The organism is Streptomyces sp. NPDC002886, from assembly GCF_042888445.1.
Taxonomy (GTDB): Bacteria; Actinomycetota; Actinomycetes; order Streptomycetales; family Streptomycetaceae; genus Streptomyces.
Genome location: NZ_JBIAPV010000014.1, coordinates 167,017 through 220,849, shown reverse-complemented (window position 1 = coordinate 220,849; position 53,833 = coordinate 167,017). Strand labels below are relative to the sequence as shown.

The 53,833-nt window shown below is 72.5% G+C and carries 58 protein-coding genes and 1 tRNA gene (2 of these 59 running past the window's edge); 35 read left to right on the top strand and 24 right to left on the bottom strand.

Translation table 11 applies throughout. The features are described from left to right. The 6 genes from ACFYYB_RS38885 to ACFYYB_RS38860 all read left to right on the top strand — a co-directional run. Positions 1 to 168: the 3' portion of an AmfC protein gene (locus tag ACFYYB_RS38885; protein WP_389442801.1), read on the top strand. 474 nt of this gene lie to the left of the window's left edge; only the last 168 of its 642 coding nucleotides appear in the window; the start codon falls outside the window, past its left edge; it ends in the stop codon at positions 166 to 168. A gap of 141 nt (positions 169 to 309) precedes the next feature. Then, a complete protein-coding gene (locus tag ACFYYB_RS38880) occupies positions 310 to 1,554 on the top strand; it encodes a GNAT family N-acetyltransferase (RefSeq protein WP_389442799.1) in 1,245 nt (414 codons plus the stop codon). Between the two features lie 20 nt (positions 1,555 to 1,574). Beyond that, positions 1,575 to 2,345: a putative protein N(5)-glutamine methyltransferase gene (locus tag ACFYYB_RS38875; protein WP_389442797.1), complete on the top strand. Its 771-nt coding sequence runs from the start codon at positions 1,575 to 1,577 to the stop codon at positions 2,343 to 2,345. 137 nt (positions 2,346 to 2,482) lie between these two features. After that, positions 2,483 to 2,911, top strand: coding sequence for a helix-turn-helix domain-containing protein (locus ACFYYB_RS38870; protein WP_389442795.1), 429 nt, complete (start codon positions 2,483 to 2,485; stop codon positions 2,909 to 2,911). Between the two features lie 52 nt (positions 2,912 to 2,963). After that, positions 2,964 to 3,521, top strand: a complete 558-nt coding sequence (locus ACFYYB_RS38865) for a hypothetical protein (protein WP_389442793.1) — start codon at positions 2,964 to 2,966, stop codon at positions 3,519 to 3,521. 124 nt (positions 3,522 to 3,645) lie between these two features. Continuing rightward, on the top strand, positions 3,646 to 4,002 hold the full coding sequence (locus tag ACFYYB_RS38860) for a DUF2516 family protein (RefSeq protein ID WP_389442791.1): 357 nt from the start codon (positions 3,646 to 3,648) through the stop codon (positions 4,000 to 4,002). A gap of 59 nt (positions 4,003 to 4,061) precedes the next feature. On the opposite strand, the gene ACFYYB_RS38855 is transcribed toward ACFYYB_RS38860, so the two are convergent. From ACFYYB_RS38855 to ACFYYB_RS38845, 3 genes are all read right to left on the bottom strand, one after another. Further along, positions 4,062 to 5,309, bottom strand: a complete 1,248-nt coding sequence (locus ACFYYB_RS38855; RefSeq protein ID WP_389442789.1) for a PP2C family protein-serine/threonine phosphatase — start codon at positions 5,307 to 5,309, stop codon at positions 4,062 to 4,064. A gap of 274 nt (positions 5,310 to 5,583) precedes the next feature. Next, positions 5,584 to 6,630, bottom strand: a complete 1,047-nt coding sequence (locus tag ACFYYB_RS38850) for an NlpC/P60 family protein (RefSeq protein WP_389442787.1) — start codon at positions 6,628 to 6,630, stop codon at positions 5,584 to 5,586. A 161-nt stretch (positions 6,631 to 6,791) separates the two neighbouring features. Beyond that, a complete protein-coding gene (locus ACFYYB_RS38845) occupies positions 6,792 to 7,601 on the bottom strand; it encodes a class I SAM-dependent methyltransferase (RefSeq protein WP_327305982.1) in 810 nt (269 codons plus the stop codon). A 163-nt stretch (positions 7,602 to 7,764) separates the two neighbouring features. On the opposite strand from ACFYYB_RS38845, the gene mshA reads away from it, so the two are divergent. After that, on the top strand, positions 7,765 to 9,153 hold the full coding sequence (mshA, locus tag ACFYYB_RS38840) for a D-inositol-3-phosphate glycosyltransferase (protein WP_389442785.1): 1,389 nt from the start codon (positions 7,765 to 7,767) through the stop codon (positions 9,151 to 9,153). Then, a complete protein-coding gene (locus tag ACFYYB_RS38835) occupies positions 9,146 to 9,661 on the top strand; it encodes a YbjN domain-containing protein (RefSeq protein WP_389442783.1) in 516 nt (171 codons plus the stop codon). The genes mshA and ACFYYB_RS38835 overlap by 8 nt, the downstream gene beginning before the upstream one ends. 4 nt (positions 9,662 to 9,665) lie before the next feature. On the opposite strand, the gene ACFYYB_RS38830 is transcribed toward ACFYYB_RS38835, so the two are convergent. After that, a complete protein-coding gene (locus ACFYYB_RS38830; RefSeq protein WP_389442781.1) occupies positions 9,666 to 10,949 on the bottom strand; it encodes an MDR family MFS transporter in 1,284 nt (427 codons plus the stop codon). A 162-nt stretch (positions 10,950 to 11,111) separates the two neighbouring features. On the opposite strand from ACFYYB_RS38830, the gene ACFYYB_RS38825 reads away from it, so the two are divergent. Beyond that, positions 11,112 to 11,873 (top strand): phosphoglyceromutase, encoded by a 762-nt coding sequence (locus ACFYYB_RS38825; protein ID WP_243339478.1) that lies wholly within the window; start codon positions 11,112 to 11,114, stop codon positions 11,871 to 11,873. A 52-nt stretch (positions 11,874 to 11,925) separates the two neighbouring features. Beyond that, positions 11,926 to 12,168, top strand: a complete 243-nt coding sequence (locus tag ACFYYB_RS38820) for a hypothetical protein (RefSeq protein WP_389442779.1) — start codon at positions 11,926 to 11,928, stop codon at positions 12,166 to 12,168. A gap of 36 nt (positions 12,169 to 12,204) precedes the next feature. Here the strand turns inward: ACFYYB_RS38820 and ACFYYB_RS38815 are convergent, their stop codons facing one another. The 3 genes from ACFYYB_RS38815 to phoU form a co-directional block, all read right to left on the bottom strand. After that, positions 12,205 to 12,525 carry a hypothetical protein gene (locus ACFYYB_RS38815; RefSeq protein ID WP_389442777.1) on the bottom strand — a complete coding sequence of 107 codons (321 nt, stop codon included), beginning with the start codon at positions 12,523 to 12,525 and terminating at the stop codon, positions 12,205 to 12,207. Between the two features lie 93 nt (positions 12,526 to 12,618). Then, positions 12,619 to 12,771: a hypothetical protein gene (locus ACFYYB_RS38810; protein ID WP_389442775.1), complete on the bottom strand. Its 153-nt coding sequence runs from the start codon at positions 12,769 to 12,771 to the stop codon at positions 12,619 to 12,621. Between the two features lie 127 nt (positions 12,772 to 12,898). Beyond that, complete coding sequence (gene phoU, locus ACFYYB_RS38805) at positions 12,899 to 13,576, bottom strand: phosphate signaling complex protein PhoU (RefSeq protein ID WP_030858619.1); 678 nt, start codon at positions 13,574 to 13,576, stop codon at positions 12,899 to 12,901. A gap of 222 nt (positions 13,577 to 13,798) precedes the next feature. On the opposite strand from phoU, the gene ACFYYB_RS38800 reads away from it, so the two are divergent. Continuing rightward, positions 13,799 to 15,040: a sensor histidine kinase gene (locus tag ACFYYB_RS38800; RefSeq protein ID WP_389442773.1), complete on the top strand. Its 1,242-nt coding sequence runs from the start codon at positions 13,799 to 13,801 to the stop codon at positions 15,038 to 15,040. Continuing rightward, positions 15,037 to 15,717, top strand: a complete 681-nt coding sequence (locus ACFYYB_RS38795) for a response regulator transcription factor (RefSeq protein WP_007265514.1) — start codon at positions 15,037 to 15,039, stop codon at positions 15,715 to 15,717. Before ACFYYB_RS38800 ends, ACFYYB_RS38795 begins: the two co-directional genes overlap by 4 nt. 269 nt (positions 15,718 to 15,986) lie before the next feature. Here the strand turns inward: ACFYYB_RS38795 and ACFYYB_RS38790 are convergent, their stop codons facing one another. Then, positions 15,987 to 16,649 carry a DUF461 domain-containing protein gene (locus ACFYYB_RS38790; protein WP_389442771.1) on the bottom strand — a complete coding sequence of 221 codons (663 nt, stop codon included), beginning with the start codon at positions 16,647 to 16,649 and terminating at the stop codon, positions 15,987 to 15,989. Between the two features lie 612 nt (positions 16,650 to 17,261). On the opposite strand from ACFYYB_RS38790, the gene ACFYYB_RS38785 reads away from it, so the two are divergent. From ACFYYB_RS38785 to ACFYYB_RS38760, 6 genes are all read left to right on the top strand, one after another. Next, positions 17,262 to 17,744 (top strand): CarD family transcriptional regulator, encoded by a 483-nt coding sequence (locus ACFYYB_RS38785; RefSeq protein ID WP_003953493.1) that lies wholly within the window; start codon positions 17,262 to 17,264, stop codon positions 17,742 to 17,744. Between the two features lie 328 nt (positions 17,745 to 18,072). Beyond that, on the top strand, positions 18,073 to 18,828 hold the full coding sequence (gene ispD, locus ACFYYB_RS38780) for a 2-C-methyl-D-erythritol 4-phosphate cytidylyltransferase (RefSeq protein ID WP_389442769.1): 756 nt from the start codon (positions 18,073 to 18,075) through the stop codon (positions 18,826 to 18,828). Further along, positions 18,818 to 19,348 (top strand): 2-C-methyl-D-erythritol 2,4-cyclodiphosphate synthase, encoded by a 531-nt coding sequence (gene ispF, locus ACFYYB_RS38775; RefSeq protein WP_327305992.1) that lies wholly within the window; start codon positions 18,818 to 18,820, stop codon positions 19,346 to 19,348. The genes ispD and ispF overlap by 11 nt, the downstream gene beginning before the upstream one ends. A gap of 105 nt (positions 19,349 to 19,453) precedes the next feature. Continuing rightward, positions 19,454 to 20,851: a cysteine--tRNA ligase gene (cysS, locus tag ACFYYB_RS38770; RefSeq protein ID WP_389442767.1), complete on the top strand. Its 1,398-nt coding sequence runs from the start codon at positions 19,454 to 19,456 to the stop codon at positions 20,849 to 20,851. A gap of 126 nt (positions 20,852 to 20,977) precedes the next feature. Then, a complete protein-coding gene (gene rlmB / locus ACFYYB_RS38765) occupies positions 20,978 to 21,949 on the top strand; it encodes a 23S rRNA (guanosine(2251)-2'-O)-methyltransferase RlmB (protein ID WP_389442765.1) in 972 nt (323 codons plus the stop codon). 144 nt (positions 21,950 to 22,093) lie between these two features. Continuing rightward, complete coding sequence (locus ACFYYB_RS38760) at positions 22,094 to 23,656, top strand: DoxX family membrane protein (protein WP_389442763.1); 1,563 nt, start codon at positions 22,094 to 22,096, stop codon at positions 23,654 to 23,656. Between the two features lie 114 nt (positions 23,657 to 23,770). Here the strand turns inward: ACFYYB_RS38760 and ACFYYB_RS38755 are convergent, their stop codons facing one another. The 3 genes from ACFYYB_RS38755 to ACFYYB_RS38745 form a co-directional block, all read right to left on the bottom strand. Next, complete coding sequence (locus ACFYYB_RS38755) at positions 23,771 to 24,550, bottom strand: NDP-sugar synthase (RefSeq protein ID WP_389442761.1); 780 nt, start codon at positions 24,548 to 24,550, stop codon at positions 23,771 to 23,773. Between the two features lie 52 nt (positions 24,551 to 24,602). Beyond that, the gene (locus ACFYYB_RS38750) at positions 24,603 to 25,016 is read right to left on the bottom strand and encodes a hypothetical protein (protein ID WP_266878811.1); all 414 of its coding nucleotides are present in this window, start codon (positions 25,014 to 25,016) and stop codon (positions 24,603 to 24,605) included. Positions 25,017 to 25,283: 267 nt separating this feature from the next. Beyond that, complete coding sequence (locus ACFYYB_RS38745; protein ID WP_327305997.1) at positions 25,284 to 26,372, bottom strand: sn-glycerol-3-phosphate ABC transporter ATP-binding protein UgpC; 1,089 nt, start codon at positions 26,370 to 26,372, stop codon at positions 25,284 to 25,286. Between the two features lie 188 nt (positions 26,373 to 26,560). Here ACFYYB_RS38745 and ACFYYB_RS38740 point away from each other — a divergent pair, with 188 nt between their 5' ends. Both ACFYYB_RS38740 and ACFYYB_RS38735 read left to right on the top strand, forming a co-directional pair. Next, the gene (locus tag ACFYYB_RS38740; RefSeq protein WP_389442758.1) at positions 26,561 to 27,229 is read left to right on the top strand and encodes a hypothetical protein; all 669 of its coding nucleotides are present in this window, start codon (positions 26,561 to 26,563) and stop codon (positions 27,227 to 27,229) included. Between the two features lie 441 nt (positions 27,230 to 27,670). After that, a tRNA-Thr gene (locus ACFYYB_RS38735) sits at positions 27,671 to 27,748 on the top strand. 85 nt (positions 27,749 to 27,833) lie between these two features. Here ACFYYB_RS38735 and ACFYYB_RS38730 read toward each other — a convergent pair. After that, positions 27,834 to 29,216, bottom strand: a complete 1,383-nt coding sequence (locus tag ACFYYB_RS38730) for an NAD(P)/FAD-dependent oxidoreductase (protein WP_389442756.1) — start codon at positions 29,214 to 29,216, stop codon at positions 27,834 to 27,836. A gap of 160 nt (positions 29,217 to 29,376) precedes the next feature. Between ACFYYB_RS38730 and ACFYYB_RS38725 the strand changes: the two genes are divergently transcribed. From ACFYYB_RS38725 to ACFYYB_RS38710, 4 genes are all read left to right on the top strand, one after another. Beyond that, positions 29,377 to 30,102 carry a DsbA family protein gene (locus tag ACFYYB_RS38725; RefSeq protein WP_389442754.1) on the top strand — a complete coding sequence of 242 codons (726 nt, stop codon included), beginning with the start codon at positions 29,377 to 29,379 and terminating at the stop codon, positions 30,100 to 30,102. Between the two features lie 320 nt (positions 30,103 to 30,422). Next, positions 30,423 to 30,869, top strand: coding sequence for a hypothetical protein (locus tag ACFYYB_RS38720; protein ID WP_389442752.1), 447 nt, complete (start codon positions 30,423 to 30,425; stop codon positions 30,867 to 30,869). Between the two features lie 143 nt (positions 30,870 to 31,012). Further along, positions 31,013 to 31,951, top strand: a complete 939-nt coding sequence (locus tag ACFYYB_RS38715; RefSeq protein ID WP_389442926.1) for an aminoglycoside phosphotransferase family protein — start codon at positions 31,013 to 31,015, stop codon at positions 31,949 to 31,951. A 10-nt stretch (positions 31,952 to 31,961) separates the two neighbouring features. Beyond that, a complete protein-coding gene (locus ACFYYB_RS38710) occupies positions 31,962 to 32,435 on the top strand; it encodes a GNAT family N-acetyltransferase (RefSeq protein WP_327306005.1) in 474 nt (157 codons plus the stop codon). Positions 32,436 to 32,456: 21 nt separating this feature from the next. On the opposite strand, the gene ACFYYB_RS38705 is transcribed toward ACFYYB_RS38710, so the two are convergent. Further along, a complete protein-coding gene (locus tag ACFYYB_RS38705) occupies positions 32,457 to 33,449 on the bottom strand; it encodes a zinc-binding dehydrogenase (protein WP_389442924.1) in 993 nt (330 codons plus the stop codon). 124 nt (positions 33,450 to 33,573) lie between these two features. On the opposite strand from ACFYYB_RS38705, the gene ACFYYB_RS38700 reads away from it, so the two are divergent. Further along, complete coding sequence (locus ACFYYB_RS38700; protein WP_389442750.1) at positions 33,574 to 34,248, top strand: pentapeptide repeat-containing protein; 675 nt, start codon at positions 33,574 to 33,576, stop codon at positions 34,246 to 34,248. A gap of 9 nt (positions 34,249 to 34,257) precedes the next feature. On the opposite strand, the gene ACFYYB_RS38695 is transcribed toward ACFYYB_RS38700, so the two are convergent. Then, the gene (locus ACFYYB_RS38695; protein ID WP_389442748.1) at positions 34,258 to 35,058 is read right to left on the bottom strand and encodes a hypothetical protein; all 801 of its coding nucleotides are present in this window, start codon (positions 35,056 to 35,058) and stop codon (positions 34,258 to 34,260) included. A gap of 227 nt (positions 35,059 to 35,285) precedes the next feature. Continuing rightward, positions 35,286 to 35,789: a hypothetical protein gene (locus ACFYYB_RS38690; protein WP_389442746.1), complete on the bottom strand. Its 504-nt coding sequence runs from the start codon at positions 35,787 to 35,789 to the stop codon at positions 35,286 to 35,288. A gap of 192 nt (positions 35,790 to 35,981) precedes the next feature. Between ACFYYB_RS38690 and ACFYYB_RS38685 the strand changes: the two genes are divergently transcribed. Both ACFYYB_RS38685 and ACFYYB_RS38680 read left to right on the top strand, forming a co-directional pair. Next, the gene (locus ACFYYB_RS38685) at positions 35,982 to 36,725 is read left to right on the top strand and encodes a sensor histidine kinase (RefSeq protein ID WP_389442744.1); all 744 of its coding nucleotides are present in this window, start codon (positions 35,982 to 35,984) and stop codon (positions 36,723 to 36,725) included. A 20-nt stretch (positions 36,726 to 36,745) separates the two neighbouring features. After that, positions 36,746 to 37,354 (top strand): response regulator transcription factor, encoded by a 609-nt coding sequence (locus ACFYYB_RS38680; protein WP_327306010.1) that lies wholly within the window; start codon positions 36,746 to 36,748, stop codon positions 37,352 to 37,354. A 31-nt stretch (positions 37,355 to 37,385) separates the two neighbouring features. Here ACFYYB_RS38680 and ACFYYB_RS38675 read toward each other — a convergent pair whose 3' ends face one another. The 3 genes from ACFYYB_RS38675 to ACFYYB_RS38665 all read right to left on the bottom strand — a co-directional run bounded on the left by ACFYYB_RS38675 (position 37,386) and on the right by ACFYYB_RS38665 (position 40,049). Further along, on the bottom strand, positions 37,386 to 38,012 hold the full coding sequence (locus ACFYYB_RS38675; protein WP_389442742.1) for a nuclear transport factor 2 family protein: 627 nt from the start codon (positions 38,010 to 38,012) through the stop codon (positions 37,386 to 37,388). Between the two features lie 199 nt (positions 38,013 to 38,211). Beyond that, a complete protein-coding gene (locus ACFYYB_RS38670) occupies positions 38,212 to 38,826 on the bottom strand; it encodes a response regulator (RefSeq protein WP_389442922.1) in 615 nt (204 codons plus the stop codon). Between the two features lie 89 nt (positions 38,827 to 38,915). Then, positions 38,916 to 40,049, bottom strand: a complete 1,134-nt coding sequence (locus ACFYYB_RS38665; protein WP_389442920.1) for a sensor histidine kinase — start codon at positions 40,047 to 40,049, stop codon at positions 38,916 to 38,918. Between the two features lie 613 nt (positions 40,050 to 40,662). On the opposite strand from ACFYYB_RS38665, the gene ACFYYB_RS38660 reads away from it, so the two are divergent. Then, positions 40,663 to 41,220 carry a heme-binding protein gene (locus ACFYYB_RS38660; RefSeq protein ID WP_389442740.1) on the top strand — a complete coding sequence of 186 codons (558 nt, stop codon included), beginning with the start codon at positions 40,663 to 40,665 and terminating at the stop codon, positions 41,218 to 41,220. Between the two features lie 77 nt (positions 41,221 to 41,297). Beyond that, positions 41,298 to 42,728: a M1 family metallopeptidase gene (locus tag ACFYYB_RS38655; protein WP_389442738.1), complete on the top strand. Its 1,431-nt coding sequence runs from the start codon at positions 41,298 to 41,300 to the stop codon at positions 42,726 to 42,728. Positions 42,729 to 42,741: 13 nt separating this feature from the next. Here the strand turns inward: ACFYYB_RS38655 and ACFYYB_RS38650 are convergent, their stop codons facing one another. Both ACFYYB_RS38650 and ACFYYB_RS38645 read right to left on the bottom strand, forming a co-directional pair. Beyond that, positions 42,742 to 43,260 carry a GNAT family N-acetyltransferase gene (locus ACFYYB_RS38650; RefSeq protein ID WP_389442735.1) on the bottom strand — a complete coding sequence of 173 codons (519 nt, stop codon included), beginning with the start codon at positions 43,258 to 43,260 and terminating at the stop codon, positions 42,742 to 42,744. 85 nt (positions 43,261 to 43,345) lie between these two features. Next, positions 43,346 to 43,921 (bottom strand): TerD family protein, encoded by a 576-nt coding sequence (locus ACFYYB_RS38645; protein ID WP_250744549.1) that lies wholly within the window; start codon positions 43,919 to 43,921, stop codon positions 43,346 to 43,348. A 186-nt stretch (positions 43,922 to 44,107) separates the two neighbouring features. Here ACFYYB_RS38645 and arfB point away from each other — a divergent pair, with 186 nt between their 5' ends. After that, the gene (arfB, locus tag ACFYYB_RS38640) at positions 44,108 to 44,533 is read left to right on the top strand and encodes an alternative ribosome rescue aminoacyl-tRNA hydrolase ArfB (RefSeq protein ID WP_243339524.1); all 426 of its coding nucleotides are present in this window, start codon (positions 44,108 to 44,110) and stop codon (positions 44,531 to 44,533) included. 73 nt (positions 44,534 to 44,606) lie between these two features. Here arfB and ACFYYB_RS38635 read toward each other — a convergent pair whose 3' ends face one another. Further along, positions 44,607 to 45,209 (bottom strand): flavin reductase family protein, encoded by a 603-nt coding sequence (locus tag ACFYYB_RS38635; protein ID WP_389442731.1) that lies wholly within the window; start codon positions 45,207 to 45,209, stop codon positions 44,607 to 44,609. Positions 45,210 to 45,496: 287 nt separating this feature from the next. Here ACFYYB_RS38635 and cdgB point away from each other — a divergent pair, with 287 nt between their 5' ends. Both cdgB and ACFYYB_RS38625 read left to right on the top strand, forming a co-directional pair. Continuing rightward, entirely contained in the window at positions 45,497 to 47,212 is a 1,716-nt protein-coding gene (gene cdgB / locus ACFYYB_RS38630) for a diguanylate cyclase CdgB (protein WP_389442729.1), read from the top strand. Positions 47,213 to 47,280: 68 nt separating this feature from the next. Next, positions 47,281 to 48,315: a carbohydrate-binding protein gene (locus tag ACFYYB_RS38625; RefSeq protein WP_389442726.1), complete on the top strand. Its 1,035-nt coding sequence runs from the start codon at positions 47,281 to 47,283 to the stop codon at positions 48,313 to 48,315. Between the two features lie 13 nt (positions 48,316 to 48,328). Here ACFYYB_RS38625 and ACFYYB_RS38620 read toward each other — a convergent pair whose 3' ends face one another. From ACFYYB_RS38620 to ACFYYB_RS38610, 3 genes are all read right to left on the bottom strand, one after another. Beyond that, complete coding sequence (locus ACFYYB_RS38620; protein WP_389442724.1) at positions 48,329 to 49,249, bottom strand: 1-phosphofructokinase family hexose kinase; 921 nt, start codon at positions 49,247 to 49,249, stop codon at positions 48,329 to 48,331. A 111-nt stretch (positions 49,250 to 49,360) separates the two neighbouring features. After that, complete coding sequence (gene nagA, locus ACFYYB_RS38615) at positions 49,361 to 50,530, bottom strand: N-acetylglucosamine-6-phosphate deacetylase (protein ID WP_389442722.1); 1,170 nt, start codon at positions 50,528 to 50,530, stop codon at positions 49,361 to 49,363. Beyond that, a complete protein-coding gene (locus tag ACFYYB_RS38610; RefSeq protein ID WP_327309375.1) occupies positions 50,530 to 51,462 on the bottom strand; it encodes an ROK family protein in 933 nt (310 codons plus the stop codon). The genes nagA and ACFYYB_RS38610 overlap by 1 nt, the downstream gene beginning before the upstream one ends. A gap of 274 nt (positions 51,463 to 51,736) precedes the next feature. Between ACFYYB_RS38610 and ACFYYB_RS38605 the strand changes: the two genes are divergently transcribed. The 3 genes from ACFYYB_RS38605 to otsB all read left to right on the top strand — a co-directional run. Then, on the top strand, positions 51,737 to 53,053 hold the full coding sequence (locus tag ACFYYB_RS38605; RefSeq protein ID WP_389442720.1) for an extracellular solute-binding protein: 1,317 nt from the start codon (positions 51,737 to 51,739) through the stop codon (positions 53,051 to 53,053). Between the two features lie 91 nt (positions 53,054 to 53,144). Further along, positions 53,145 to 53,396 carry a DUF3263 domain-containing protein gene (locus ACFYYB_RS38600; protein WP_254386650.1) on the top strand — a complete coding sequence of 84 codons (252 nt, stop codon included), beginning with the start codon at positions 53,145 to 53,147 and terminating at the stop codon, positions 53,394 to 53,396. 65 nt (positions 53,397 to 53,461) lie between these two features. After that, positions 53,462 to 53,833, top strand: partial view of a trehalose-phosphatase gene (gene otsB, locus ACFYYB_RS38595; RefSeq protein WP_389442717.1) — the 5' end (the start) only. 492 nt of this gene lie beyond the right edge of the window; only the first 372 of its 864 coding nucleotides appear in the window; the start codon lies at positions 53,462 to 53,464; its stop codon lies beyond the right edge, outside the window.

Here is a 53,833-nt window from a genome sequence, read left to right as displayed (position 1 = left end):
GCGCGCACGGACGAGGAACTCCACGAGGGCATGGGCAAGTTGGTGCGCTACGAGCAGCAGGTCTCGCGGCGCCGCCAGCAGCTCCAGCGCACGGCCGACGACTGCAGCGCGGAGATCACCCGGCGCTATCGCGAGGGCGAGGCGCAGGTGGACGACCTGCTGGCCTGAGCCCGAGCCCGAGCCTGCCGGCCCGAGCCTGAGTCCGAGCCCGAGCCCGAGTCCCAGCCCGGCGGGCCCGGTCGGTCGCGGGCGGGCCGCGCGGGAAATCCGCGCGACGGGGGCGGGCCGGGCCGATTAGCGTGGGCGGCTATGAGTGCTGACGTCCGGCCGATCGCCGCATCCGAGCTTCCCCGGTGGCTGCGCGCCCAGCAGACCGGTTTCCTGAACCCGGCGCACCCCACGGCCGAGGACCACGCCCTGCTGGCCGAGTTCGTCGACTGCGCCCGGACCCAGGGTGGCTTCGACGCGGACACCGGCCGGTGCGTGGCGACGTTCCGCTCCTTTCCGCAGGAACTGACCGTGCCCGGTGGGGCGTTCGTCCCGTCGAGCGCCGTCACGAACGTGACCGTGGCGCCCACGCACCGCAGGCAGGGCCTGCTGACCCGGATGATGGCCGCCGAACTGGCAGCCGCCCACGCGCGCGGCGACGTGGTGTCGACGCTGATCGCCGCCGAGTACCCGATCTACGGGCGGTACGGGTACGGGCCCGCCACCTCCGTCTCGGAATGGGAGATCGACGTACCGCGCACCGGACTCGATCCGCGCGCCGCCGTCCCCGGTGACGGCGGCCGGATCGACCTCGTGGACGAGGCCGAGGTGCGGGAGCTGGGCCCGGCGCTGCACGAGCGGCTGCGGGCGGCGACCCCGGGTGCGGTGAACCGCGACGCCCGGTGGTGGGGGCTGATCACGGGCACGGGGAACATGTCGCACTCCCCGTACACGCCGTCCTTCCACGCGGTGTACCGGACGGCGGAGGGCGAGGTGGCCGGCCTGGTCCGCTACACCGCCGACGACCACTGGACCGATGCCAAGGTTCCGCAGAACACCCTGCAGGTGCGGCAGTTGCTCGCCCTCACTCCGGACGTGGAGCGGGCGCTGTGGCGGTTCCTGTGCTCCATCGACTGGGTGGTGAAGGTCCGCACCGGCTACCGCGCCCCCGACGACCTCGTCCCCGGGCTGCTGCCCGACCCGCGCGCCGCGCGGACGGTGACCTCGGCCGACTGGCTGTGGGTGCGCCTGCTGGACGTCGTACGGGCCCTCGGCGCGCGGACGTACGCCGTGCCCGGGGTCCTGGTCCTGGAGGTCGTCGACGAGACCGGTCCGGCGGGCGGGCGCTACCGGCTCGACGCGGGCGCGGGGGACTGCGTACGCACGGAGGAGCCCGCAGACCTGCGTCTGGACGTGGGCACACTGGGGTCGCTGTACCTGGGGGACGCGTCTGCGGTGCGCCTGGCGGCGCTCGGCGCGATCACGGAGGAGCGCTCCGGGGCGCTCGCGCTCGCGGACGCGGTGTTCCGCACGGCGCGCCGCCCGTGGTGCCCGGACATCTTCTGAGGCGTGGAGGACTGAGGTAGTTGGCAACACTGGTGGAAGCCCTGCGCGCGGCCGGCTGCGTCTTCGCGGAGGAGGAGGCGGAGCTGCTGGCGGCCGCCGCCGAGGACGCGGGGCATCTGGAGGGGCTGCTGGCCCGGCGGGTGGCGGGCGAGCCGCTGGAACACGTCGTCGGCTGGGCGGAGTTCTGCGGGCTGCGGATGGCCGTCGGCGAGGGGGCCTTCGTGCCGCGCCGGCGCAGCGAGTTCCTCGCGCAGGAGGCGGTTGGGGCGGCCCGGCCCGGCGCGGTGGTCGTGGACCTGTGCTGCGGGGTGGGCGCGCTGGGCGCCGCCGTGGCCGCGGGGGTGCCGGGGGCCGAGCTGCACGCGGCGGACATCGACCCCGCCGCGCTCGCCTACGCCCGGCGCAACGTGGCCCCGTACGGCGGCAGTGTGTGGGAGGGCGACCTCTACGCGGCCCTGCCCTCCGGGCTCCGGGGCCGGGTGGACGTGCTGGTGGTCAATGCCCCGTACGTCCCGACCGGGGAGATCGGCCTGCTGCCGGCGGAGGCCCGCGACCACGAGCCGCCCGTCTCCCTGGACGGCGGGGCGGACGGCCTGGACGTGCACCGCCGGGTGGCCGCCGGGGCCCCGCCCTGGCTCGCGCCGGGCGGCAGCCTGTTGATCGAGACGAGCGCCCGCCAGGCCCCGGTCACGGCCTCGGCGCTGACGGCGGCGGGCCTGTCGGTGCGCGCGGTGAGCTCCGAGGAGTACTACGCGACGGTGATCATCGCGGAGGCGCGGCAGGCACCGTAGGCGGTGTCCTGTGCTCGGCAGCGGCTTCGCCGTCCAACCCGGCGGCGGTCGCCCCGATCTCCACCGTGCCGCCCGAGAGTGGGAGTTATTGCAAGCAGCTGCTTGCAATAGTTAGCACGGTGCGGCAGGATCGGGGCATGGCATCGCTCAACGTCGGGAATCTCGGCGAGTACCTGCGCGAGCAGCGGCGGCAGGCGCAGCTTTCGCTGCGGCAGCTGGCCGATGCGGCGGGGGTGTCGAATCCGTACCTCAGTCAGATCGAACGCGGGCTGCGCAAGCCGAGCGCGGACATCCTGCAGCAGCTCGCCAAGGCGCTGCGGATCTCCGCCGAGACGCTGTACGTACAGGCCGGAATCCTGGACGAACGGGACCGCGACGCCGTGGAGACCACGGCCGTGATCCTCGCCGATCCGTCGATCAGCGAGCAGCAGAAGCAGGTGCTGCTCCAGATCTACGGGTCCTTCCGCAAGGAGAACGCCGCGGAGGCCGCGGCCGCTGAGGCCGCCGCCGAGCCGGGGGCGGAATCCGCTGCCGACGGCGATGCCGAGACGCACCGCACGAACTGAGCAAGCACCGCACTGAGCACGAACCGAGACCGTGATCCGGGAGGACCACCACATGGCCATCGCCGATGACCTGAAGAAGACCCTCACCGACCCGACCCCCCTCTACTTCGCCGCCGGCACCGCCGACCTCGCCGTGCAGCAGGCCAAGAAGGTGCCCGGGCTGATCGAGCAGCTGCGCGCCGAGGCCCCCGCGCGCATCGAGGCCGTGAAGAACACCGACCCGAAGGCCGTGCAGGAGAAGGCCAAGGGGAAGGCCAAGGAGGCGCAGGAGGCGGTCAGCGCCACGGTCGCCGAGGTGCTCGGCGCGATCGACGCGAAGAAGATCGGGGAGACCGCCCAGGACCTGGCGCTGCGCGGGGTCGGCGTGGCCGCCGAGTACGCGGTCAAGGCCAAGGAGGCCTACGACAAGGTCGCCGAGCACGGTGAGCAGACCGTACGGGCGTGGCGCGGCGAGGTCTCCGAGGACATCGTCGACATCGCCGTCGTCGTGGAGCCGGAGGCCGCCGCGCCGGTGGCGCAGGAGCCCGCCGCGGAGCCCGTGGCGAAGAAGGCTCCGGCGCGCAAGGCAGCGGCCAAGAAGGCCGCCGCCGAGCCGGCCGACGAGAGCTGAGCGAGACGTGACGGACCGGGCACCCACGGGGCGTCCGGTCCGTTGTGGTTTGGGAAAGTGGCTCTGCCGGTAGCGTGGAGGCAGGTGGCATCCGGCGGGCATGGCGCGAGAAGGCGGTCAGACGATGTTGATGAACGGGTTCGATACCGGAGTGGTTCCGCTGCTCGGGCTCGCGGTGCTCGGGCTCGCGGTCGTCGCCTTCGTGTTCGCGCTGATCGCGCGCGAGGACGCGTACCGTGCGGCCGACAAGAAGACGAAGACCTTCTGGTCGGTCCTCCTCGGCGTCACCGTCGCCATCGACTATCTCGTCTGGTCGGGGACGCTCGGCGGCATGCTCTTCCTCATGATCGCCGGTCTGGTCGCCACCATCGTGTTCTTCGTCGACGTGCGTCCCGCGCTCAAGCAGGTTTCCGGCGGTGGCCGGCGCAGCGGCGGCAGCAGCAGCGACGGGCCGTACGGGCCCTACAACGGCGGACGGTAGGGCGTAGGCCGGCCTTGGGTCGGCCGTAGGCCGCGGGCGGGCCCGCGGGTCCGGGCCCGTCAGCCTTCGGCGCGGGAGAGCAGGACGACGGCGACGTCGTCCGTCAGCTCCCCGCCGTTGAGGCGGCGGGCTTCGGTCACGGAGGCTTCGAGCAGGCCCTCGCCGCTCAGCCCGTCGGCCAGGTGGCGGTTGATCATCTCGACCATGCCGTCCTGCCCGAGCCGCTCCTTGCCCTGGCCGATCTTCCCCTCGATCAGGCCGTCGGTGTAGAGCATCAGGCTCCACGTGCCGCCCAGTTCCACCTGGCGGCGCGGCCAGCGGGCCCGGGGCAGCAGGCCCAGCGCCGGGCCGCTGTTCTCGTACGGGAGCAGGCGCGCGGGGCGGCCCGGCCGGGAGATCAGCGGCGCCGGATGGCCGGCGAGGCACAGGCCCGCGCGCCGGCCGTCCGGGGCGATGTCCACCGTGCAGAGCGTCGCGAAGATCTCCTCGCAGGGCCGCTCGACTTCGAGGACCTCCTGGAGGGTGGCGAGCAGGTCGTCGCCGCACAGGCCGGCCAGGGTCAGCGCCCGCCAGGCGATGCGCAGCTCGACGCCGAGGGCGGCCTCGTCCGGGCCGTGGCCGCAGACGTCGCCGATCATCGCGTGGACGGTGCCGTCGGGGGTGCGGACGGTGTCGTAGAAGTCCCCGCCGAGGAGCGCGCGGCTGCGGCCGGGGCGGTAGCGGGCGGCGAAGCGGAGGTCGGAACCCTCCAGGAGCGGGTGCGGGAGCAGTCCGCGTTCCAGCCGGGCGTTCTCCTGGGCCCGCAGTTTCGATTCTGCGAGCTTGTACTGGGCGATGTCCGCCCGCTTTCTTTCCACCGCGTAGCGGATGGCCCGGCTGAGCAGCCGCCCGTCGAGCTCGTCGCGGAACAGGAAGTCCTGGGCCCCCACCCGTACGGCCTCCGCGGCGCGCTCCGCGTCGTCCTCGGCGGTGAGCACCAGGACTGCGTGCCGCGGGGCGATGCGGAGCACCTGGCGCAGCGCGCCGAAGGGATCGGCGGCGTCGCCGGAGCCGGAGCCCGCGCCGCCGTGCGGGAGCGCGAGGTCGAGCAGGACGCAGTTCACGTCGGGGGTGAGCAGCCGGGCCGCCTCCGTGAGGTTGCGGGCGCTGCGCAGCCGGATGCGGTGGCCGTCGACGTCCAGGATCTCGGGGACGGTGAGGCCGCCGGCGGGGTCATCCTCGATCACCAGCAGGGTGAGCGATGACGCGCCGCCCGGGCCGCTCTCGGTGGCCGGGATGTCCCTCTGCCGCGGTACGGGTACGGGCATTCTCCGGTTCCTTCCCGCCCCCTCGGGGGTTCGCTCGTCCGGCGACCCTAGCCTCGGTCCGGGGGAAGCGGAATGGCGGGTCCGGCGCGGGGCTCCGGCATATGCCGTTATCGGGTGGGAAAGTCCGCGTCGACGAATGACGAACGTCACGACACGGGGGTACGGCGTCCCGCCCACCGAGACATCCCACGAGGACATCCCACCGGGGCACCTCACGGGCACACCGGGGCAGCTCCCCGCTCCCCGCTTCCCGCCGGGGGCGTGCCGCCCGCCGTTACGCGTCCGGCCGGACCACTGCCTTGATCGGCATGGAGCCCGCGCCCGCCATGGTGACGTTGCGGCCGGGACGGGGGGCGTGGACCATCGCGCCGCCCCCGACGTACATCCCGACGTGGGTCGCGTCGTCGAAGTAGATGATCAGATCGCCCGGCCGCATGTCCTTGATCGCGACCTTCGGCAGCCGCAGCTGCTCCTGCGAGGTGCGCGGGATCCGCTTGCCCGCCGCGAGCCAGGCCTGCGAGGTCAGCCCGGAGCAGTCGTACGAACCGGGTCCCTCGGCGCCCCACACGTACGGCTTCCCTATCTGGGCCGTCGCGAACTGCACGGCGCGCTTGCCGGCGTCGGTGGCCGGCGCGCCCGTGGAGCCGGTCATCGCGCCCGTGGACAGCCAGTCGGTCTGCGCCTTGCTCTGGGCTTCGGCCTCCAGCTGCAGCAGCCGGGCCTTCTGCTCGGCCTCCAGCTTGCTTTCGAGGTCCTCCGCCGCCTTGATCTTGTCCTCGACCTGCTTCTTCGCGGCCTCCTGCTTGACCCGGTTGGCTTCCAGGGTCTCCCAGTGCGTGCTCGCGTCCTTCGCGTACTGCTCCAAGTCGGTCTGGGTCCGGTTGAGTTCGGAGATCAGGTCCGAGGTGGCCTTCTCGCCCTGGCGCAGCCGGTCGTGGCCGTCGAGGAACTGGGTCGGGTCGTCGCTCAGGGCCAGCCGCACGCCGGGCGGCAGGCCGCCCGCGCGGTACTGGGCGCGGGCGGCGGCGCCCGCGCGGGTCTTCAGGGCGGTGATGCGGTTCTGGCCCGCGAGGACCAGGTTGGCGATCTCCACGATCTTGTCGGACTGCGCCTTGGCCTCGCTCTCCGCGAGGTTGAAGGCGTCCGTGGCGGTGCCGGCCTCGCGGTAGAGGCCCTCTATGTCCTTGCGGACCTGCTCCAGGGACTTCGGCTGGGGCTCCGGCGCCGCGAACGCGGTGCCGGCGAGCGCGCCGGGCGCGGACAGCAGCGCCATCGCGCAGAGCAGAGTGAGGGCGATCGAACCGCGTCGTCGTTTCCTCATGGTCCCCCCAGACACCGGATTGACTAATCGTCAGTAACTTGTGATTGCCTTCGGGATGGTGCCACGAGTCGGTGAATTCCAACACCCTTGTGGATATCCATCCGATGCGTCCCGAACGACCCGCCGGCACCAGCGGTCCCGCCCGCCCCGGAGCCCAACGTTCACCCCGAAGGCCTCAACGCTTCCCACCGCACCGTCAGTTCCCCCTGACGCCACCGCACCGGCCCGTCCGCCAGCGGCCAGTCACCGGCCAGCGCCCGCGCCGTCCGGATCCAGCGCTGCCGCGCCCCGTAGGAGGCGTACGGGGCCGCCGCCGCCCACGCCCGGTCGAAGTCGCGCAGGAACGCGTGCACCGGCTCGCCCGGCACGTTGCGGTGGATCAGCGCCTTCGGCAGCCGCTCCGCCAGGTCGGACGGGCGCTCCAGGGAGCCCAGCCGGGTCGCGAAGGTCACCGTGCGCGCCCCTTCGGGCCCCAGCGCGACCCAGACGTGGCGCCGCCCGATCTCGTCGCAGGTCCCCTCCACCAGCAGCCCGTCGGGAGCGAGCCGGGCACACAACCGTTCCCACACCGCCTCGACCTGCTCCTCGTCGTACTGGCGCAGCACGTTCGCGGCCCGGATCAGCGCCGGCCGCACCCCGCCCTCCAGCGGCACCTCGAAGCCGCCGTGCCGAAAGCTCAGGCCCTCCCGCTCGTACGGCTTCGCGCCCGCCACCCGGGCCGGTTCGATCTCGATGCCGACCACCCGCACCCGCGGAGCCGCCTCCCGCAGCCGGGCCAGCAGCTCCACCGCGGTCCAGGGCGCGGCCCCGTAGCCGAGGTCCACCGCCACCGGCTCGTCCGCGCGCCGCAGCGCCGGGCCGTGCGTCGCGGCGATCCAGCGGTCCATGCGGCGCAGGCGGTTCGGGTTCGTCGTCCCGCGGGTCACCGTGCCGACGGGGCGACGAGGGGGAGGGGTGGAGCGGGAGGCCATGTGCAGAGAGTAAGCGGAGGGTTCCCGCGCGATAAAAATCCGGCACGGGGGCAGGAAAACCGGCGGTCCCGGAATGCGGGGGACGGCCGTTCGGGTTGCACTCCTAGAAGAGCGCCGACCGCGCTCTCCGTGTCATGCCGTCCGAGCGAGAGGAACTGCTCCCTTGAGCCAGTACGTGTCCCGCATCGGCGGCAGCATCGGCGGCCGGTTCGCCGCGGCCCGTTCCGGCACCCGGCACGAGCCGCCGCGCCTGCGCCTGCCCGCCGGAGTCGGCGGTCACCGCAAGCCGCGCCGCGTCGCCATGCTCAGCGTGCACACCTCACCGCTGCACCAGCCCGGCACCGGTGACGCCGGCGGGATGAACGTCTACATCGTCGAGCTGGCCCGGCGCCTCGCGGCGATCAACATCGAGGTCGAGATCTTCACCCGGGCCACCACCGGCGGCCTGCCGCCCGTGGTCGAGCTCGCGCCCGGAGTCCTCGTACGGCACGTGGACGCGGGCCCGTACGAGGGGCTCGCCAAGGAGGAGCTGCCGGCCCAGCTGTGCGCCTTCACCCACGGCGTCATGCAGGCCTGGGCCCGCCACCGCCCCGGCTACTACGACCTGGTCCACTCCCACTACTGGCTCTCCGGCCACGTCGGCTGGCTCGCCGCCGAGCGCTGGGGCGTCCCGCTCGTGCACGCCATGCACACCATGGCCAAGGTCAAGAACGCGGCGCTCGCCGAGGGCGACACCCCCGAGCCCGCCGCCCGCGTCATCGGCGAAACGCAGATCGTCGACGCCGCCGACCGGCTCATCGCGAACACCGCCGAGGAGGCCGACGAGCTCGTCCGCCACTACGCGGCCGACCCCGGCAAGGTCGCCGTCGTCCACCCCGGCGTGAACCTGGAGCGCTTCACCGTCGGCGACGGCCGCGCCGCCGCCCGTGCCCGCCTCGGGCTGCCGCAGGACGCCGTCATCCCGCTGTTCGCGGGCCGCATCCAGCCCCTCAAGGCCCCCGACATCCTGCTGCGCGCCGTCGCCGAGCTCGTGGACCGGGAGCCGGCGCTGCGCGCCCGCCTCTTCGTGCCCGTCGTCGGCGGGCCGAGCGGCAGCGGGCTCGCGAAGCCGGAGGGGCTGCAGAAGCTCGCCGCGAAGCTCGGCATCGCGGACCTCGTGCACTTCCACCCGCCGGTGGCGCAGGACGCGCTCGCGGACTGGTTCCGGGCGGCGTCCGTGCTGGTCATGCCCTCGTACAACGAGTCCTTCGGGCTGGTCGCCATAGAGGCGCAGGCCACCGGCACGCCGGTGCTGGCCGCGGCCGTCGGCGGGCTGCCCGTCGCCGTCAACGACGGGGTGACGGGGATCCTCGTACCCGGCCACGACCCGGTGGACTACGCCCGTCAGCTCAGGCGCTTCGTGGACGAGCCGGGCCTCGCGGACCGGATGGGCGCGGCGGCCGCGCGGCACGCGCAGTTCTTCGGCTGGGACACCGCCGCGAGCGGTACGGCCGACGTGTACACGGGGGCGATGCACGATCACCGCCGTCACGTACGCTCCCACCATGGCTGACGCTGACGTCCACGGGATCATCGAAGCGACGCTGACCGGCGCGGAACTGAGCTGGGAGAGCCCCGCGCCGGGCTCGTACGTGGTCCAGCTCCCCGGCACCCGCAAGCTGAGCACCACCTGCTCGCTCAAGGCCGGGAAGCACTCCCTGTCGGTGAACGCCTTCGTGATCCGGCACCCGGACGAGAACGAGGTCGGCGTCCACCGCTGGCTGCTGGAGCGCAACCTCAAGCTCTACGGCCTGGCCTACGCGGTCGACGCGCTCGGCGACGTCTACCTGACGGCCCGCCTCCCGCTGTCGGTGATCACCCCCGACGACCTGGACCGGCTGCTCGGCACGGTCCTGGAGGCGGCGGACGGGGCCTTCAACACCCTGCTGGAGCTGGGCTTCGCGAGCGCGATCCGGCGGGAGTACGAGTGGCGGGTCTCGCGGGGCGAGTCCACGCGCAACCTGGACGCCTTCAAGAACCTGACGCAGCCGTCGGGGACGGCGGCCGCGAAGCCGGAGTAAGGGCTCAGGCGGCCGGAGCCACCGGAGCCACCGGATCCGTCGCCGGAGCGACGACCTCCACGACCGCCCCCGTTCCCGGCTCCTCGGCGGGGAGCCCCCGCATCAGCAGCCAGTAGCCGCCCGCGGCGATGGTCCCCAGGACCGCCGTCGCGCCCCACAGCCAGCCCGCGCCGAAGTGCTCGATCGCGAAGCCCGCCATGAGCGGCGCGATCAGCGAGGCCACCGCCCACGACATCGTGTACATGCCCTGGTAGCGGCCGCGCCCGTGCGTCGGGGAGAGCCGCGCGACCAGGCCCATCTGGGTCGGGGAGTTGACGATCTCGGCCAGCGTCCACACGCAGACGGTCAGCGCCAGGCTCCACACCGAGCCGCCGAAGGCCGTCAGCCCGAACCCGTACCCGGCCAGCAGCGCCGAGATGACCAGCAGCTTCTGCGGATCGCGGTGCTCGATGAACCGGGTGACCGGGATCTGCAGCACCACGATCAGCACGCCGTTCACGGCGGCGACCAGCCCGTAGTCCACGGTGGAGAACCCGGCCGCGCCCATCGCGAGCGGCAGCCCGAACGAGCCCTGCATGAAGATCAGCGAGATCAGGAACGACAGCCCGACCACACCCATGAACCGCCCGTCCCGCAGCACCGTCCCCAGGCCGATCTCGGGCTCGGCGGCCGCCTTCTCCGCCGCCGTCTTCTCGGGCCGGGACTCCGGGAGCTTGAGGTAGACGAGCACCGCGCACACCAGCGTCAGGGCCGCCTCGCCGAGGAACCCGGCCAGGTAGCTGTACTCGGCGACGAAGCCCGCCACGGTCGAGCTGACGGCGAAGCCGAGGTTGATGGCCCAGTAGTTCAGCGCGAAGGCCCGTACCCGGTCCTCCGGGCGGACGATGTCGGCCATCATCGCCTGCACCGCGGGCCGCGAGGCGTTGGAGGTCATGCCGACCAGCAGCGCCACCGCGGCGATCGCCGCCGGACGCTCCATGAACCCGAGCAGCGCCACCGAGAACGCGGTCGACGCCTGCGCCGCCATCAGCGTGGGCCGCCGGCCCAGCCGGTCGGTGAGCACGCCGGCGACGAGCGAGGACACCACACCGCCGAGCCCGTGCAGGGCCACCACAAGTCCCACGAAGGAGGCCGAATAGCCCCGTTCCAGGGTCAGGTACAAGGTCATGAATGTGGCGACGAAGGCCCCGAGCCTGTTGACCAGCGTGCTCGTCCAGAGCCACCAGAACTCCCGGGGCAGTCCGGCCACGCTCTCACGGGCGGCCCGTCTCACACTGGCAACGGACATATGGAATCCCCCCGGAGATGTAAGCGTCCCTCTACTCGTTCGGACCCTACGGACCGGGGCTCTGCAGAGCCACTGGATTGACGGCTGACGTCAATCGGGGACCGTCCACATGCCGTACACACCGCGCGCGAGCGGGCGGGTGCGTCCATTAGGCTCGTACGCATGGCCGACGCACCGTACAAGCTGATCCTCCTCCGCCACGGCGAGAGCGAATGGAACGCGAAGAACCTGTTCACCGGCTGGGTGGACGTCAATCTCAACGAGAAGGGCGAGAAGGAGGCAGTCCGCGGTGGCGAACTCCTGAAGGACGCCGGACTTCTCCCCGACGTTGTGCACACGTCCCTCCAGAAGCGTGCGATCCGCACCTCCCAGCTCGCGCTGGAGGCCGCCGACCGCCACTGGATCCCGGTCCACCGCTCCTGGCGCCTCAACGAGCGCCACTACGGCGCCCTCCAGGGCAAGGACAAGGCCCAGACCCTCGCCGAGTTCGGCGAGGAGCAGTTCATGCTGTGGCGCCGCTCGTACGACACCCCGCCGCCGGCGCTCGAAGACGGTACGGAGTTCTCGCAGTCCGGGGACCCGCGCTACGCCTCCATCCCGCCGGAGCTGCGCCCGCGTACCGAGTGCCTCAAGGACGTCGTCGTCCGCATGCTCCCCTACTGGTACGACTCGATCGTCCCGGACCTGCTGGACGGCCACACCGTCCTGGTCGCCGCGCACGGCAACTCCCTGCGCGCGCTGGTCAAGCACCTCGACGGGGTCTCCGACGCCGACATCGCGGGCCTGAACATCCCGACCGGCATCCCGCTCTCCTACGAGCTGGACGCCGACTTCAAGCCCCTCAACCCGGGCGGCACCTACCTCGACCCGGACGCCGCCGCGGCCGCCATCGAGGCCGTCAAGAACCAGGGCAAGAAGAAGTAGCCGACGCGATCGTGCCCCCGGCCCGCGCACACCGCGCTGACCGGGGGCCTTCGTGTTTCCAGAACCGGGCTCGGTCGCCGCACGCTCCTACGAGCTGCGCTCCGCCGCCCAAGAGGCCCTCTTCCGGCTGCAGATGCTCACCGTCGACGAGGCGCTGAGCGCGCGGGCGCAGGCGCTGTTCGCCGAGATCGCGGTCGTGCACAAGACGGAGAGCCGCGAGGAGTTCGACGCCCGCCGGGACCGCACCCGTGAAGGCATCACCGCCCTGGTCACGGCCGCGAAGCGGCAGCTCTGAGGGGTTCGGCCGGCCACCTGAAGACCATCGTCCCGCTCACGCGTCACCGACCTCCGAAGAGGGAACGCCTGGGCCCGGCAGGCGGAGGCGCGTTGCGCGTTCGGCGATTCTGCGGTCCATCTCCGCGCGCCGCGCGGCCGCGTTGCTGCCGTCGATCTGGCCCGCGAAGGCGCGGTACGCCGCGGCGACGAGTGCGTCCGGGGCGTTCGGGCGGGCGCGGGCGATGGCCCACAGGGCGTTCTCCGTCGGGGTGTCGAGCCCCGTCTCGGTGCGGACGCCGCGCCCCGACAGCACGGCCGTCAGGACACTTTCGAAGGTGCGCCGCAACTGCTCCTGGCCGGGGTGGCCGTGGCGCATGACGGTCTCCTCCCTGTCGGTACTGATGCGAAGGGCCCCGTCCGACGGATGTCGGGCGGGGCCCTTCGCGTACGGGTGGCCGGGTGGGCGGCCTCAGCCGCCGCACTGGCAGGGGGCGCCGGACTGGCAGCCGCAGCCGCAGCCCGAGCCGCAGCCGCAGGCCGCGAGCAGGGGCAAGCTCAGGCGCAGGCCCTCCGGGGGCTGCGCTTCCTGATCCGGGGTGATGGGGACGGGGGAATCGGGCATGGATCCTCCTCGTAGGCGTTTGGCCTTCGCCCTCATTCATGCCCAGCCGGGCCCCCGCGTCAACGGCGCATTGGGGGCTCGTTGTTGATCCAGCCCCTGCCGGTCCGGCTTCCGCCGGCCCTCCGGCTCAGACGCCCTCGACCTGCGTGGGTGCCTGGAGCTCGTCCGCGTGCTCACCCGTCACCAGGTAGACCACGCGCTTGGCGACCGACACCGCGTGGTCCGCGAAGCGCTCGTAGTAGCGGCCCAGCAGGGTCACGTCGACCGCCGTCTCGATGCCGTGCTTCCAGCGGTCGTCCATCAGGTGCTGGAACAGCGTGCGGTGCAGCTGGTCCATCTCGTCGTCGTCCTGCTCCAGCTGGAGCGCCAGGTCGACGTCCTTCGTGATGATGACCTCGGCCGCCTTCGCCATCAGCCGCTGCGCGAGCTGCCCCATCTCCAGGATGGTCGCGTGCAGGTCCCGCGGGACCGCCGTGTCCGGGAAGCGGAGCCGGGCGAGCTTGGCCACGTGCTGCGCCAGGTCGCCGGAGCGCTCCAGGTCGGCGCTCATGCGCAGCGAGGTCACCACGATGCGCAGATCGGTGGCGACCGGCTGCTGGCGCGCGAGCAGCGCGATGGCACGGGCCTCCAGGTCGTGCTGGAGGTCGTCCACCTTCTGGTCGGCGGCGATGACGCTCTCGGCGAGCTTCAGGTCGGCGTCGAGCATGGAGGTCGTGGCCCGCCCGATGGCGGAGCCGACCAGCCGGGCCATTTCGACCAGGCCTTCACCGATCGAGTCCAGTTCCTCGTGGTACGCGTCACGCATTCTCGTGTCCCTCTCTCGACCTACTGCTACTGCCGTACTGCTGCCCGGGGCGGGCCGGTGCGGGCCATCGGCCCCACGTTGCCACGGTGAACCCCGAACGCGACCGACTCCGGCATCCCAAGTGAATCAGCACGGTCGCCAGGGTGAACTCTGGGCGACGAGTGTTCGAGGTGCCACCCGAACGGCTGTGGAAGTGTCCTCGCACCTGCTTAACCTGGAGTCATGGACGTGAACGCGGCGGTCGCCGCAGCTGCAGCGATTGCCGGTCTTTGCACCGGTGTGATCGCGATGCTGGCGTTCCGCTGGAGCGAGCGCGACCAAGCCCGCCCCACCCGGAGCTCCATGCGCCCCGACATCAACGCGGTGCTCCCACCGGGAGTGGACACCGTCCTCTCCGTACTCCGCTCCTCCGCCGTCGTACTCGACGAGGGGGACGCGGTCGTCAAGGCCAGCTCGGCGGCATATGCCCTCGGCCTGGTCCGCGGCGGCAAGCTCGCCGTGGAGCCCATGCTCCACATGGCCCGCGACACCCGCCGCGACGGGGAGATACGCCAGGTCGAGCTCGACCTGCCCCGGCGCGGCACCGGCCGCGGCGAGGCGCTCGCCGTCTCGGCGCGCGTCGCCCCGCTCGGCTCCCGCCTCGTGCTCCTCCTCGTGGAGGACCTCACCGAGGCCCGCCGCATCGAGGCCGTACGCCGCGACTTCGTCGCGAACGTGTCGCACGAGCTGAAGACACCGGTCGGCGCGATCTCCCTGCTCTCCGAGGCCGTCATGGACGCCTCGGACGACCCCGAGGCCGTACACCGCTTCGCCGGCCGCATGCAGATCGAGGCCACCCGCCTGATCAACCTCGTACAAGAACTCATCGACCTCTCCCGGGTACAGAACGACGACCCCCTGGAGGACGCGGAGCCGATGCGCGTGGACACGCTCGTGGCCGAGGCCATCGACCGCTGCCGCCACACGGCCTCCGCGAAACAGATCACCATGGCCGCCGGCGGCACCGCCGACCTGCGGGTATGGGGCAACCGGGGGCAGCTCGCGGCCGCCCTCGGAAACCTGGTCGAGAACGCCGTCAACTACAGCCCCGCCCGCACCCGCGTCGGCATCGCCGCGCGCCGGGTGACCGCACCGGGTGGAGACTTGATCGAGATAGCCGTGACCGACCAGGGCATCGGCATCCCGGAAAAGGACCGCGAGCGCATCTTCGAACGCTTCTACCGTGTGGACCCGGCCCGCTCCCGCGCCACGGGAGGAACCGGCCTGGGCCTTGCGATCGTGAAGCACGTAGCGGCTTCGCACGGCGGGGAGGTGTCGGTCTGGAGCTCGGAGGGTCAGGGTTCCACCTTCACCCTGCGACTCCCCGAAGCGGCCGCGCCGGCCCCGGCGACGGCCACCGCACCCGCCCACCCCCAGCTCGAACACACCGCACCAGCCATCCCTGCCCCGGAGGTCCTTCCGTGACCCGAGTGCTCGTCGTCGAGGATGAGGAATCCTTCAGCGACGCCCTGTCCTACATGCTCCGCAAGGAGGGCTTCGAGGTCGCGATCGCCGCGACCGGGCCCGACGGGCTCGACGAGTTCGAGCGCAACGGCGCCGACCTCGTCCTCCTCGACCTGATGCTCCCCGGCCTGCCCGGCACGGAGGTCTGCCGGCAGCTGCGCGGCCGCTCCAACGTCCCCGTGATCATGGTGACCGCGAAGGACAGCGAGATCGACAAGGTCGTCGGGCTGGAGATAGGAGCCGACGACTACGTCACGAAGCCCTTCTCCTCGCGGGAGCTGGTCGCCCGCATCCGCGCGGTCCTGCGCCGCCGCGGCGAGCCGGAAGAGGTCACCCCGGCCGCCCTGGAAGCGGGCCCCGTCCGGATGGACGTCGACCGCCACGTGGTCACCGTCGCCGGAGCCAAGGTGGACCTCCCCCTGAAGGAGTTCGACCTGCTGGAGATGCTGCTGCGCAACGCGGGCCGCGTACTGACCCGCATGCAGCTCATCGACCGTGTCTGGGGCGCCGACTACGTCGGCGACACCAAGACCCTCGACGTCCACGTCAAGCGCCTGCGCGCCAAGATCGAGCCCGACCCGGGTGCGCCCCGCTACCTGGTCACGGTCCGAGGCCTCGGCTACAAGTTCGAGCCGTAAACCGTGGGCGGAGGGCCCGTCCCGTCGCCGGTCGGAGGCCGGCGCAGCGTCCCGAAGCCCGGGAGGCCCCTCGGGGCCGAGCGGTGCGAGGGGCGCGTGTGGGAGGAGTTCGAGCCCGACCCGGGTGCGCCCCGCTACCTGGTCACGGTCCGAGGCCGCGGCTACAAGTTCGAGCCGTAAACCAGCCCGTAATACACGGGAACGGCCCCCGTCCGCATCGAGCGGACGGGGGCCGTTCCCGTGGAGTGCTGCGTACGGTGCTTCGCGCCTCAGTGACCGGCGGAGGCGGACGCGGAGGCCGACGCGGACCCGGAGGGGGATCCGGACGGGCTGCCCGAGGGCGAGCCCGAGGGAGAACCGGACGGCGTGCCCGAGGGGGCGCCCGAGGGGCTGCCCGACGGGGTGGCGCCCGGGGCGGCCGCCACGGCGGTCGGGCCGTAGCCCTCGTAGATGCCGGTGGCCGGTACGACGAAGGCGTCCAGCGCCACGTCGCCGGAGGTGCTCAGCTGGAAGACGATCTTCTGGACGTTGCCGTCCATGACGGAGTCGCCGCCCGCGATCACGGCGGAGGCGTTGCCCTTGCCGCCGAGGAGGACGGAGCCGCCGGCCGGGATGACCACCTTGGAGCCGCTGCCCGCGGGCTTCAGCGTCACGGTGCCCTTGCCACCCGGAAGGGTGATGGCGTCGAGCGTCTGCTCCTTGGTGCCGTTGTTGAACACCGTCGCGGAGACCGCGGCCGGGCCCTTCTTGTCCTTCTCCTGGGTGATCACCAGAGCGTTCTGGACCTTGATGTCGCCCTTGGTGACGGCGGCGTTGTCCGGCTTGACCTGGAGAGTCGGCGCGTCGTGGCCGGCGGCGCAGGCGCCCAGCGAGACGAGCGAGAAGGCGACGGCGGTGGCGGCGAGGGCGCCGCGTCGAAGGCTGCGGCTCACGGGGGAGGCAACTCCTTGGACGTACGGAACGGAAGGGTGGACGCCTCGGAGCGGCGAAGTAAAGCCGCTCTAAGGATGTGTCAGCGCGCTTAGGTTACCGAGCCGCCGCCCCGCCCCCGCACCCGACCCTCCGCAGTGTGGGCCCGGGCCACGCGCGGGCTCCCGCGCCCCCTCCCGCCGCTCCCGTCACAGCGCCGCCGGGTCCGGGTGATCTTTCATTCGCAAAAGGCCCGCTCGCAAAGGCGGGCGGGGCTCCGGTGATCAATTTCCGGATTTCATCGAACACCGCCGGGTGATCAATTCCGGGATTGGGCCGGAACGGCCCCGTACGGGTGGCCGCCAGTCGAACGGAGTAGTTCGGTTTCCTGCCCCCGAAACCGTCAAAACGGGACGTAGGTCACATCGTCGGGGCTCCCGGGCAGGTGTAACGTAGCCGTTTCGCCCGGTCCGCGCAGTGCCTCCGACCTGCGAATACCGTCTCCAGCGGGCCTCTCCCAGCACGTTCCTGTCGCTGTTGTCAAGCCCTGAGATGGGCCCTGACCTGCGAAAACGCCATTCATAACGGTCGATTCTCGTGTTACCCTGGATAGCCACGGAAGGGGTACCTGTCACATGACGTTCAAGGTTGGCGACACCGTGGTCTATCCCCATCACGGGGCCGCGCTGATCGAGGCTATCGAAACTCGCCAGATCAAAGGCGTGGACAAGACCTACTTGGTGCTCAAGGTCGCGCAGGGTGACCTGACTGTTCGCGTACCTGCGGACAACGCGGAGTTCGTGGGCGTTCGCGACGTAGTCGGCCAGGACGGGCTGGACCGGGTCTTCGAGGTGCTTCGCGCACCGTATGCAGAAGAGCCGACGAACTGGTCCCGGCGCTACAAGGCAAATCTGGAAAAGCTCGCTTCTGGCGATGTCATCAAGGTCGCCGAAGTTGTGCGCGACCTGTGGCGTCGTGAGCGTGAGCGTGGGCTCTCCGCAGGGGAGAAGCGCATGCTCGCGAAGGCGCGTCAGATCCTGGTGAGCGAGCTCGCGCTCGCCGAGAACACCAACGAGGACAAGGCCGAGGCCCTCCTCGACGAAGTGCTCGCGTCCTGACGCGATCATTCGTGCGCTTTGCCGTACACAGTTGTGCCGCGGTGCCCGCTGACAAGGAGACTTGTTGCCGGGCGCTGCGGCATGTCTGCACCCATGTCTGAAAACATCTGGTCTGAAAACATCTCGGCCTGAAAACGTCCCTGCCTGAACGCACCTCAGCCCGAGACGCCTCAACCTGAAACACCTCAGCCTGAAACGCCTCACTGGCGTGCCGGGCCCGGGCAGCCGACTCGACCGGTCGTCACGGAAGGGGCGAGGGCGTCGCACCCGGCACGCTTCAGGCCATACCCATGTCGGCCGAAGTCACAAACCTGGCTCGGAGCTACTGATGTCTGACGAATCGCGCCCGCACCGCACCGCCGCGGTGATCCCGGCCGCCGGCCGCGGAGTCCGCCTCGGTCCTGGCGCCCCCAAGGCCCTGCGGACCCTGGGCGGCATCCCCATGCTCATCCACGCCGTCCGCGCCATGGCGCGCTCCCGCGCGATCTCCCTCGTCGTCGTCGTGGCCCCGGCCGACGGCACCGCCGAGGTGCGCCGGCTGATCGACGAGCACGCGCTGCCCGAGCGCACCGAGATCCTGGTCGTCCCCGGCGGGGAGACCCGGCAGGAATCCGTACGCGCCGGCCTGGACGCGCTCCCGGCCGACATCACGGCCGTCCTCATCCACGACGCGGCCCGCCCCCTGGTCCCCGTGGACACCGTCGACTCCGTCGTCGAGGCCGTCCGCGACGGCGCGCCCGCCGTCGTCCCCGCGCTGCCGCTGGCCGACACCGTCAAGGAGGTCGAGCCCGGCAGGCCCGGCGAGCCCGAGCCGGTCGTCGCCACCCCCGTACGGGCCCGGCTGCGCGCCGTACAGACCCCGCAGGGCTTCGACCTGGCCACCCTGCGCCTCGCGCACGAGAAGTTCGCCGGTCTCACCGGCGACGGCGAGGGCGCCACGGACGACGCCGGCATGGTGGAGCGGCTCGGCGTCACCGTCGTGGTGGTCCCCGGCCACGAAGAGGCCTTCAAGGTCACCCGCCCGCTCGACCTGGTCCTCGCCGAGGCCGTACTCGCCCGCCGGAGGGCCACCGATGCCTACTAGTCCCGCGACCGACTCCGCCCCCGCCGCCCCCGCGGCCCCGCTGATCCCGCTCGTCGGCATCGGCACCGACGTGCACGCCTTCGAGACCGGCCGCGAACTGTGGTGCGCAGGCCTGCTCTGGGAGGGTGAGGACGGCCTCGCCGGGCACTCCGACGGGGACGTCGCCGCGCACGCCGCCTGCGACGCCCTCTTCTCCGCCGCCGGCGTCGGCGACCTCGGCGCGCACTTCGGCACCTCGCGCCCCGAGTGGTCCGGCGCCGCCGGAGTCACCCTTCTGGCGGAAGCCGCCCGGATCGTCCGCGCCGAGGGCTTCGAGATCGGCAACATCGCCATCCAGGTGATCGGCGTACGCCCGAAGATCGGCAAGCGGCGCGAAGAGGCACAGAAGGCGCTCGCCGCAGCGGCGGGCGCCCCCGTCTCCGTATCGGGCACCACCACCGACGGGCTGGGCCTCACCGGCCGCGCCGAAGGCCTCGCCGCCATCGCCACGGCCCTCGTCTACCGGACGAACCGGGCCTAGTACCCCGTACGGATACACCCCTCCCGCAGTTCCTCGCCAACAAAGCGGGCCCCGCGTGCCGAAAGGGTCGCGGGGCACTGCTACAGGCGCACTACCCTGGATGCCGTGACTATTCGCCTGTACGACACCAGCGCCCGGCAGATCCGCGACTTCACCCCGCTCGTACCGGGCTGCGTCTCGATCTACCTCTGTGGCGCCACCGTGCAGGCGGCTCCGCACATCGGGCACGTCCGCTCGTACCTGAACTTCGACATCGCGCGCCGCTGGTTCACCTACCGCGGTCTCGACGTCACCTTCATCCGCAACGTCACCGACATCGACGACAAGATCATCGGGAAGTCCGGCGAGCAGGGCCGCCCCTGGTGGTCCATCGGCTACGAGAACGAGCGCGCCTTCAACGACGGCTACAACGCGCTGGGCTGCCTCCCGCCCACGTACGAGCCGCGCGCCACCGGGCACGTCCCCGAGATGATCGAGATGATGCGCGGGCTCATCGAGCGCGGCCACGCGTACGAGGCCGACGGCAGCGTCTACTTCGACGTGCGCAGCTTCCCCGGCTACCTGGAACTGTCGAACCAGAACATCGACGACCTCCGCCAGCCCGACGAGGGCGTGGCCGGCAAGCGCGACCCGCGCGACTTCGCCATGTGGAAGGCCTCCAAGCCGGGCGAGCCCGACTGGGAGACCCCGTGGGGCCGCGGCCGTCCCGGCTGGCACCTGGAGTGCTCCGCGATGGCGCACAAGTACCTCGGCAGCGCCTTCGACATCCACGGCGGCGGGCTCGACCTGATCTTCCCGCACCACGAGAACGAGATCGCCCAGGCCAAGGCCTTCGGCGACGAGTTCGCGAAGTACTGGATGCACAACGCCTGGGTCACCCTCTCCGGCGAGAAGATGTCCAAGTCGCTCGGCAACTCGGTCCTCGTCTCCGAGATGCTCAAGATCTGGCGCCCGATCGTGCTGCGCTACTACCTCGGCACCCCGCACTACCGCTCGATGATCGAGTACAGCGTGGAGTCCCTGCGCGAGGCCGAGTCCGGCTTCGCGCGCATCGAGGGCTTCATCCAGCGCGTCATCGAGAAGGCCGGCGGCTCCGTCGAGCCGGCCGCCGAGGTGCCGCCCGCCTTCGCCGAGGCCATGGACGACGACCTGGGCGTCCCGCAGGCGCTCGCGATCATCCACACCACCGTCCGCCAGGGCAACAGCGCGCTCGCCGCCGACGACAAGGACGCGGCCATCGCGCGCCTGTCTGAGGTACGGGCCATGCTGGGCGTCCTCGGACTCGACCCCCTCGACCCGCACTGGGCCGGCGAGACGGACCGCGGAGAGGACCTCCACGGAGCCGTGGACACCCTCGTGCGCCTGGTCCTGGAGCAGCGCGAATCGGCGCGCGCCCGCAAGGACTGGGCCACCGCCGACGCCATCCGCGACCAGCTCCAGCAGTCGGGCCTGGTCATCGAGGACAGCCCCACCGGACCCCGGTGGACGCTCGGCCCGCGCTAGGCGCGTACCCCCGAGAGGTCTCCCGGCGCCGTCCGACTGGCGGACTCGGATTGGGCCGCCCGGCGCTCCGGGCGGCACACTCTTCATACGTACATATCGCAGCATCAACGAAATCAGGTAGAGGTCATGGCCGGGAACAGCCAGCGCAGGAACCGCCGCACGTCCAACAAGAAGGGCGCGACGGTCGGCAGCGGTGGCCAGCGGCGCAAGGGCCTCGAAGGCAGGGGCCCCACGCCCAAGGCCGAGGACCGCAAGAAGCACAAGGCCAACCGCATCAGCAACGCCATGGCCCGCCAGGCGGCCAAGCGCCGCCCGGCCCCCCGCCGCGGCGGCCCCAAGGGCACCAGCGAGATGGTCGTCGGCCGCAACCCGGTCTTCGAGGCGCTGCGCGACGGCGTACCGGCCACCACCCTCTACGTCCAGCAGTTCATCGACAACGACGAGCGCGTCCGCGAGGCCCTCCAGCTCGCGGCCGAGCGCGGCAACATCAACCTGATGGAAGCCCCGCGCCCCGAGCTCGACCGGCTGACCAACGGCCTCAACCACCAGGGCCTGGTCCTCCAGGTCCCGCCATACGAGTACGCGCTCCCGGACGAGCTCACCGCCGCCGCGTACGACAACGGCGAGGACCCCCTCATCGTCGCCCTCGACGGGATCACCGACCCCCGCAACCTCGGCGCGATCATCCGCTCCGTCTCCGCCTTCGGCGGCCACGGCGTGGTCGTTCCCGAGCGCCGCGCCGCCAGCATGACCGCCGGCGCCTGGAAGTCCTCGGCCGGCACCGCGGCCCGTACCCCGGTCTCGCGCGTCACCAACCTGACCCGCGCCATCCAGGACTACAAGAAGGAAGGCATCACCATCGTCGGCCTCGCCGCCGAGGGCACCCACGAGGTGCACGAGCTCGAAGCGCTGGGCGGCCCCGTCGTCATCGTCGTCGGCTCCGAGGGCAAGGGCCTCGGCCGGCTCGTCGGCGAGAACTGCGACTACCTCGTGCGCATCCCGATGCCGGGCGGCGCCGAGTCGCTCAACGCCGGTGTCGCCGCGGGCGTCGTCCTCTACGAGGCGGCCCGCCGCCGCGCCACCCGCGGCCGCGTCTGAGCCGCCGCTTGATCCACTTAGCTCACCGGACGTGACCCGTGAGCGTGCCACCCCGCCCCTTACGGGCGGGGTGGCTTGATTTGACGGGTCTCGGACACATCCCTGATGTCAAGGCAGTGTCCTAAACACTCATCACTCGGTTAGATGAGTGTGGACACCAGAACGCCAGGGTTCGACGACCAGCCCGCGCTGAGCATGGTCAAGGTGCCGTGCGACCCCGCACAGGTCATCGTCAACCACGCCAGCTTCCGCGTGCGGCTCGCACCGAGCCCCAGCGCGCGTCCCAGGCCCTCCGGCACCCCGGGGCTCGCCCCGGCACTCGGCGGAGCCCTCGCGGCCGCCGGAGCAGGAGCCGCCCGCCGCCGCCCCGTCGTCTGGAGCGGCAAGTCCGCCCCCGGCGACGCCGCCGCCAGCGCCGCCATGGGCGGCCTGCTCCAGGCCGTACGCGACCACGGGCGCGCCCACGACGGCCACGCGGAGTACGACGGCGGCGCCACCCAGACCATCCCGCGCGTCGACCTCGCCCACGACCTCGCGGACGACACCCTCGCCACGCCGACCGTCATCGGTCAGCGCAGCTACGGGGATGCCGAGGAAACCCGGCTGCAGCCCGTGGTCGGGGGCCTCTCGCACCCCCACGAGGCCTACGACGGCACCTACTCCGAGGGCACCGGCTCCGCGGACTCCCGCCGGGCCCAGGGCGACGCCCGCGCGCAGGCCTCGTACTACCCCGGCCGCCGCATGAACCTCGGCGTCGTGCTGCTCCCGCTGCGCGTCTTCCTCGGCTTCATCTCCATCTACGCCGGCATGGGCAAACTGTGCGACCCCGTCTACTTCGACGGCGGCGAACGCGGCTCCATGGTCACCTGGCTGCACACCCTGCAGCCGTGGGCCCTCGCCGAACCGCTCCGCGACTTCGCGCTGGCCCACCCCGTCGGCGCCGGACTCAGCGTGGCCTTCCTCCAGGTCATCGTCGGCGTACTCACGGTCTTCGGCCTGTGGCAGCGGTTCGCCGCCTGCTTCGGCGCACTGCTCTCCGCCGCGCTGCTGATGACGGTGAGCTGGAAGACCGTCCCCGCCTACGACGCGCCCGACATCATCTACCTCGCCGCCTGGAGCCCGCTGATCATCGCCGGCGCCCCCGTCTACTCCCTCGACGGCCGCCTCGCCGGCGAGGCCTGGCGCACCCTGGGCCCCCGCTCCGAAGTCTGGCGGCTGCGCCGCCGGGTCCTGCGCCGCGGGGCCGTCATGGCCGGCGTCATCTGCGGGCTCACCCTCCTCATCGGCTCGCTCCTCGGCGGCGCCGTCCGCTCCACCACCGTCGTCACCGTCCCCGGACCGGGCGAGGCCCCGAGCAACTACCTGCCCGGGCGGCCCCTGCCGAGCACCTCCAAGCAGCTGCAGCCCGCGCGCCCCAGCTCCCCGAAGCAGGCCGCGAAGCCCTCGGCCGGACCCTCGTCCCCGGCCGCCAAGACCGGGCGCGCAACCGCCGGTTCGAGCTCCCCGACGACGGGCTCCGGCTCGCCCACCGCCACCCGCGGCACCACCAGCGGCAGCCAGTCCCCGCGCACCACCCCCCGCCAGTCCACCCCGCAGAAGCCCCCGACCAGCTCCACGGGAACGCGTGGCGGCGGCTCCACCGGAGGAGGCGCGGGCAGCACCCCGCCGAAGAAGCCCGACCTGCTGGGCGGACTCCTCGGCGGCTGACGGACGCCGCCGCGCGGAAGCGACGACACGGTGAAGGGCCCGGCACGCGAAAGCGTGCCGGGCCCTTCAGCGCGTACGAGGGCGATAGGCCGTAGGCCGTAGGCCGCAGAGGCGCTACGTGGCGTTCTGCGCGGCCAACTCCCGTGCCGCCTCGGTCAGGTCCTTCGCCGTGTCGATCGCCCGCCAGTAGGCCCCCTGGGGCAGCGGGAAGCCCGCGAGCCGCCGCTCACGGGCCAGGCGCGGGAACGTCGTCCGCTCGTGGTCCCCCAAATCCGGGAGCAGAGCCGCGAATTCGGGCCCGAAGACGTACACGCCGGCATTGACCGGGTACGGGGACTGCGGCGCCTCGATGAAGTCCAGCACGTGCCCGTACTCGTTGATCTCCACCACCCCCCACGGAATGCGCGGCCGGGCGAGCGCCAGCGTGGCCGTGGCACCGCGTTCGGCATGGAAAGCGGCCATCTCGCGCAGCGAGAAACGGGTCCACACGTCGCCGTTGGTCGCGTACCAGGCACGGTCGGGATGCGGCAGGTGCCGGGCCGCGTACTTCAGGCCCCCGCCCCGGCCCAGCGGCTCGTCCTCCACGACGGTGGTCACCCGGAGCGGCAACGGCGCCTCGGCCAGCCACCGCTGGAGCACCTCGGCGAGGTGCCCGCAGGAGACCACCGCGTCCGTCACCCCCTCGGAGGCCAGCCAAGCCAGCTGGTGCCCGATGATCGGCATCCCCGTACCGGGGATCTCCACCATCGGCTTGGGACGGTCGTCCGTATACGGCCGCAGCCGCGAACCCTGGCCCCCCGCCAGGACAACCGCCTGGGTCGGGGAGGCCGGGAACGCGGCCGCGTGGGATCGGTCGGAACGCCCGGAGCTTTCGGAACGCTCGGAATCGGTCATGTCGTTGTCGTCGGCGTCGTGTTCGGTGCGGGAGGGCGCGCGGCGGTGGCCGTCAGCCCATGGAGGCGACGCCGGACGCGTACGCGGTGTCGCACACCGGCCGCGCGAACGACTGGGCCTTCGTGGGCCCGTAGGCGTCCACCGCGGCCCGCCCGAGGGCGCGCGCGATCCCCACGCAGTGCTCGGCGAGGGACGGCCGCCGGTCGACCTCCTGCTGGAGGTGGGTGAGGACGTCACCCGGCTGCTCGCCCTGCTGGATCTCGCTCAACAGCTTTTCGCGCAGCACGTCCTGGGCGGCGCGGGGCTTCGCGGGGACGGAGACGTCCTCGGCGGACGCGGTCAGGATCTGGGAGGGGGTGTTGTCCGCCCAGGGGACCATGGTGACCGCGAGGGTCCCGGACAGGACCAGGACGACGGGCAGGACCAGGGCGAGGGATCGGCCGATACGGCGGGCAGTGTGGGTCACGAGGGCGAGAGTAGCGCTCGGTGAAGATATGGCGACATTTAGTCACCCGGTCGGGGGATGGTTCGACGTGGCTTTTCGAATTAAGGGTTGACGCTTGGGGCCGAATGGCCCGATCTGCCGGACTCGGACGCCAACTCGGACGCCAACTCGGACCAGACTCCGGACGGACCTCGGACGGACTTCGGGCCGGAACTCGCGCCGAAGGGGCGCCCCTTGACGGGACGCCCCTTCGGCGGCCGTGCGCGGCCGGCCCTTCCCGGGAGCGGGTCAGCCGGAGAGGCGGGCGCCCGAGGAGGTCGAGAAGACGTGGATCTCGTTGCCGCGCGGCACCACGTGCAGCGTGGAGCCCTTCTCGGGCACCTGGCGGCCGTTCACGCGCACCACGATGTCCTGCGAACCCTCGGAGTGCGAAGTCGAGCCGTAGACGTACCCGTCGGCGCCCAGCTCCTCGACGACGTTCACGGTGATTTCCAGGCCGCCCGTCTCGCCGATGTCGAAGTGCTCGGGACGCACGCCCACGGTGACCGTGCGGTCGCCCGCGTCGGCGGCGGCGGTCAGCGCCTCGCGCGAGACCGGGACGACGCTGTCGCCGAACTTCACGCCGCCGTCGGTGATCGGGACCTCGACGAGGTTCATGGCCGGCGAGCCGATGAAGCCGGCGACGAAGAGGTTCGCCGGGCGGTCGTACATGTTGCGCGGGGTGTCGACCTGCTGCAGCAGACCGTCCTTCAGCACGGCCACACGGTCGCCCATGGTCATGGCCTCGACCTGGTCGTGGGTGACGTAGACGGTGGTGATGCCCAGGTCGCGCTGGAGGGCCGCGATCTGCGTACGGGTGGACACGCGGAGCTTGGCGTCGAGGTTCGACAGCGGCTCGTCCATGAGGAACACCTGCGGCTTGCGCACGATCGCGCGGCCCATCGCGACGCGCTGGCGCTGACCGCCGGAGAGCGCCTTCGGCTTGCGGTCGAGGTACTGGGTCAGGTCCAGCATCTTCGCCGCGTCCTCCACCTTCCGGCGGATGGTGGCCTTGTCCTCGCCGGCGATCTTGAGCGCGAAGCCCATGTTGTCGGCGACGGACATGTGCGGGTACAGCGCGTAGTTCTGGAACACCATCGCGATGTCCCGGTCCTTGGGCGGCAGGTGCGTGACGTCGCGGTCACCGATGCGGATCGCGCCGCCGTTGACGTCCTCCAGGCCGGCGAGCATGCGCAGCGAGGTGGACTTGCCGCAGCCGGAGGGGCCGACGAGGACGAGGAACTCGCCGTCCGCGATCTCCAGCTCCAGCTGGTCGACGGCGGGCTTGTCGCCGCCGGGGTACAGACGGGTCGCCTTGTCGAAAGTGACAGAAGCCATGGTGATGAATCCCTTCTACCGGCAGGAACGTGCCGGACGATCCGAGTGGAAGGTCTAGTCCAGTGGACTGGACTCGGCCCGACGCTACCCGCCCGCGCCGCTCCTGTCAGCACCTGGACGGGAGTCAGTTCCAGGACGTTTCCACACGTGAGGGCCGGCTGTCAGAGGCGGCTGCTTTGATCACGACCATGACCATCTACGACGTGACCCGCGCGCTGCCCGACATCGCGACGCTGCGCGACCGCTGCCGGGCGATGGCGGCGCTGGAACTGGTGATCAGCGGGGAAGAGGACGACGGCTACTTCGCCTACGACCCGAAGTGGGGACCGGGCGAGGAAGCGGCACTGATGGACAACGGCTCCGGCGACGACTACGCGATCGTCTTCGCGGCCGCGGGGGTCTTCGGGCACGGCTTCGACCACGAGTCGGTGATGAGCCCGTGGGCGGACATCGACCACGAGGACGGCTGGCCCGGCCTGACCGACGGCATACCCGAGGCCTTCCGGCCGTACCTGACGGAGCCGGCGTTCTGCGTGGACGGAGTGCTCAACGCCACCGCCGTCTTCTGGCGCGAGACCGCCGACACGCAGTGGCGCGCGGGCAAGGTGGAGTTCCCGGAGGGCAAGTCCGACCCGGACGGCGCGGACTACCTCTTCGAGCTCCTCGTGGCGGGCACCCCGGAGGCCTACCGCGACTTCGCCGAGGACTACTACGAGACGGACCTCCCGCTGGAGGCGATCCGCCACGTGTGGGAGCTGCGCCCGCTCACCCAGGAGGTCGTGGACGCCCTGAACCCGGGGCTGCCGCTGGCGGCGGTGGCGCCGCGGGTGGAGCGGGCGGGGTATCCGGGGGTGTGAGGGGGGCCAGAACAACCGGGAGGTCTGACACAGACTCCACAGGCTTGAAGAGCGACGGCCCGTCGGCCTGTTGCTCGTGCACGGCTTATGGGGTCAGGACGCACTCCGGTAGTTCCGATGCCAGGATGAAGGACGGCGGTGCCTTGCCGGGAGGCAGCGCCGCCGCCACCAGCTCGCCTCGCTTCGGCTTCGGGTACTTCGCCGAGCCCTTGAAGAAGCGGGTGAAAGCGGAGTCGAGGTGGCGGAGGGAACGCGCTTTCCCTGCTCCGCGGCTTCGGCCACGAACTCTCCCACCCCTACGGTCCGATAGCCGGACGTGTACTTCAGTACCAAGAATGAACGGGTGGGCGAGGGGTTACGGACGCCGGAAAGTTCTTCGCGGCGGGGTTGGGCGGCTGTGTAGAGTGAAGGCGATTCTGTGCGCTGCGCAGTGTCACATGTGCCCCCTTAGCTCAGCCCGGCCAGAGCACCGCACTTGTAATGCGTAGGTCGTCGGTTCGAATCCGACAGGGGGCCCCATCCCAGGTCAGAGGTTGTGTGACCAAGGGGATTCGTACAGAAGCGGAAGGCCCCGGGTGATCACCCGGGGCCTTTTTGCATGCCCTCAGTGGCGGCCCGAGATGCGGTCTGCCAGGCGGGCCAGGGGGGTTGTCGTGGGGGTGTGGGTGGCGGTTTCGCGGCGGTCTGCTTCGCGGTAGGCGGCGTAGAGGGCCTGGACGCCCAGCCAGCGGAAGGGTTCCGGTTCCCAACGGCGGACGCGGTGGTTGACCCAGGGCAGGGTCGTGAGGTCCGTCCTGTCGCCCAGGACCAGGTCGCGGAGGGTGCGGGCCGCGAGGTTGGCCGTGGCCACGCCGGAGCCTACGTAGCCTCCTGCCCAGCCGAGGCCCGTCGTGGCGTCCAGGGTGACCGTGGCGCACCAGTCGCGGGGGACGCCCAGGACGCCCGACCAGGCGTGGGTGATCTCCACGCCGGTGAGGGCCGGGAAGAAGGAGGTGAGGAGGTTCGTCAGGGACGTGATCGTCGCGGGTTGGGTGCGGCCGTCGTTGTCCGTGCGGGAGCCGTAGCGGTAGGGGACGCCGCGGCCGCCGATGGCGATGCGGTCGTCGGCGGTGCGCTGGGCGTACATGTAGGCGTGGGCCATGTCGCCGAGGGTGGAGGCGTCGGACCAGCCGATCTGGGCCCACGTCTCCGGGGAGAGGGGGGCCGTGGCGATCATCGAGGAGTTCATCGGGAGCCAGGAGCGCTTCTGGCCCTTGAGGGCTGCGGTGAAGCCCTCGGTGCAGCGCAGGACGTACGGGGCGCGGACCGTGCCGTACGGGGTGAGGGCGCGGCGCGGGGCGATCTCCGTGACGGGGGTGGACTCGTGGATGACGACGCCGAGGCGTTCGCAGGCGGCGGCCAGGCCCTTGACCAGCTTCAGGGGGTGGATGCGGGCTCCGTGCGGAGTCCAGGAGGAGCCGACGGCGTCCGCGACGTCGATGCGGGCGCGGGTGTCGGTGGCGTCGTAGAGCTCGCGGTCCGTTTCGCCGAAGGCGAGTTCGGCGGTGTGGAAGGCCTTGAGGCGGGAGAGCTGGGCGGGGGTGCGGGCCACTTCGAGGACTCCGCCGCGGTGGATGTCGGCGTCGATGCCCTCCTTGGCGGCGGTGTCGATGACCTCGGTGACGGTCGCGTTCATGGCTTGCTGGAGGCGCTGGGCGGCGGGGCGGCCGTGCAGGGTGGCGTAGCGGTCGCGGCCGGCGATGCCGTTGTAGAGCCAGCCGCCGTTGCGGCCGGAGGCCCCGTAGCCGCAGAACTTCTGCTCCAGGACGGTGACGCGCAGGTCGGGGGCGGCGGTCTTGAGGTAATACGCGGTCCACAGGCCGGTGTAGCCGCCGCCGACGATGACGACGTCGGCGGTGGTGTTGCCGGTGAGCGGGGCGCGGGGTGGGTGGGCGGGGGCGGTCTCGTCCGTCGCGTACCAGAAGGAAATTCCGCCGTTGATCGTCATGGGGGAGTTGCTACACGGGGTGGTGGAGGGGTGTCCAGGGGCGTGATGTCGGGTTTCGGGGGCTGAGGGGTGGCCGGATGGCTGATGTGGGGGGTCGGGATCCTCCTTAGGGTGGAGCGGGGATTTTTGTCAGGTTTTTGTATGAGAGGTACGGGTTCGTATGGCGCGCGTGGTGAAGGCAGGGCGTCTGGTCGCGGCGGTGGCGTCCGTGGCCCTGTTGGGCGGTGCGGTCGTCGGGTGCGGGTCCGGGGCGGGTGAGGGGAAGGCCGTGGCCGTCTCCGAGGTTCCGGTGCGGACCAGTCCGATCGCCGCGCAGCTCGTGGGGCTGCCCGCGGTGGTGGAGGGGGCGAGGATCGTCGTGGGGAAGCCGGACGCGCCGCGCACGGCGCAGGTGCTGGTGGATCCCAAGTGCGGTCACTGCGCGCGGTTCGAGGAGGCCGGCGGGGAGTCGCTGCTGAAGCTGGCGGTGGCCGGGCAGGTGAAGATCGAGTACCTGCTGGCGTCCTTCCTGGACCGGGACGGGGCGAGCGGTTCGGTCGATGCGGTGAACGCGCTGCGGGCGTCGGTGGATTCGGGGAAGTTCGCGGAGTACCACGCGGCGGTCTTCGCCAGTCAGCCGAAGGGGAGGTTCACCGACGAGCTGCTCCTGCGGATCGCGGACGGGGTGCCGGGGCTGCGCGGGGCGGAGTTCGACGCGGCGGTGAAGGAGCGGAAGTACGAGGGGTGGGTCGCCGAGGCGGAGAAGGGCTTCGAGGCGACGGGTGCGCAGGGGACGCCGATGGTGCTGGTGGAGGGGAAGCCGGTGGGGTCGAGGGACGGGTCGCTGTTCGACGCGGGGGCGTTTGCGCGGGCGCTGAGCGGCGCTGGGGTCGGGGCCTCCGCTTAGGACTCCGTCGGTCGGGCGGTCGGGCGGTCGGGCGGCCCCGTCGGGCAGGTCCGCCGGGTGGCTTCGGTGAGTGGCTGCCGTCCGTTGGCTGCGGCCGGTGCGGCCACCGGGATGGTGTGGTCCAGGGGAATCCCGGTCTTCTGTCGCGCCGTTCGGCTGTGGCGCACCGGTGCTCCGGCGCACCGGCCGGCGCACCGGCCGGAGGAGCCTCCGGAAGGGGGAAAGGCGCCCAGGGCGGGGTGAATTGATGCACGGTCAGGCGTGGTCGGATTCGAGCTAGAGTAGGCATTTCCAGCCAACATGTGTTCCCTGGGGGATCCTTGCGTCTCAAGACCGGACTCGTCGCCACTGCCGCGGCTCTGTCTACGCTGCTCGTTCCGCTCATCGCCAGCCCTGCGGCCGCGGGCAACTTGGTCAGCGATGAAAGCATCTCGACCAACGCGTACTACGGGCGCATGGCCTGGCAGTGGAGGATCAACCCCTACCGTCTCGACCCGATCGCGATCATCGCCGAGGACCGTGCGACCGACGGCTACGTCATCGGCATCCGCCTCGTCACCAGCGGCGAGAGCGGCAACCGGACCTGGGCGATGCGGACCGTGCCGACCGGTCAGACGCATTACGAGTGGCGCACGTACCTGGAAGCCGGCTGGATCGACCACGCCTACTTCCAGGTCTGCAAGATCAAGGCGACCACCGGTGCGATCGCGAGCTGCCACGACTCGAAGGTGATGCAGAACCCCTTCGACGACTCCAACATGTCGTAGGACGCGCGACGAGGGGGTGTCACCCGCATGCGGGTGACACCCCCTTTCGCATGTCCGGAACCGTCTGCCCGGGGCCGGTCGGTCCCGCTTAGGGTCGGGCCATGGACGGTGCGACGGCGGGTGGTTCGGGTGGTTCGGGCGGCCTGGGCGGGAGTGGGTTCGGCGGGGTTCCGGCGCCGTTCGCGCGGGCGCAGGTGCGGGACAACGGGGCGGCCGGGCGGGAGTTCGTCGACGCGCTGCCCGCGCGGGTGGCTTCGTTCCTGGAGCGGTGGGAGCTACGGGTGACCGGGCCCGGGATGTACGGGGTGACGGCCCTGGTGCTGCCGGTGGTGCGGGCCGACGGGACGGCGGCGGCGCTGAAGCTGCCGGCGCTGGACGAGGAGAACGCGGACGAGGCGCTCGCGCTGCGCGCGTGGGCCGGGGAGGGCTGCGTACGGCTGCTGGCGGACGACGCGGAGACCGGCACGCTGCTGCTGGAGCGCCTGGACGAGGGCCGGCCGCTGTCGGCGCTGGCCGTACGGGATTCCGGGCGTGCGGTGGAGGTGGTCGGCGGGTTGCTGGCGCGGCTGACGGCGGTCCCGGCGCCGGCCGGGCTGCGGCGGCTCGGGGACGTGGCGGCGGCGATGCTGGAGGCGGTGCCGGGGGCGCTGGAGCGGTTGGGGGAGGGGCGGGAGCGGGGGCTCGTCGCGGACTGCGCGGCGGCGCTCGCGGAGGTGGCCGGGGAGCCGGGGGACCGGCTGCTGCACTGGGACCTGCACTACGACAACGTCCTGGCGGCCGGGCGCGAGCCGTGGGTGGCCATCGATCCGAAGCCGCTGGCCGGTGATCCGGGGTTCGAGCTGCTGCCGGCGCTGGTCAACAACTTCCGGGCGCGGGAGGTGCGGTGGCGCTTCGAGTCGCTCGCGGAGGCGGTCGGGGCGGACCGGGAGCGGGCGCGGGCGTGGACGCTGGGGCGGGTGCTGCAGAACTGTCTGTGGGACGTGGCGGACGGGGACCGGCCGGCGGTGGTGCAGCTGCGGATCGCGGAGTCGCTGCTGGGGCGGGGTGGGGAGGGGGAGGGCGGCCGGCGCGGGTGCTCGTAGGGTGCAGGGCATGATCCGTAGCGCAGTCCTCAGCGACGTACCCGTCATCCAGGCCATGATCCGCGAGCTCGCGGAGTACGAGAAGGTGCCGCACGAGGCGCGCGCCACCGAGGAGCAGTTGCGGGAGGCGCTGTTCGGGGAGCGCCCGGCGGCGTTCGCGCACTTGGCGGTGACGGCGGAGGGCGAGGCGGTCGGGTTCTCGCTGTGGTTCCTCAGCTTCTCGACGTGGCGCGGGGTGCACGGGATCTACCTGGAGGACCTGTACGTCCGTCCGGGCGTGCGCGGCGGAGGTCACGGCAAGGCGCTGCTGCGGGAGTTGGCGCGGATCTGCGTGGAGCGCGGGTACGAGCGGCTGGAGTGGTCGGTCCTGAAGTGGAACGAGCCGACGATCGCCTTCTACGAGGCCCTGGGCGCGCGGCCGCAGGACGAGTGGTCGGTGTACCGGCTGACCGACGGGGCGCTGGCGGAGCTCGGGGGCGAGTAGGCGGTCCGCGCCGGTGGTCGCTCAGGGTTCCAGGACGACCTTGCCGGTGGTGGCGCGGGTTTCCAGGTCGTGGTGGGCCGCGGCGGCTGCGGCCAGGGGGTAGCGCTGGAGGGCGGGGCGCAGGCGGCCGGTGGCGGCTTCGGCGAGGGCGCGGGTTTCGAGGAGGCGCAGGGGGTCTTCGCCGCCGGCGCGGCGGAGCATGGCGGGGCCGAGGACGTGCTGCGTGGTGATGCCGCGGGCGTCGAGGCCCGCCTGCTCGGCGTCGGTGAGGTCGAGCGGGCCGCCGGACCAGCCGAAGACGAGGTGTTGGGCGCCGTCGCGGAGCAGGCCGAGGGCGGTGCGGGCGACGGCTCCGCCGACGGAGTCGAAGAGGACGGTGGCGCCGTCGGGGTGCTGGGCGCGCAGGGTGTCGGCCCAGTCCGGGGCGGTGTAGTCGAGGGCGAGGTCGGCGCCGTTGGCGGTGGCGCGGGCGGTTTTGGCGGGGCCGCCGGCGAGGGCGACGACGGTGGCTCCGGCGTGCTTGGCGTACTGGACCAGCAGGGTGCCGATGCCGCCCGCGGCGGCGGGGACCAGGGCGACGGAGCCGGGGCCGAGGTCGGCGAACTGGAGGATGCCGAGGGTGGTGCGGCCGGTGCCGATCATGGCGACGGCGGTGGCGGGGTCGAGGCCGGCCGGGACGGGGTGCAGTCGGGCGGCGTCGGCGACGGCGTACTCGGCGTAGCCGCCGGGGGCGAATCCGAGGTGGACGACGACGGTCTGTCCGAGCCATCCCGTGTCCGTGTCGGGGCCGAGCGCGTCGACGGTGCCGGCGACCTCGCGGCCGGGGACGGTCGGCAGTTCGGGCAGGGGTGCGGGCGGGCCCTGGACGCCGCGGCGCAGGGCGGTGTCGAGGAGGTGCACGCCGGCGGCGGCCACGGCGATGCGGACCTGGCCGGGTGCGGGGACGGGGCGGGGGACGGACTCGTAGGTGAGGTTCTCGGCGGGGCCGAAGGCGTGGAGGCGGACGGCGCGCATGTCGCCGGGGGCGGTCGAGGCGTGGGCCGGGGCGGTGGCCGTGGTGGTGGTCATGGGGACAGCGTCCGACCTCAAGTGGGGTTGAGGTCAAGGGTTTGTCGGTGGGGTCGGTCAGGATGGGGGGATGGCGCGAAACGGGCAGCAGCGGACGGTGAAGGCGGCGAAGCGGCCGGAGGTGCGGTTGCCGGAGCTCAGCGGGTGGGAGGACGCGGAGCTGGAGCCGGACGGGGACTACGACGGGCTGGAGTTCGTCGAGGTGGACCTGTCGGGCGGGGACGGGCGGGGGGCCCGGTTCATGGACTGTGCGCTGCGGCGGTGCGTGCTGGACGAGGCCGGGCTGGCGAAGGTACGGATCCTGGACTCGGTGCTGGACGGCGTCCGGGGGGTGGGGACGGACCTGTCGGGGGCTTCGCTGCGCGACGTGGAGCTGCTGGACGCCCGGCTGGGCGGGGTGCAGTTGCACGGGGCGGTGCTGGAGCGGGTGCTCGTGCGCGGGGGCAAGATCGACTACCTGAACCTGCGCACGGCGCGGCTCAGGGACGTGGTCTTCGAGGGGTGCGTGCTGGTGGAGCCGGACTTCGGGGGCGCGGTGCTGGAACGGGTGGAGTTCCGGGACTGCGAGGTGCGGGCGGTGGACTTCACGGGGGCGCGGATGACGGACGTGGACCTGCGGGGTGCGCGGGCCCTGGAGATCGCGCGGGGGGTGGACGCGCTGGCCGGAGCGGTGATCAGCGCGGGGCAGCTGTTCGAGCTGGCTCCGGCGATGGCTGCGCAGCTGGGGGTGCGGGTGGTTCCGTAGCGGGCGCCGTCAGGCGGGGCCGTACGGCCAGTGCGGGTCGTTCCAGCGGTCGGTGTCGGCGAGGCTGAGCAGCCGCACGGTGTGGAGGACCTCTTCGGGGGCGCCGTGGGCGCGTAGGCGTGCGGGCGCGCGGCTCGCGAGCCAGTCGGTCAGTTCCGTCCGTACGGCTTCCTCCTCGTCCTGCCAGAAGACCCATGTGGACCAGGGGAGGGCGTAGCAGAGGAGGTCCCGTTGCCAGGCGTGGACCGTGTCGGCGAGGTGCTGGTCGGCGACCGGGTGGCGGAGGGTCTCCCAGTCCGCGAGCCAGGGGCCGATGGTGCCGGAGGCTTCGGTGCACATCTGGAGGACTTCGCCTGCGGGGAGGGCGGGGTCCGGGGTGAGGAGGGTGTGGGCCCACCAGGCGTGCAGGAACTCCCCTACGGCCGTGCTCTGCGAGGCGGGCCACTGCTGCCATGCGCCGCGGTGGAACGAGAGGCCGACCCGGTCGATGTCCCACGCGTAGGCGCCGAGGCCCTCGGTCAGCTCGCGGGCGAACTGCGGCAGGACGCGGCGCAGCACGGCGCCGTGGTCGTTCCAGTCGGGGGCGGTCCAGGTGCGGTGCACGAGGTCGGGGTCGAGGTCCGTGCCGGGGAGCTTCAGCAGGGCGAGCTCTTCCGGGCCGCCCCAGTGGCAGTCGCACTGGGCCTCGCCGGCCGGGGCGGTCATCCCGCGGAAGGTGGCGGCCAGCCGGGCCAGTGCCCGGTCGAGCCGTGCGCGGGCCGCGGGGGCGGCCTCGGCCGCCGGGGTGAGGCCGGGGTCAGGGTCGGTCATGGTCGGCTGTGCCTCACGGGGACTCCAGGCTCTTCGGGCCCGAAGAGTGCGACCCTACCCGGCCGGTCGTTCCTGGCGGCCTGGCGGCCTGGCAGGCCCGGAGCCCGGCGGTCCGGCAGGCCCGCGGCGCGGCAGCCCGTGGGCCGGTGGGGCGGCCTGGCGGTCCGGCAGGCCCGGAGCCCGGCAGGCCCGCGGCGCGGCAGCCCGTGGCCCGGTGGTCCGGCCGGTTAGGCCGGGACGCGGGGGAAGCGGGACTGGAGGGTCCAGATGACCGGGTTGTCGCCCAGGCCGTCGTGCATGTCGACGAGGTCCGCGATCACGTCGTGGAGGAAGTCCCGTGCTTCGCGGCGCAGCAGGCGGTGGCTGAAGGTGAGGGGGGCCTCTTCCGACGGCATCCAGTCGGCCTCGACGTCGACCCACCCGAAGCGGCGCTCGAAGAGCATGCGGTCCGAGGACTCGGTGAAGTCGATCTCGGCGTACTGCCGGTTCGCCGCGCGGCTGCCGCGCGGGTCCTGGTCGAGCTGCTCGACGATGTCGCACAGCGCCCAGGCGAAGTCCAGTACGGGTACCCATCCCCAGGCTGTGGACACTTCCCGGTCCGCGGTGGTGTCGGCGAGGTAGACGTCCCCGCAGAACAGGTCGTGGCGCAGCGAGTGGACGTCCGCCGAGCGGTAGTCGGTCTGCGGGGGGTCGGGGAAGCGCCGGGAGAGGGAGTAGCCGATGTCGAGCACGTCCCCGATGGTGTCATGGGTGGGGCGCAGGGTGTCCCGCCCGTCCGGGAGCGGAGGGGCGTGGGGGCTCCGTGGGGGCGGTCCCGTGGGGGTACGGGCCCGCGGATCAGAGTTGCTGATGCCCCCCTGGGGTGTCGGGTTGGCCGGATTAAGCTCGGCGCGTCCGGGGGGTCGTGGCGAGAGGGGACGGGCGTGGGGGGAGCCGGGGGGCTGAGGGAGGCCGTGGTGGCCGGGGTGCTGCGGGAGCGCCACCGGCTCGCGGCCGAGCTGCACGACACCGTGACACAGGGGCTGACCAGCATGCACCTGTTGCTCGACGCCGCCGACCGGGAGTGGACGCGGGAGCCGGTCCGGGCCCGGCAGCTGGTCCGGCAGGCCGCCGCCGCGGCGCGCGAGAACCTCGCCGAGGCCCGGCGCATCATCCACGACCTGGCTCCGGTGGAGCTGGAGCGCGGGGCGGCCCTGGCCGATGTCCTGCGCGAGCTGTGTGCCGGGACGGACGGGGCCCGGTTCCGGCTGGAGGGGGAACCCCGGCCGGTGCCGGGCAGGGTCGAGGCCGCGGTGCTGCGGGCGGCCCAGGGCGCCCTGGCCAACGTACGGCGGCACGCGCGGGCGTCGGCTGTCGTGGTGACGCTGACCTACCAGCCGTACGTGCTCGCCCTGGACGTGTGGGACGACGGCGTCGGGTTCGATCCGGACGGCGGTGACGGCGGCGGTGACGCGGCCGCGCGCCCGGGTGGGGACGGGCTGCGGCTGCTGCGTCGCCGGATCGCGTACCTGGGGGGTACGGCGACCGTGGAGAGCAGTCCGGGTGGAGGAGGGACGGTGGTGTCGGTCTGCGTGCCGGTACCCGCTCCCGCACCTGCTCCCGTACCCGCTCCCGTACCGGTCCCCGGGCACGGGCAGGGCGCGAGACCGGGGGCGGGGTCGGCGTGACTCCGGTGCGGATCCTGTTGGTGGACGATCATCCCGTCGTGCGGGCGGGGCTGCGGGCGCTGCTCGGCGGGTGTCCCGAGTTCGAGGTGTGCGGTGAGGCCGCGGACGGGGGCGCCGCCCTGCGGATGGTGCGCGAGCTGGGTCCCGAGCTGGTGCTGATGGACATCCGGATGGGGCCGGGGATGTGCGGGGTGGAGACCACGCGGCGGATCGGGCGGCTGCCCGCGCCGCCGCGAGTGGTCGTGCTCAGCAGCTACGAGTCCGATGCCTACGTCGTACGGGCCGTGGAGGCGGGTGTGGCGGGGTACCTGCTGAAGGGGTCCCCGCCCGACCTGCTGTTCCAGGCGCTGCGGACGGTGGCGGCGGGGGAGTCGGCGCTGTCGCCGTCGGTGGTCTCGCGGCTGATGAGCCGGTACCGGGCGCCGAGTGCGGCGCTGACGGCCCGGGAGACCGAGATCCTGGAGCTGATCGCGACGGGCCGATCCAACCGGGAGATCGGCTCGGCCCTGTTCATCAGCGGGACGACGGTCAAGACGCACCTCGTGCACGTCTACGAGAAGCTCGGGGTGGAGAACCGTACGGCGGCCGTGCGCGCGGCCGTCGACCGGGGGCTCATCGGGCTGGGGTGACCTCCCGGAGGCAACGGCCCGGTGGGGTGGGTCAGTTCGGGTACGTGATCTGGACCGCGGTGCCGTTGTACTGCCAGAGCGGGGAGAAGACGCGCTTGCGGATCTTCCAGACGCCCGCGGACTTCACGTACTCGTCGCGGTAGCGGATGCCGCGTACGACGACGGTCTCCGGGGCGGTGGCGGTGGCCGGGTACACGAGCTGGGCGGTGGCGTGGCTGTCGCCGGTCGCGGTGTACCGGCCGGTGACGCGGACGTAGGCGTTGGCCGTGACGTGGGTGGAGTACCCCCAGGCCGCCGCGCCGTCGAGGTTGGCGACGACCGCCTCGATGCCGGACTTGACGATGCCGGCGGTGCCGTCGGGGTGGGCCATGACGGTGAGGGTGGCGTCGTCGGTGAAGAGGGTCCGGAAGACCGTCTTGTCCTTGGTGTCCACGGCGAAGAGGTAGGTCTCCAGCAGGCGGTTGATCGCCAGCTCGTCCTCCGCCGAACCGGCCGGGCCGTAGCCGAAGGAGGCGGTCGAGAGCTCATCGGACGCGGTGGCGGCGGTCGCGGCGGCGGGCGTCGCGGTAGCGAGGGCACCGAGCCCGGCTACGGCGGCGCCGGTGCCCAGCATGGTGAGCATGCGGCGGCGTTCCGGGGCGAAATCGGTGGTCGGCATGGCGGGTTCCTCTCGACACGGCTGGTGGCGCCCGGGCCTGCTCGGGGCGGTCCGGGCACTGACGAGCCTGTCGTGTCGCCGCCCGCGGGGGATCGGCGCGGCGTACGAGCGCGATCTCGTACGGATGGACGATGCCGTGCGGAGCCCCGCGGTGCCCGGCGGTGCACGGTGGCGCCGGTGCCGGGCTCTCGCGGGGTGCTCAGGGCAGGAGGCGTTGCTCCTTGGCCACCGAGACCGCGCCCGCGCGGGTGTCGACGCCGAGCTTGTCGTAGATGCGGCCCAGGTGGGTCTTGACCGTGGCCTCGCTGATGAAGAGGGCGCGGGCGATGTCGCGGTTGCCGAGGCCGCGGGCGAGCTGGCCGAGGATGTCGAGCTCGCGGTCGGTCAGGGTGGGCCGGTTGCCGCCGCGCATGTGGGCCATCACGCGGCTGGCCACGGGCGCGGAGAGCGTGGTGCGGCCCTGGGCGGCGGAGTGGATCGCGGCGAACAGCTCCTCGGGGCGTTCCGCCTTGAGGAGGTAGCCCGTGGCGCCCGCGCCGATGGCCCGGGTGATGTCCGCGTCGGTGTCGTACGTGGTCAGGACCAGGACGTGCGGGGGTTTCGGGGCGGCGGTGATGCGGCGGGTGGCCTCCACGCCGTCGATGCCCTCGCCGAGCTGGAGGTCCATCAGGACCACGTCGGGGCGGAGTTTGGCCGCGAGCGCGACCGCCTCCTCGCCGCTGCCCGCCTCGCCGAGCACCTCGATGTCCGGCTCGCTGCCGAGCAGGGCCAGCAGGCCGGCGCGGACGACGACGTGGTCGTCGCAGAGCAGGATCGTGGTCGCCGCCTTGGGGGCGGGGGCGCTCTCGTCGGGGGCCGCCTCCCTGGGGTCGGGGGTCGTGGCGGCCGGGTTCTCGTTCGTGGTCACGGGGTGGACTCCAGGGGGATCGACGCCGACAGGACCGTGCCCTCGCCCGCGGTGGATTCGATGGTCAGGGTGCCGCCGAGCTGGCGGACGCGGGCGCGCATCGCGGGGAGGCCGTGGCCGCGTTCCCCCGCGGTGGAGCGGGTCGGGGTGAAGCCGTGGCCGTCGTCGGCGACGTCCAGGACGACCTGGTCGCCCAGGAAGCTCAGCGTGAGGGCCGCGGTACGGGCCCCCGAGTGCTCCCTCACGTTCGCCAGCGCACCCTGTGCTATGCGCAGCAGCGCCTGCTCCGCGCGGTCGGGGAGGGGGACCGGGGCGCCCTCCAGGTGGAAGCGGACCTCGGTCTCGGGGCCCGCGTCCAGCGCGCGCAGGGCGCCCGGGAGGCCGGCGCCGTCGGCGAGTTCGGCCGGCGCGAGGTCGTGCACCAGGCGGCGGGCCTCGGCGAGGCCGCGTGCGGTGATCTCGGTGGCGGTGCGGACGTGCGCGCGGGCGGTGCCGGGCTGGGTGTCCCAGGTGCGTTCGGCTGCCTGGAGGAGCATCTGCTGGCTGGACAGGTGCTGGGCCAGGGTGTCGTGGATCTCCATCGAGAGGCGCTGGCGTTCGGCGAGGGTGCCGGCGCGGCGTTCGGTGGCGGCCAGTTCGCGGCGGGTGCGGATCAGGTCGTCGATCAGGGTGCGCTGGGCTGACGCCTGCCGCTCCATGTGGACGAAGACGGCGGTGGCGAGGGCGGCGACGGCGGGCGGGGCGAGGAGGAGGTTGGGGTCGAAGGGTTCGCCCGAGCCGGAGGTCTGCGCGAGGCGGAGCTGGGCCGCGACGACGAACACGGTGAGCAGGGCCACGAGGACGACGGCCGCGCGGGGCGGGAGGGTGCGCAGGGCCGTGTAGAAGAGCGGGACGGCGCACCAGGCGAAGCTCGGCGCGAGGACGACGAGGACCACCCAGACGGTGACGACCACGCCGAGCCACAGGAGGCGGCGCAGGGTGGGGGCGGCGCCGAGGGCGGGGCCGAGTACGTAGAGCAGGGCCAGGGTGATGCCGAGGGCGATGATCCACGGGGTGCGGGGTTCGTCGGGGTGGCGGAGGAGGAAGCGGGCCACGGAGGCGCCGAGGAGGAGGAAGAACGCGGTGTGCATGACCGTGGCGAGGGCGCGGGTGTCTTGGTGGGGGGTGGTGGTCACCGGGCTCGGGCTCGGTGGGGCCGCGGGGGCCGTCGGGGCGGCCGGGGGCGGGGGTGCCGGGCTCGGTGGGGGCGCGCTGGTCACGGGGTGCTCCTGGGGGTGGTGCGTATGTCCATGGTGCCGGGTTGGTGGGTGGTGCGGGTGGGTGGCGCTGCGCGGGCAAGTCCCCTACCCGCCCTTCCACCGTTCCCCGGGCCGGCCCGGACCCGGTCCTCAAGCGCCGGACGGGCTGGAGGGGGTACCGGGCTGCGCCCGGACCCTGCTGGGCCGGACCCCGCTGGGCTCGGCCCCCCTGGGGTTCCGCCCCGGGCGCCGGTTCTCAAGTGCCGGACGGTCGGGTGGGTCCCGGACGGCTGGATGGACCCCGCGCGGCTGGATCGGGCTGCGGGAAGGGCCAGGTAAGCGTCCTGCGGGGGGTCGCCGCATCAGCCGATCGGTTGACCCTGGGGTCAGCCGGTGGGGGGCGGGTTCCGAGCCGGTACGGGGACGGGGTGGTGGGGGTGGGCGGGAGAGGCTTGGAGCAACGGCAGAACAGCCCGCCGAGCCGACGTTCACAGGAGCAGCAGACATGAACACCCGCACCCGCGTTCTCACCGGTACCGCCGTCGCCGTCGCCCTCGGCGCCGGAGCCTTCGGTGCGGTCAGCGCCAGCGCCGCCCCGGCCTCCGCCCCGGTCGCGGCCCCGGCCGCCGTCGCGAAGAAGGACGGCGGCAAGAAGAACTTCACCACCTCCACGCACCTCACCATCGACGCCGCCACCCGCGCCGCCCAGGCCGCGCTGGACGCCGCCGAGAGCGAGAACCAGAAGGTGACCGTCGCCGTCGTCGACCGCAACGGCAACACCATCGTCACGCTGCGCGGCGACGGCGCGGGCCCGCAGTCCTACGAGTCGGCGCAGCGCAAGGCCTACACCGCCGTGTCCTGGAACGCCCCGACCTCGGTGCTCGCCGGCCGCCTCGCGCAGACCCCGAACCTGAAGGACATCCCCGGCACCCTCTTCCTCGGCGGCGGCACCCCCGTCCAGGCCGACGGCGCCCCGGTCGCGGGTGTCGGCGTGGCCGGCGCCCCGAGCGGTGACCTGGACGAGAAGTTCGCCAAGGCCGGCGTGGACGCCCTCAACAAGTAGCAGCGCCGAGGAAGAGCGGCGGAGCGCCGAGTAGCGGCAGCTTCGAGCAGCGCGTCGCGGGACGTAGTCTCGAACGCGTGGATCAACGCGCACTCTCCCGCCTGGCCGCCCCCGCCGTCGCCGCCCTGCTCGCCCTCACCACGGGCTGCACGGGGGAGACCGTGCAGGGGCGGCCGGGTGCGTCGGGGGTGCGCGACCCGTACTTCCCCAAGGCCGGCAACGGCGGCTACCAGGTCGAGCACTACTCCCTGGACCTCGACTACGACCCGGCCGACGGGCGGCTGCACGCCACCGCCGTCATCACCGCCCGTGCCGAGCAGGGGCTCAGCTCCTTCAACCTCGACCTCAGCGGGCTCCAGGTGGAGGGCGTGAGCGTGCAGGGCGCCGGGGCCCGCTTCAACCGCTCCGGCAACGAGCTGACGGTGCGCCCCGCCGAGGACCTGGAGCGCGGGGAGGTCTTCCGTACGGAGGTCGACTACTCCGGCCGGCCCAAGGCCGTCACCGACCCCGACGGGTCCCGGGAGGGGTGGATCGTCACCCCGGGCGGCAAGGGCGCGGTCGGCGTCGGCGAACCCGTCGGGTCGATGGCCTGGTTCCCGGGGAACCACCACCCGAGCGACAAGGCCACGTACGACATCACGGTGACCGTCCCGCGCGGGTACGAGGCCGTGTCCAACGGCGAGCTGCGCTCCCGCACGGAGGAGGACGACGGGCGGACCGTCTTCGCCTGGCACTCGGCGGAGCCGATGGCGAGCTACCTGGCGACCGTGGCCGTCGGGAAGTTCGCGGTGACGACGGGGCGGACCGCCTCCGGGATCCCCGTGTACACGGCCGTCTCGCCCGGGGAGGCGAAGGCGAGCGGGGCCGCGCTCGCGCGGCTGCCCGAGATGGTGGAGTGGGGCATCGGGCGGTTCGGCCCGTACCCCTTCTCCGCGACGGGCGCCATCGTGCTGCCCGCGCACAGCCTCGGCTACGCGCTGGAGACGCAGACCCGGCCGGTGTTCCCGGGGGCGCCCGACAGCGAGGAACTGGTGGTGCACGAGCTGGCGCACCAGTGGTTCGGGGACTCGGTGTCGCCGAAGTCCTGGAAGGACATGTGGCTCAACGAGGGTTTCGCGACCTACGCCCAGTGGCTGTGGACCGAGGACCACGGCGGTCCGAGCGCGCAGGAGCACTTCGACGCCTACCTCGCGGGGGACACGCGTGTCGACGCCGAGGCGGGCTCGGACTGGGGGGCCTTCCCGCCGGCCGCCCCGCGGAGCCCGAAGGAGATCTCCGGGTCCCCGGTGTACGGGCGCGGGGCGATGGTCCTGCAACGGATCCGGCAGGAGGTCGGCGACGCGAAGTTCTTCGCCCTCGTACGGGGCTGGGCCGCCGACCACCGGCACGGGAACGCGAGCACGGCCGATTTCACCGCCTACGCGGAGGAGAAGACGGGCCGTGACCTGACGGAGGTCTGGGACGTGTGGCTGTACGGGAAGGACAGCCCGAAGGCGTCGAAGCCGTGAGTCCCCCGCCCGCCTACAGCGCCTTGCGCAGGACCGTGCAGGGGCGGCCCATCTCGCGGTCGGCGGCCCGGCGCAGGGTGACGTAGCCCTGGGACTGCCAGAAGGCGAGGGCCTTCTCGTTGGCGTCGAGCACGGCGATCCGTACGCCCGACCGTCCCGCGTCGCGGAAGCGGTCCTCGACCATGGCGACGACGGCGCGGCCGTATCCCTCGCGGTGCGCGGTGGCGTCGATGAGCAGGAGGCCGATCCACGGGTCGGGGTCCTCGGACGCCGGGTCCGGGTGATGGGCGAGGGTGGCGGCCAGGCCTACGAGGCGTCCGGCGGAGCGGGCGAGGAGGACCTCGGCGCCTTCGCGCGCGAGCTCGTCCGCGAGGGCGGCGGCGACCTGTTCGACCGTGATGCGGCCGGGGTCGGGGAAATCTCCGCTGAGCTCGAAGAACGCGTGGTTGGTCGCGTAGAGCGTGGCGATTTCGGTGAGGACCGGGCCCGGTAGGGCGCCGTCCTCGACGGGGGCGAGCGGCAGGAGGATCACGTACCGAACGGTAGCGAAGCCCCCTCCCCGGACGGCCGGGAGGGGGCTTCAGCTGAGTCGCGTCCTGGGACGCGGGCGCTCAGGGTCAGACGTTGACGCCGAAGTCCTGGGCGATGCCGGTCAGGCCGGAGGCGTAACCCTGGCCCACGGCGCGGAACTTCCACTCGGCGCCGTTGCGGTAGAGCTCGCCGAAGACCATGGCGGTCTCGGTCGCCGCGTCCTCGGAGAGGTCGTAGCGGGCGATCTCGACGCCGCCGGCCTGGTTCACGACGCGGATGTACGCGTTGCGGACCTGGCCGAAGTTCTGGCTGCGGGTCTCGGCGTCGTAGATGGAGACCGGGAAGACGATCTTGTCCACGTCGGCCGGCAGGCCGGCGAGGTTGACGTTGATGGCTTCGTCGTCGCCCGCGCCCTCGCCGGTGCGGTTGTCACCGGTGTGCACGATGGTCTGGTCCGGGGTGGACTTGTTGTTGAAGAAGACGAAGTGGCCGTCGGAGACGACCTTGCCGAGCGCGTTGACCGCGATGGCGGAGGCGTCCAGGTCGAAGTCGACACCGGTGGTCGTGCGGGTGTCCCAGCCGAGGCCGACCGTGACGGCCGCGAGGCCCGGGGCCTCCTTGCTGAGCGAGACGTTTCCGCCCTTGGAGAGGCTTACTGCCATGGTGACTGGTGTCCCTTCCTAGTCTCACTTGGTCTCACTTGTCGTATGGACCGTGAGAGTGCCCAAGTTACCGCTGACCTCCATAACGCGGGGAGAGGGGCGCCAGGTTCCGCATTCCGGGAAATGTCCGCGATGCGGGCGGAAATGCGGGTGACGGGGGCCCGGCGGGCACGGATCATAGGGGGCATGCCTGGTCCCTATGTCATCCGCGGTTCGGTCGTGCTCCCCGAGGGCGAGCTCGCCTGGCGTTTTTCGCGGTCCTCCGGGCCGGGCGGCCAGCACGTGAACACCTCGGACTCGCGCGTGGAGCTGCTCTTCGACGTCGCGGCGACGAAGTCGCTTCCCGACGTGTGGAAGGAGCGGGCGCTGGAGCGCCTCGCGTCCCGGCTGGTCGACGGGGTGGTGACGGTACGGGCCTCCGAGCACCGCTCCCAGTTCCGCAACCGCGAGATGGCGCTGGTCCGGCTGACCGCGCTGCTGGCCGAGGCGACGGCGCCGCCGCCGAAGGCGCGCCGGGCGACGAAGATCCCCCGGGGCATCAACGAGCGGCGGCTGCGCGAGAAGAAGGCCCGCGGCGAGACCAAGCGGGGACGCAACGCGCGCGACTGGTGACGCCGGGCCGGGTGGCGGGGGACCGCCCCGGGCTGCCGCGGCCCCGGCCTGCCCCACCCCGGCCGCTCCGGGCTCAGGGCGCCAGGTGCCGGTAGCGCCCCCGGAAGTACGTCAGCGGCGGGGAGTCCGGCGCCGGCTGGCCGGCGGTGAGGACGTGGCCGATGACCAGGGTGTGGTCGCCCGCCTCGACGCGGTTCTCCGTACGGCACTCCAGGGTGGCCAGCGCCCCCGACAGCAGCGGGGCTCCGGAGACGCCGCCGCGGGTATAGGGGAGGTCCGCGAAGAGCAGCCGGTCGCTGATGCGGTTCTTCATCGAGAACCGGCTGGCGATCTGGACCTGGTGGTCGGCGAGTACCGACACCGCCCACAGCGGCTGCTCGGCCAGCAGGTCGTCCATCCGGGAGCCCTCGCGCACGCTGACGAGGACCAGGGGCGGGTCCAGGGACACGGACATGAAGGCGGTCGCCGTCATGCCGACGTCCTCGCCGCGGCTGCCGGCCGACAGCGGGGGTTCCTCTGCGGTGATCAGGCACACGCCCGCGGTCAGTCGGGACATCGCGGCCCGGAACTCGTCGTTGCTCACTCCCACAGCATGCGGTGCGGGTACGGAAAGTGGTGTCACGGGGGTCGTAGAGGGCACGGTCGGGACGCTACTGTCACCCCTCGCGCGGCGCATCGGGCGCAGGGCGGAGCCGCTCCCCGGCCCGTCGACCTAGGCCGCCCTAGGGCCGGGCGTATCGTTTGCTTCCGGGAACGGGTCGGGTGAACTTGCCGGAACCGGCCCGTGCGGAGCGACGCGGCGGTCACCTATATTCATCTCATGTGACTTGAGTCACAGAGAGCAAGATTTGTTGACCCTGTGTACCTGCCGCACAGCTCACTGTGATTCAGTGGACGGGACACCGCAACGAAGCGCCGATGACAAACCTGGAGTTGCTGTCGAGGTCTCGGGGAGAGCGAGCAATGGAGACCGAGTCGGAGCCGTACGTCCGTCTTGCGACCCTGCGGCAGCTGCACCGGGTGGTGGCCGAGCTCAATACGGCCCGGAGCCTGGCGGACACCCTGCAGACCGTCGTGGACGGCATCGTCCTGGGTCTCGGCTACGAACTCGCCTGTGTCAACCTCGTTCGCCCCGACGGTGATCTGGTCGTCGCCGCCTTCGCGGGCGACCCCGCCGCCGAAGCCCTGATCACCGGCCGCGTCGGCTCGCGAGCCTCCTGGGAACGCCGTCTGACGATGGGCGAGAACTGGGACGGGCTGCGCTTCATCCCGCACACCGAGGGCTGGGTCCTCGTCGAGGACGACGTCCCGCAGTGGCACACCGAGGGCCCCGACCCGCGGTTCGAGGACGAGTGGCACCCCGAGGACCGGCTCTACGCACCCATGTACGCCTCCGGCGGCGAGCTGCTGGGCGTGGTCTCCGTGGACCGCCCGCGCAACGGACGCCGGCCCGGCGCCTGGGGCCGCGAAGCGCTCCAGATGTATGCCTTCCAGGCCGCGATTGCCATCAGCAACGCCCGGCTCCGCGCGAACATGCAGCGGGCCCTGGTGCGGCTGGAACGTGAACAGCAGGCCCTGCGGGCCAGTGAAGAGTCGTTCCGCCAGGCCTTCGAGTACGCCCCGAGCGGCATGGCGATCGCCGAGATGGGCGGCGACCAGCACGGCCGCCTGCTGCGCACCAACGACGCGCTGTGCCGGCTGCTGGGACGGCCCGCCTCCGTGCTGCGCCGGTACTCCTTCTCCGACCTCGTGCACCCCGAGGACATCGGCACCCTGCTGCGCACCTCCGCCGAGGGCGGCCGCGCCGAGCTGAGGCTGGGGCGGCGCGACGGTACGTACGTCTGGGTCTCGCTGCGCAATTCCGTCGTCGCCGACGCCGCCGACGGGCCGCGCTTCCTGCTCACCCACGTCGAGGACATCGAGGAGCGCAAGCGGCACGAGCTGCAGCTCGCCCACCGCGCCAGCCACGACTCGCTGACCGGCCTGCCCAACAGCGCCGAGCTGCGCTCCCGGCTCGGGGCCCGGCTCTGTCGCCGCCCGCAGTCGGTGCGCGCCACCGCCGTGGAGGCGCTGGACGCGGCCTTCGAGACCCGGCCCTCGGTGGAAGGCGGCCCCGGCCGGCACGGCGAGCACGGGTTCCGGCCCGACGGCTTTCCCGAGCCCTTCGAGTTCCCCGGCGGCATGGGCGGCCCCGGTGGGCAGGGCGGCGGATCGGCCGCGGGGGGTCCGTACGACCACCACGTGCACACGGTCGCGCCGGCGACCGACATCGACGACGGTACGAAGGGGCTCGCGGTGCTCTTCTGCGACCTCGACGGGTTCAAGTCGATCAACGACCGGTTCGGCCACCACACCGGTGACGCGGTCCTCATCGAGGTGGCCCGGCGGCTGACGACCGGGGTCCGGGACGGGGACACGGTGGCCCGGCTGGGCGGTGACGAGTTCGTCGTCCTCGCCGACGGGCTGGGCGCCGCCGACGCCGCCGACCTCGCCGTGCGGCTGCGCAACGCCATCATCCCGCCGATCCGGGTGGACGGCCGGGCGGTCCGCGTGGGAGCCAGTTTCGGCATCGGCTGGGCGAGCTGCGGCATGTCGGCCGACGAGGTGCTGCGCTCCGCCGACCAGCGCATGTACATCGAGAAGCGCTCCCGTTCGAAGGCGCACCGCAGGGCCGGGTAAGCTCTCGGGCCGCCCGTGGGCGCACCTGTTCGGGGTAGGCTCCCCGGGGTCGAAAGGAGTGACCTGCGATGACGACGCCCGCGAACCACGGCCCGAACAACGGGGCGAACCAGCCCGAGGATGACGACCCGTTCGGCTACCTCTACGAGGACGGACAGGCCGCCGGGGCCACCCCGCCCGGGCAGGGCGGCGGGTACGGCTACCCGGGACCCGGGGCCGGCAGCCAGCCGGGCGTGCCCCGGACCTCGTACAACCAGGTCCGCACCGTCGGTGACCGGCCCCAGCGCGGCCAGCGCGGGCCCGTTCCCTATCAGCAGGGCCCCCAGCAGCCCCCGGCCTACCAGGCCCAGTACCAGGCCCCCGAAGCGCTCCAGGCGGGCGGCTACGGCGTTCCGCCGCAGCAGCAGCCCCCGCAGTACACCCAGTCCCTGCCGCTGCCGGGCTCCGGCGGCGGACACGGCGGCCACGGTGGTGGCGGGTCCAGCCGCAAGGGCATGCTCATCGCGGCCGTCGCGGTGGTCGCCGCGGTGGCGATCGGCATCGGCGCGGCGGTGATCTTCGGCAAGGACGACGACGCCGACAAGGGCAAGACCGACACCGCGAACACGGGCCAGAGCCCGTCGGCACCGGCGCCGACCACTCCCTCGGGCAAGCCGAGCGACTCCGCCCCGGCGGACGCTCCGCTGCCCAAGGGCGACGCGGGCGGCTCCGGCATGGTGATCAGCGGTGGCGCTGCGCTGGAGAGCGCGGTGCCGGGCGCGAAGAGCTCGGGCGGTCAGTACGTGGGCGCGTTCAACCAGACCGGCGCCGCCGTGACCTGGACGCTGGAGGTCCCCAAGACCGCCGAGTACACCTTCCGGATGTACTACGGCGTGCCCGGCAAGGACGCCAGCATGACGCTGACGATCAACGGCCAGGCGCAGACCCGTGCGATCAACATGAAGAACTTCGCGAAGGCCGGCGACGGTGACTGGGCCAAGGGCTGGACCAACACCTACTCGTACGTGAACCTCAAGGAGGGCACGAACACCATCAAGATCTCCTGCGAGTCGGGCAACTCCTGCGAGGCGGTCATCGACCGGTTCGTGCTGGAGAAGCGCTGACCGGCAGGGCGCCTTAGCTCTCCGTGACCTTCACCGACCCCCGTACCTCCTCGTAGGTGCGGGGGTCGAAGTCTCCCGCCGTGGGGGCCGCGACCGTGGCGGCCGAGAGGGCCACCGCCCGGGTCAGGCGGTCCGGCCAGTCCAGGCCTTCGGTGAGGGCCGAGAGGAGGCCCGCGACCGCGGAGTCGCCGGCGCCCGTGGGGTTGCCCGCCAGGGTGCGGGGCGGGGCCGCGCGCCAGGTGCCGCCGGAGGCGGCGGCGAGGAGTCCGGCCGGGCCGAGCGAGGTGACCACCGCGTGGGCCCCGCGGCGGCGGGCGTCCCGGGTGGCGGGGAGCGGGTCGCGGGAGCCGGTCAGCTCCGCGAGCTCGGCGGCGTTCGGTTTGATCACGTCGGGGCGGGCCGCGACCCCGCGGCGCAGGGCTTCGCCGCTGGTGTCGAGGAGGACGGGCACGCCGGCCGTGCGGGCCGCCCGTACGAGGGTGGCGTAGGCCCCCACGGGCACGCCCGGGGGCAGGCTGCCGCACAGGGCCACCGCGCGGGCGCCGCCCGCCAGCAGGGCCTCGTAGCGGGAGAGGAAGCCGGACCACTCGGCGGCGGTGATCAGCGGGCCCGGTTCGTTGAACTGCGTGGTGTCCCCGGAGGCCTCGTCGACGACGGCCAGGGTGCGCCGGGTGGTGCCCGCGCAGGGGACCAGCTCGTCGCGGACGCCGGGGGAGCCGGCGAGCAGCCCGCGGACGAGGGCTCCCGTGGGGCCGCCCGCGAAGCCGGTCGCGGTGACCTCGTGGCCGATCGCGGCGAGCACGCGGGCCACGTTCAGGCCCTTGCCGCCGGGGCGTTCGGTGACCTCGGTGACGCGGTGGGAGGCGTGCGCGAGCAGGCGCGGTACGCGGTAGGTGACGTCGAGCGCGGTGTTGAGCGTCACGGTCAGGATCATGGCGGGGCCCCGGTCTCGGTGTGTGCGGCCTCGGGCGGGGCATCAGCATGCCAAACGGAGAAGCGGTCGGCCCAGTACCCCGGGCCGACCGCTTTCGTGGGAGGGCCCGGGTCAGTTGCCCGCCGCGAGCGGGTTCACGATCCATTCGCCGCGGCGCATGACGCCCCGGACGTCGAAGGCGGAGTCGAGGACGACGAGGTCCGCGTACTTGCCGGGCTCCAGCGAGCCGACCCGGTCGTAGACGCCGAGCAGCTTGGCCGGGTTGGCGGAGATCGCCTGGACCACGGACTCGACGGGGAGCTTGTCGAGGGTGACGGAGCGCTTGAAGGCGGTGTCCAGGGTGAGGGTGGAGCCCGCGATGGAGCCGCCCTCGACGAGGCGGGCGACGCCCTCCTTGACCTCGACCTCCAGCGGGCCGAGGTGGTAGATCCCGTCGCCGAAGCCGGCCGCGTCCATCGCGTCGGTGATCAGCGCCACCCGGTTCGCGCCCGCGTGGTGGAAGGCCAGCTCCAGCATGGCCGGGTGCAGGTGCGTGCCGTCGTTGATCAGCTCGACGGTGACCCGCTCGTCCTCCAGCAGGGCCGCGATGGGGCCGGGGGCGCGGTGCTCCAGGCCGGGCATCGCGTTGTAGAGGTGGGTGGCCACGGTCGCGCCGGCGTCGATGGCCTCACGGGTCTGCTCGTACGTGGAGTCCGTGTGGCCGATCGCCGCGATGACCCCGTGCTCGGCGAGCAGCCGTACGGAGTCCAGGCCGCCGGGGAGCTCGGTGGCGAGGGTGAACATGCGGGCGGCGCCGTGCGAGGCGTCGATCAGCTTGCGGACCTCGGCCGGGTCGGGGTCGCGCAGCAGGTCTTCCTTGTGCGCGCCCTTGCGGCAGGGGTTGATGAAGGGGCCCTCGAAGTGGATGCCCGCGATGTCGCCCTGCTGGGTCAGCTCGGCGAGCAGTCCGGCGCGGCGGGCCAGTTCGTCCAGGTCGCCGGTGACGGTGGAGGCGACCAGGGTGGTGGTGCCGTGCTCGCGGTGGGTCCGTACGCCCTTGAGCACCTCCTCGGCGGTGCCGGAGGTGAAGGAGGCACCGCCGCCGCCGTGGTTGTGCATGTCGACGAAGCCGGGGACGACCAGGCACCCGGTGAGGTCGACGACGGCCGCGTTCTCGTCCGCGCTGCCGGCGATGCGCTCGCCGTCGACGATGAGGCGTCCGCCCTTGACGATGCCCGTGGGCAGCACCACGTCGGCGCCGGAGAGAACGGTGCTGCGGCCCACATGTGCGCTTCCGGACATCAGGCAGGTACCTCCGTGGCGAGTAGATCCCAGGCGAGCAGCCCTGCACCCAGGCATCCGGCGGTGTCCCCGAGGGCGGCCGGAACGATGTGGGGCAGCCGCTGGAACGTCACGCGTTCCTCGACGGCCGTCCGTAGTGGTGTGAACAAGGTTTCCCCGGCCTCGGCCAGTCCGCCACCGATGATCAGCGTGCGCGGGTCCAGCAGGGTGATCGCGGTGACCAGCCCGTCGGCCAGGGCGCCGATCGCGGCGAGCCAGACCTCCCGGGCGCGCTCGTCGCCGGATTCGACGGCCTTGGCGCAGTCCGCGGCGTCCGCCTCGGGGTCGCCGGAGGCGGCCGCCCAGGCGCGGCTGACGGCGGAGGCGGAGGCGAGGGTCTCCAGGCAGCCGCGCTGGCCGCAGCCGCAGGCGGGTCCGCCGGGGCGGACCACGATGTGGCCGATCTCGCCCGCGTACCCGTGCGCGCCGGCCTCGATGCGGCCGGCGATGCCGATGGCTCCGGCGATGCCGGTGCCGAGGGGGACGAACAGGAAGCGGTCGGCGCCGCGGCCCGCGCCGATGCGGCCTTCGGCGAGTCCGCCCGTGCGGACGTCGTGGCCCAGCGCGACCGGGATGCCGCCGAGGCGTCTGCCGAGCAGTTCGCGCATCGGGACGTCGCGCCAGCCCAGGTTCGCCGCGTAGACGGCGATCCCGTTCTCGGCGTCGACGATGCCGGGGACGGCCACGCCGGCCGCGGAGGCGGTGGTGTGGAAGCGTTCCCGGCCGAGGTCGAGGAGCTCGGCGGCGAAGTCCTGGATCGTCTCGACGACGGCTTCGGCGCCCCGCTCGCGGCCGGTGGCACGGCGCGCTTCGTGGAGCAGGGTGCCGTCGGCGGCGACGAGGGCGGCCTTCATCCCAGTGCCGCCCACATCGAGGGCGATGACGTGTTTCACGGGTTTCACGGGTGACAGTCTCGCGTGATCGGAGGGCAAAGGTCTAGTCCACTGGGAGGGATTGTTGAGTGGCCATACAAATTAGGGACCTTCGTCGGCGGACGGGCCGGTCCACGGGTCCGTGCGCGAATCCGTACGTGCGTGCGTACGCGGGTCCGTGCGTGTGCGCGCGTGCAGGCCGTGTGGACGTTTGGGGCCGGATGTTGACCAGGCTCAAAAGTGGTGTAGACCTTTACGCGAATCGTACGGAACAACCTGGGGTGGAACGAGAACTGTGAAGGCCCGAACTGTCCAGGCCAGAAGGCTGAACCTCGCCGCTTCCGGCCTCGCACTGTGCCTGACCGCGGTGACGCTGACCGGCTGCGGCGCCGTGTCGGGCGTCACCGGGGACAACGAGGTCACCCTGAAGGTCGTGGCGGCCGACTACGGGGACAAACCGGAAAACTCCTCCAAGCCCTACTGGAAGGACCTCGCCGCGGCCTTCGAGAAGCGCAACCCCGGCATCAAGGTCCAGGTCGACGTCTACTCCTGGGAGGAGGTGGACGCCAAGGTCGCCGAGATGGTCAAGGCCGGCGAGGCCCCCGACATCGCGCAGATCGGCGCCTACGCCGACTACGCCGCCGACGGCAAGCTGTACACCGCCGACGAGCTGCTCTCCGTGAACACCCAGGCCGACTTCCTCGATCCGCTCGCCGAAGCGGGCAAGGTCCGGCGCGATCAGTACGGCATGCCCTTCGTGGCCAGCACCCGGCTGATGTTCTACAACGAGAAGCTCTTCGCCGACGCGGGCATCATCCCCAAGGACGGCAAGACCCCCTGGCGCCCCAAGAGCTGGGCCGATCTGGAATCCGCCGCCAAGAAGCTCAAGGCCGACGGCGTCCCGACGCCCATCGCGCTGCCCCTGGGCCGCGAGGAGGCGCAGGCCGAGACGATGCAGTGGCTGCTCGCGGGCGGCGGAGGCTACGCCGACAACGAAGATCAGTACTCGATCGACTCCCCGAACAACATCGGCACCCTGGAGTTCCTGCGCGACGACCTCGTCGGCGCGGGCCTGACCGGCCCCGTGGAGCCGGGCAAGCTGAACCGCCAGGCCGCCTTCGACTCCTTCTCGCGCGGCGAGGTCGGCATGCTCAACGGGCACCCCACGCTGCTCAAGCAGGCCGCCGCCAAGGGCGTGAAGTACGGCATGATCCCCATGCCGACCTCCGACGGGGTCAGCCACCCCACGATGGGCGTCGCCGACTGGGTGATGGCCTTCAAGGCCGGCCACCAGATGGAGTCCGGGAAGTTCCTGGACTTCCTCTACGAGGCCGACAACGTGACGGCCTTCACCGAGAAGTACGACCTGCTGCCGGTGACCACCAGCGGCTCCCGGGCGATGGACGCCTCCACCGGGTCCTCCTCGGCGGAGCTGAAGACCTTCCTGCACGCCCTGCCCAACGCGCGGCTCTACCCGGTGGGCAAGAAGTCCTGGGCGACCGTGAGCGAGGACATCAAGAAGAACATCGGCAAGGCCGTGCAGCCGGGCGGGCAGCCCGCGAAGATCCTCGCGGACATCGCGGAGGCCGGGCGCAAGGCGGATCCGCGCTGATCCGTGCTGATCCGGGCTGACCGGCGCCGGCCCGCGCGGGGCTGATCCCGGTCGGGCGGGCGCTGTCGGAGGGCGGAGTTAACCTGGCCGTATGACGGACGCGGACGAGAGGCCGCCCGCCGGGCTGAGCCCCGACGAAGCGGCCGTACTGGCCTACGAGGCCCGCACCTGGCCCGGCCCGGGTGCCAAGGAGCGGGCCATAAGGGAAGGACTGGGGATGCCCCCGGTCCGGTACTACCAGCTCCTCAACGCGCTGATGGACGATCCCAGGGCGCTGCGGCACGCACCCGGCACCGTCAACCGCCTGCGGCGGATCCGTGAGGCCCAGCGGGCCCGGCGGTAGCCGCCGTGGCCCGGGCATCGCCCGCGCCGTAGCCGTGGCCCGGCGGGGCCGTTAGGGTCGTGCGTATGGGGAGCCATCCGCACGATCTGCCGATGCCCGTCACCACCGCCGGGCGCGAGGGACTCGAAGCCCTCCTCCGCGCGCCGCGCCGCTCCGTCGTCGCCCTCGACTTCGACGGCACCCTCGCCGACATCGTTCCCGACCCCGACCAGGCACGGGCCCACCCGGGAGCCGTTCCCGCGCTCTCCGCGCTCGCGCCCGAGGTCGGCTCCATCGCGGTCGTCACCGGCCGGCCCGCCGGGGTCGCCGTCCGCTACGGGGGCTTCGCCGGGGTCCCCGGACTCGAACACCTGGTGGTCCTCGGCCACTACGGAGCCGAGCGCTGGGACGCCGTGAGCGGCATCGTGCACGCTCCGGCCGAGCATCCGGGGGTCGCC

What these genes read in the sequence shown, in the direction of transcription:
- ACFYYB_RS38880 (WP_389442799.1), top strand. Translation starts at nt 310, where the DNA reads ATGAGTGCTGACGTCCGGCCGATCGCCGCATCCGAGCTTCCCCGGTGG.
- ACFYYB_RS38870 (WP_389442795.1), top strand. Translation starts at nt 2,483, where the DNA reads ATGGCATCGCTCAACGTCGGGAATCTCGGCGAGTACCTGCGCGAGCAG.
- ACFYYB_RS38865 (WP_389442793.1), top strand. Translation starts at nt 2,964, where the DNA reads ATGGCCATCGCCGATGACCTGAAGAAGACCCTCACCGACCCGACCCCC.
- ACFYYB_RS38860 (WP_389442791.1), top strand. Translation starts at nt 3,646, where the DNA reads ATGTTGATGAACGGGTTCGATACCGGAGTGGTTCCGCTGCTCGGGCTC.
- ACFYYB_RS38855 (WP_389442789.1), bottom strand. Translation starts at nt 5,309, where the DNA reads ATGCCCGTACCCGTACCGCGGCAGAGGGACATCCCGGCCACCGAGAGC.
- ACFYYB_RS38850 (WP_389442787.1), bottom strand. Translation starts at nt 6,630, where the DNA reads ATGAGGAAACGACGACGCGGTTCGATCGCCCTCACTCTGCTCTGCGCG.
- ACFYYB_RS38845 (WP_327305982.1), bottom strand. Translation starts at nt 7,601, where the DNA reads ATGGCCTCCCGCTCCACCCCTCCCCCTCGTCGCCCCGTCGGCACGGTG.
- ACFYYB_RS38835 (WP_389442783.1), top strand. Translation starts at nt 9,146, where the DNA reads ATGGCTGACGCTGACGTCCACGGGATCATCGAAGCGACGCTGACCGGC.
- ACFYYB_RS38830 (WP_389442781.1), bottom strand. Translation starts at nt 10,949, where the DNA reads ATGTCCGTTGCCAGTGTGAGACGGGCCGCCCGTGAGAGCGTGGCCGGA.
- ACFYYB_RS38825 (WP_243339478.1), top strand. Translation starts at nt 11,112, where the DNA reads ATGGCCGACGCACCGTACAAGCTGATCCTCCTCCGCCACGGCGAGAGC.
- ACFYYB_RS38815 (WP_389442777.1), bottom strand. Translation starts at nt 12,525, where the DNA reads ATGCGCCACGGCCACCCCGGCCAGGAGCAGTTGCGGCGCACCTTCGAA.
- ACFYYB_RS38810 (WP_389442775.1), bottom strand. Translation starts at nt 12,771, where the DNA reads ATGCCCGATTCCCCCGTCCCCATCACCCCGGATCAGGAAGCGCAGCCC.
- phoU (WP_030858619.1), bottom strand. Translation starts at nt 13,576, where the DNA reads ATGCGTGACGCGTACCACGAGGAACTGGACTCGATCGGTGAAGGCCTG.
- ACFYYB_RS38800 (WP_389442773.1), top strand. Translation starts at nt 13,799, where the DNA reads ATGGACGTGAACGCGGCGGTCGCCGCAGCTGCAGCGATTGCCGGTCTT.
- ACFYYB_RS38785 (WP_003953493.1), top strand. Translation starts at nt 17,262, where the DNA reads ATGACGTTCAAGGTTGGCGACACCGTGGTCTATCCCCATCACGGGGCC.
- ispD (WP_389442769.1), top strand. Translation starts at nt 18,073, where the DNA reads ATGTCTGACGAATCGCGCCCGCACCGCACCGCCGCGGTGATCCCGGCC.
- ispF (WP_327305992.1), top strand. Translation starts at nt 18,818, where the DNA reads ATGCCTACTAGTCCCGCGACCGACTCCGCCCCCGCCGCCCCCGCGGCC.
- rlmB (WP_389442765.1), top strand. Translation starts at nt 20,978, where the DNA reads ATGGCCGGGAACAGCCAGCGCAGGAACCGCCGCACGTCCAACAAGAAG.
- ACFYYB_RS38760 (WP_389442763.1), top strand. Translation starts at nt 22,094, where the DNA reads ATGAGTGTGGACACCAGAACGCCAGGGTTCGACGACCAGCCCGCGCTG.
- ACFYYB_RS38755 (WP_389442761.1), bottom strand. Translation starts at nt 24,550, where the DNA reads ATGACCGATTCCGAGCGTTCCGAAAGCTCCGGGCGTTCCGACCGATCC.
- ACFYYB_RS38745 (WP_327305997.1), bottom strand. Translation starts at nt 26,372, where the DNA reads ATGGCTTCTGTCACTTTCGACAAGGCGACCCGTCTGTACCCCGGCGGC.
- ACFYYB_RS38740 (WP_389442758.1), top strand. Translation starts at nt 26,561, where the DNA reads ATGACCATCTACGACGTGACCCGCGCGCTGCCCGACATCGCGACGCTG.
- ACFYYB_RS38730 (WP_389442756.1), bottom strand. Translation starts at nt 29,216, where the DNA reads ATGACGATCAACGGCGGAATTTCCTTCTGGTACGCGACGGACGAGACC.
- ACFYYB_RS38725 (WP_389442754.1), top strand. Translation starts at nt 29,377, where the DNA reads ATGGCGCGCGTGGTGAAGGCAGGGCGTCTGGTCGCGGCGGTGGCGTCC.
- ACFYYB_RS38710 (WP_327306005.1), top strand. Translation starts at nt 31,962, where the DNA reads ATGATCCGTAGCGCAGTCCTCAGCGACGTACCCGTCATCCAGGCCATG.
- ACFYYB_RS38705 (WP_389442924.1), bottom strand. Translation starts at nt 33,449, where the DNA reads ATGCGCGCCGTCCGCCTCCACGCCTTCGGCCCCGCCGAGAACCTCACC.
- ACFYYB_RS38700 (WP_389442750.1), top strand. Translation starts at nt 33,574, where the DNA reads ATGGCGCGAAACGGGCAGCAGCGGACGGTGAAGGCGGCGAAGCGGCCG.
- ACFYYB_RS38695 (WP_389442748.1), bottom strand. Translation starts at nt 35,058, where the DNA reads ATGACCGACCCTGACCCCGGCCTCACCCCGGCGGCCGAGGCCGCCCCC.
- ACFYYB_RS38675 (WP_389442742.1), bottom strand. Translation starts at nt 38,012, where the DNA reads ATGCCGACCACCGATTTCGCCCCGGAACGCCGCCGCATGCTCACCATG.
- ACFYYB_RS38665 (WP_389442920.1), bottom strand. Translation starts at nt 40,049, where the DNA reads ATGCACACCGCGTTCTTCCTCCTCCTCGGCGCCTCCGTGGCCCGCTTC.
- ACFYYB_RS38660 (WP_389442740.1), top strand. Translation starts at nt 40,663, where the DNA reads ATGAACACCCGCACCCGCGTTCTCACCGGTACCGCCGTCGCCGTCGCC.
- ACFYYB_RS38645 (WP_250744549.1), bottom strand. Translation starts at nt 43,921, where the DNA reads ATGGCAGTAAGCCTCTCCAAGGGCGGAAACGTCTCGCTCAGCAAGGAG.
- arfB (WP_243339524.1), top strand. Translation starts at nt 44,108, where the DNA reads ATGCCTGGTCCCTATGTCATCCGCGGTTCGGTCGTGCTCCCCGAGGGC.
- ACFYYB_RS38635 (WP_389442731.1), bottom strand. Translation starts at nt 45,209, where the DNA reads ATGCGCCGCGCGAGGGGTGACAGTAGCGTCCCGACCGTGCCCTCTACG.
- cdgB (WP_389442729.1), top strand. Translation starts at nt 45,497, where the DNA reads ATGGAGACCGAGTCGGAGCCGTACGTCCGTCTTGCGACCCTGCGGCAG.
- ACFYYB_RS38625 (WP_389442726.1), top strand. Translation starts at nt 47,281, where the DNA reads ATGACGACGCCCGCGAACCACGGCCCGAACAACGGGGCGAACCAGCCC.
- ACFYYB_RS38620 (WP_389442724.1), bottom strand. Translation starts at nt 49,249, where the DNA reads ATGATCCTGACCGTGACGCTCAACACCGCGCTCGACGTCACCTACCGC.
- nagA (WP_389442722.1), bottom strand. Translation starts at nt 50,530, where the DNA reads ATGTCCGGAAGCGCACATGTGGGCCGCAGCACCGTTCTCTCCGGCGCC.
- ACFYYB_RS38600 (WP_254386650.1), top strand. Translation starts at nt 53,145, where the DNA reads ATGACGGACGCGGACGAGAGGCCGCCCGCCGGGCTGAGCCCCGACGAA.